Here is a 57671-nt window from a genome sequence, read left to right on the forward strand (position 1 = left end):
GGTACTGCTCGCCGAAGACCTCCGGCATGGCGGTGCGCCAGTAGGCCTGGATCGAGTTGACGTACAGCGTGTTGCGGCAGTCGAGCTGCTTCAGCGCGTCCTCGGCCGAGCACTTCTGCTCCAGCGAGGTGTTGTCGCCCTGCTCGGAGCCGCCGCCGTTGGTGGCGGCGTTCAGGCCGAAGCCGCCGCCCACCAGGGCAACCAGTACGGCGATGATGATGCCCACGATCCCGCCCCGGCCGCCGCCGCCGGGGATCGGGATGCCCATCCCGCCGCCTCCGCCGCCGGACCCTCGCCGGTCGTCCACCTGACTGGTGTCGACCCGCGCGTTCTCATTCAGCTCCATGTTGACCCCGATCACCGATGTGTCCGTGTGTGGTGGTTGCGGTACCGGACCGGGTCCGGACGGCGGATTCGGTACCCGATGATCTTGCCCGGTAATCCGACGGAGTGGGCACCGGCCGCCCGGTACACTTGGCCCCGTGCTGCGCTGCGAAGGCTGAACGGCCCCGCGCCGACGGGAAATCACCACCCGCCGGCGCTTTCGCGTGCCCTGAGTCAGCCCTTCCGGACCCGAGAGCGAGTACTCCGAAATGATCATTGCCACCGGCCTGGAACTGCGCGCCGGTTCCCGGATCCTGCTGTCCGACACCACCCTGCGCGTGCAGCCGGGCGACCGGATCGGCCTGGTCGGCCGCAACGGCGCCGGCAAGACGACCACCCTCAAGGTGCTCGCGGGGGAGGGGCAGCCGTACGCCGGGCAGATCGACCGGCGCAGCGCCATCGGCTACCTGCCGCAGGACCCCCGTACCGGCGACCTCGACGTCACCGGCCGCGACAGGGTGCTCTCCGCGCGCGGGCTGGACGTCCTCATGGCGCAGATGAAGGAGCTGGAGAACAAGCTCGCCGAGGGCGCCGACGACGAGCGGTTGGTCCGCCGCTACGGCGCGCTGGAGGACCAGTTCGCCTCTCTCGGCGGCTACGCGGCCGAGGCCGAGGCGGCCCGGATCTGCGCCAACCTCGGCCTGCCCGACCGTGCCCTGGCGCAGACCATCGGCACGCTCTCCGGCGGTCAGCGCCGCCGCATCGAGCTGGCCCGGATCCTGTTCCGCGACGCCGGCGAGAACGGCGGCGGTATCCTGCTGCTCGACGAGCCCACCAACCACCTCGACGCCGACTCGATCACCTGGCTGCGCGGCTTCCTCGCCAACCACAAGGGCGGCCTGATCGTGATCTCCCACGACGGGTCGCTGCTGGAGTCCGTGGTCAACAAGGTGTGGTTCCTGGACGCCACCCGGTCCGTGGTCGACACCTACAACCTCGGCTGGAAGGCGTACCTGGAGGCGCGCGAGACCGACGAGCGGCGCCGCCGCCGGGAGCGGGCCAACGCGGAGAAGAAGGCCGGCGCGCTGATGGCGCAGGCGGACAAGATGCGGGCCAAGGCCACGAAGACCGTCGCCGCGCAGAACATGGCCCGCCGGGCCGAGAAGCTGATCTCCGGGCTGGAGGAGGTACGCCACGCCGACAAGGTGGCCAAGGTCCGGTTCCCCAACCCGGCGCCGTGCGGCAAGACGCCGCTGACCGCCACCGGCCTGTCCAAGTCGTACGGGTCGTTGGAGATCTTCACCGACGTGAACGTGGCGGTGGACCGGGGTTCCCGGGTGGCCATCCTCGGCCTCAACGGCGCCGGCAAGACCACCCTGCTGCGGATGCTCGGCGGCCTGCTGGAGTCGGACACCGGCGAGGTGCGCCCCGGGCACGGGCTGCGGCTGGGCTACTACGCCCAGGAGCACGAGACGCTGGACGTGGACCGGACGATCCTGGAGCACATGCGCAGCGCGGCCTCGGACCAGACCGACACCGACCTGCGGAAGATCCTCGGTGCGTTCCTGTTCTCCGGCGAGGACGTGGACAAGCCGGCGGGTGTCCTCTCCGGCGGGGAGAAGACCCGGCTGGCGCTGGCCACGCTGGTCTGCTCGGGCGCCAACGTGCTGCTGCTCGACGAGCCGACGAACAACCTCGACCCGGTCAGCCGGGAGCAGGTGCTCGACGCCATCGCCCGCTACCCGGGCGCGATCGTGCTGGTCACCCACGATCCGGGCGCGGTCACCGCGCTCAAGCCGGACCGCGCCATCCTGCTGCCCGACGGCGACGAGGACGCCTGGTCCGACGACCTGCTGGAACTGGTCGAGCTGGCCTGAGCCCCCGCCACGTCCGTTCCGCTCGGGTCGGTACGGATCAGCCGGTCGGAAGGATCACTCTATCGGGAAGCTGACATTGCGTAGCGTGTCGGTTGGCGAATAGTTGATATCTGGCGCATGATCGTCCGAGGCGGTCTAATAGGTGGGACCGTATCCGAACCGCACAGTCTGGGACGTGAGGAATCAGCATGGCAGCCACCGGCACAGCCACCAGCACTGAGAAGGGTCGCCGGATCGTCGGGGCCGAGCGTCAGACGCTCGCCAAAGACCTGGTAAAGCGGTACACCGGCGGAGAGAGCATCCGTGCTCTGGCGGCCTCGACCGGCCGTTCCTACGGGTTCATCCACCGGGTGCTCACCGAGTCCGGGGTGCAGCTGCGGCAGCGCGGCGGCGCCCGGCGCCGCAAGAAGGCGTGACCCGCCCCCCAGCGTCGTCCATCAGCGCCGCGCTCCGGGTGGTCCGGTGACCGCCGAGACGACCGGAGTGCGACTCGACTGCGACGGGCCGGTCGCGACGGTGACGTTGTGCCGGCCCGACGTTCTCAACGCCCAGACCCCGGCGATGTGGCGCGCGATGAGCGACTTCTCCCGGGACCTGCCCGGCGACGTCCGCGTCGTCGTCGTACGCGGGGAGGGCCGGGCGTTCTCCGCGGGCCTGGACCTGGCGGTCGCCGGCGCCACCGGGCCCGGTTCCTTCGCCGAGCTGGCCACGCTGTCCGAGGCGGAGTGCGCCGACCGGATCGCCGACTACCAGGGCGGCTTCACCTGGCTGCACCGGCCGGACGTCATCTCGATCGCCGCCGTGCAGGGCCACGCCATCGGCGCGGGCTTCCAGCTCGCCCTCGCCTGCGACCTGCGCGTGCTCGCCGCCGACGCCAAGCTGTCCATGGCCGAGGTGACCCTCGGTCTGGTCCCCGACCTGGCCGGCACCCGCCGCCTGGTAGAGCTGGTCGGCTATTCCCGCGCGCTGGAGATCTGCGCCACCGGCCGCCGGATGGACGCCGCCGAGGCGGACCGGATCGGCCTGGCCACCCTGGTGGTGCCCAACGACGAGCTGGACGCCGCCGTCCGCGACCTGTCGGCCGGGCTGCTGGCCAACAACCGGGACGCGATCGTGGAGATCAAGGCGTTGCTCGCCGGCGCGGTCGGACGCTCGCACGCCGAGCAGCAGCGGGCCGAGCGGGAGGCGCAGACGCGGCGGATTGGGGACCTGGCCGGGCGGGGCGAATAGTAAGGACCGTTCGGGAAGATCCGGGTTACTCGCGAGGTTGTCACAGGCGTCGGGAGAATTGAACCCGACGGTTCATGCTGCCCGACGACCCGGAGGTGACGGATGTCCAACCACATGGCCGGCGGCGGCATGGGCGGCTGGAGCATGCTCCGGTCGCTGCGCAACCGCGACGAGGTCTCCGCCCACCAGCTCAAGCGCGGCACCGCCCGGCGGATCGTCGCCTTCGCCGGGCCCTACCGGCGCGACATCGTCGTCTTCCTGCTCACCGTGATCGTGGCCGCCGTGATCGGCGTGGCCACCCCGCTGCTCGCCGGTGACGTCATCGACGCGATCGCCGGCGGCGGCCCGGCCGCCCAGTCCACCGTCGTCCGGCTCGCCCTGATCATCGCCGTGCTGGCCGTGGCCGACGCGCTCTTCTCGCTGGCCCAGCGGTGGTATTCCGCCCGCATCGGCGAGGGCATCATCCTCGACCTGCGCACCCGGGTCTACGACCACGTCCAACGAATGCCGTTGCAGTTCTTCACCCGCACCCAGACCGGTGCGCTGGTCAGTCGGCTCAACAACGACGTGCTCGGCGCCCAGCGGGCGTTCACCTCGACGCTGTCCGGGGTGGTCAGCAACGTCATCCAGCTCGTGCTCACGGCCGGGGCGATGCTCGTGCTGTCCTGGCAGATCACCGTGCTGGCGCTGGTGCTGCTGCCGATCTTCATCATTCCGGCCCGCCGGGTCGGCCGGCGGCTGGCCGAGATCACCCGCGAGTCCTACAACCTCGACGCCAAGATGAACGCCACCATGACCGAGCGGTTCGGCGTCGCGGGGGCCCTGCTGGTCAAGCTGTTCGGCGCGCCGGAGGTGGAGGCGGACCGGTTCGCCCGCCGGGCCGAACGGGTCCGTGACATCGGCATCCAGTCCGCGATGTACTCGCGCACGTTCTTCGTGGCGATGCTGCTGGTGGCCTCGCTGGCCCAGGCGCTGACCTACGGTGTGGGCGGCTGGCTCGCGGTCGCCGGCGCGGTCAGCGCGGGCACCGTCGTCAAGCTGGCCCTGCTGCTCACCCGTCTCTACGGTCCGCTCACCGCGCTGTCCAACGTCCGGGTCGACGTGATGAGCGCGTTGGTCTCCTTCGACCGCGTCTTCGAGGTGCTCGACCTGCGCCCGGGCATCGCGGAGAAGCCGGATGCGGTGCCGGTCCCGCCCCGCAACGGTCGGGTCGAGTTCCGCGACGTGCGCTTCCGCTACCCGACCGCCGCCGAGGTGTCACTGGCCTCGCTGGAGGAGGTCACCACGCTCGACCGCACGGTCAACGAGCCGGTGCTCAAGGGCGTCTCGTTCGCCGTCGAGCCGGGGCAGATGGTGGCCCTGGTCGGCCCGTCCGGCGCCGGCAAGTCGACGCTGTCCATGCTGATCTCCCGGATCTACGACGTCACCGACGGCCAGGTGCTGGTCGGCGGCGTCGACGTGCGCGACGCGACGCTCGCCTCGCTGCGCGACGAGATCGGTGTGGTGACGCAGGATTCGCACCTGTTCCACGAGACGATCCGGGAGAACCTGCGCTACGCCAAGCCCGACGCCACCGACGACGAGATCTGGGCGGCCCTTGCCGGCGCGCAGGTCGCCGACCTGGTGCGGGCGCTGCCCGACGGGCTCGACACCACCGTCGGCGAGCGGGGCTACCGCTTCTCCGGCGGCGAGAAGCAGCGCATCGCGATCGCCCGCCTGCTGCTGAAGGCCCCGTCGATCGTGATCCTCGACGAGGCCACCGCGCACCTCGACTCGGAGAGCGAGGCGGCGGTGCAGCGGGCCCTGTCGGTGGCGCTGACCGGGCGCACCGCGCTGGTGATCGCGCACCGGCTCTCCACCGTGCGCGACGCCGACCAGATCCTGGTGCTCGACGAGGGGCGCATCGTCGAGCGTGGCCGGCACGACGAGCTGGTGGCGGTCGGCGGTCTCTACGCCGAGCTCTACCGCACCCAGTTCGCGGTCGCCGACTCGCCGGCGCCCTACGCCGAGCCGGAGCAGCCCGAGCCGGTGGTGACCACGGTGCCGATGGGCACCTACGTCGCCCAGGAGAGCATGCCGCCCGCCACCGCGAACTAGTGCCGCCTCCGGCGACGTTCGCCCTGGCGACATCCTTGCCCAGACATGGGTGAAGCCCTCTGTGGTACGTTCGCCCTCGCTGTGCGCTGCTGCGCGAACTGAGGAGGTGAGACCGATCAACGCTATGACAGGTCGGGCCTCCCTCCCTCGCACGGCCTAGGGAGTGCCCGCAGAAGGCATTCCGGAAGGCTTGAACGCTATGCGCTTCACCTCTGAGACGTCGTCCGACGGTGTCTCCGAACAGCTCTTTGTCCTCGGTGAGATTCCCGGCGTGCTGTGGACGCCGGAAGGTGCCGCCGGTACTCGCCCTCTTGTCCTCATGGGACACGGCGGCGGTCAACACAAGAAGGACCCTGGCATCGTGGCCCGTGCGCGCCGCTTCGTGGCCGAGTGCGACTTCGCGGTGGCGGCCGTCGACGTGCCCGGCCACGGCGACCGGCCGAAGGTCGAGGAGTACAACCGGATCGCCACCGAGAACCAGGCTCGCGTGGATGCCGGGGAAGAGTTGGCTCCGCTGATCGCTGGTTTCCAGGCGCTCGTAGCCCGCCAGACCGTCCCGGAATGGCGGGCGGTCCTCGATGCGGTCCAGCAACTCGAGCACGTCGGTGTTGGCCCGGTGGGCTACTGGGGCGTGTCGTTGGGTTGCGGACTCGGCGTTCCATTCGTTGCCGCCGAACCCCGGGTCCGCGCGGCAGTGCTGGGCCTGGGCGGGGCGCTGGCCTCAGCCGAGGCCGCCGCGCGGATCACGGTCCCGGTGGAGTTCCTGCTGCAGTGGGACGATGAGCGGGTGCCGCAGGCCCAGGGCTTGGCGTTGTTCGACGCCTTGGCCTCAGCCGAGAAGACGCTGCACGCCAACCCGGGCAAGCACGGGGAGATCCCGGCATTCGAGCTGGACAGCACGCTACGGTTCTTCGCCCGGCACCTCCGCTGATACCGCCACCCGCAGCCCGCGACGCGCCGATCGGGATCAGCTCCCGATCGGCGCGTTCAGCGAACACTGGTCGGCGTGGCCGACCACGTCCAGGTTCGGGAGATCGACGACGAGGGGCAGCGCCTGCTGCGGATCGACCGCAGCGGCCCCGGGTCGGTGGTGACGTGACGGCGGGCCCAGATGGTGCTGCTCTGCGCGCAGGGCATGCGGGTAACCCCGGGGCGACCGGGCCGCCGCCAACGACGTCGAGCCGGCGTACACCCCGACCGAACAGCTCTCGGCTCAACCGCATCGAGGCCCGGTTCACCGCACTGGCTGCCGTCGGACCGTCCGCTTCGCGGGCTTGACCCTGACGCAGCGTCAACCGCTCATGCTGAGCGTCATGAGCAACCAGACGGAACGCCCCGCCGTTGAGGTCCAGGGCCTGGAGAAGTCGTTCGCGCAGGTCACGGTGCTGCGCGGCGTGGACTTCGACGTGGCGCCGGGCAGCATCTTCGCGCTGCTCGGCTCGAACGGGGCGGGCAAGACCACGCTGGTGAGGATCCTCGCCACGCTGCTGCGGGCCGACGCGGGGACCGCCCGGGTCAACGGCTTCGACGTCGGGACGCGAGCCGCCGACGTACGGGAGTCCATCAGTCTCACCGGGCAGTTCGCCGCGGTCGACGAGGTCCTCACCGGGCGGGAGAACCTGGTCCTGGTCGCCCGGCTGCGACACCTCAGGGAACCCGGCGCGATCGCGGACGACCTGCTGCGGCGTTTCGCGCTGACCGAGGCGGGCGCGCGGAGGGTGGCGACGTACTCCGGTGGGATGCGCCGCCGTCTGGACATCGCGATGAGTCTCATCGGGGATCCACCGGTCATCTTCCTCGACGAGCCGACGACCGGGTTGGACCCCGAGGCCCGCATCGAGGTGTGGCAGGCGGTCAAGGACCTGGCGGCGCGGGGCACCACGGTGCTGCTCACCACGCAGTACCTCGACGAGGCCGAGCAACTCGCCGACCGGGTCGCGATCCTCCACGAGGGCCGGATCATCGTCGACGGCACCGTGCCCGAACTCAAGCGGCTCCTCCCACCCACCGAGGTCCGGTACGTCGAGAAGCAGCCGACCCTCGAGGACGTCTTCCTCGCCCTGGTCGGTGCCGACGCCCAGGGGGCACAGCGATGAACAGGCACGTGCTCGGTGACACCGCCGTTCTCCTGGGACGGTCGCTGCGCCACATCGCCCGCAGCCCGGACACGATCATCACGACCGCGATCATGCCGATCGCCTTCATGCTGCTGTTCGTCTACGTCTTCGGCGGCGCGATCGACACCGGCACCGACTCGTACGTGAACTACCTGCTGCCCGGCATCCTGCTCATCACGATCGCGTCGGGCATCTCGTACACCGCGTTCCGGATCTTCCTCGACCTGCGGGGCGGTCTCGTGGACCGGTTCCGGTCCATGCCGATCGCACGGTCGGCCATCCTGTGGGCGCACGTCCTGACCTCGCTGGTCGCGAACCTGGTCTCGATCGCGGTGGTCGTCCTCGTCGCCCTGGTGATGGGCTTCCGCACCGGGGCGGATGTGCGGGGGTGGCTCGCGGTCGCCGGCATCCTGGCCCTGTTCACCCTGGCGCTGACCTGGCTCGCCGTGCTGCCCGGCCTGGCCGCGAAATCCGTGGACGGTGCGAGCGCGTTCTCCTACCCGCTGATCCTCCTGCCGTTCGTCAGCTCGGCGTTCGTGCCGACCGACACCATGCCCGGCCCGGTCCGCGCGTTCGCCGAGAACCAGCCGGTGACGTCCATCGTCGACACGATCCGGGCCCTGTTCGACCAACGGCCGGTAGGCTCCGGCATCTGGACCGCCCTCGCCTGGTGCGTCGGCCTCCTGGTCGTGGCCTACGTGTTCGCCACCGTCTCCTACCGTCGGCGGACCTCCTGAGTCGAGGCGACGGGGCCGGGCACGTCGAGGGCAGGATCAGAGCATGTTGACGATCGGGCAACTCGCGGCGTACGCCGGCGTCACGGTGCGGACGGTGCGGCACTACCACCAGGTCGGGCTGCTGCCCGAGCCGGAACGGGACGCTTCCGGCTACCGGCGGTACGGCCCGACGGCGGTGGTGTCGCTCATCAAGATCCGCACGCTCGCCAGTGCCGGGGTGCCGCTGTCGGAGGTCGGCCGGCTGCTCGACGCCGGCGAGCCGACATTCACCGAAGGGATCCACCGGATCGACAGCCACCTCCGCGACCAGATCGAACGGCTCGAAACCAGCCGCCGGCAGATCGCCCGACTCGCCGCCGGGGACGCGCTGGCACTCCCGGCGGAGGTGACCGCCTATCTCGATCGGCTGCGGGAGATCGGAGTGTCGGAGCGGGTGCTGAAGGGCGAGCGGGACGGGTGGATCCTGCTCGCGGCCCGCTGGCCCGATCGCGTCCGCGAGTTCATCCCCGGCAAGATCGCGCAGCTGGACGACCCGCACGTCGTCCGGCTCTACCGGATCCTGTCGGAGGTCTTCGACGGTGACGGGGACGGCGACGATCCGCGGTTGGCGGAGGCCGCCGACGTCATGGCCTGCCTGGCCGAGCAGGCCGACACCGGCGGCGAGGTCCACGCCGACTACGAGGACATGCCGCACGATCTCCTGGACGCGCTCGCCGTCGAATCCGATCCGCGCGTGCGGCGTCTGGTGGAGCTGATGCGCGAGCGCGGCTGGTCCGGCTGGAACCGCATGGAACGGCTGGCATAGTCGCCGTTCCCGGCTATCCGCCGGCGACCGCGGCGCGCAGCTCGCCGAAGGCGGCGCCGAGCGTCTCCGGGGTGAAGTGGGCGTTCAGCCCGCTCGGGTTGGGCAGCACCCAGAGCCGGGCGGGCCCGAGCGGTTCCGGCTGCGGCCCGAACCCGGCCTTCGGCCGGACGAACCCGATCCGGTACGCGGTCACCCCGACCACCGCCACCCAGCGTGGCCGGTAGCGCTCGACCTTCGCGGTCAGCGCGCGGGCGCCGTCGACCAGTTCCTCGGCGGTCAGCTCGTCGGCGCGGGCGCTGGCCCGGGCCACCATGTTGGTGATGCCCAGTCCCAGCGCGGGCAGCGTGTCCTGTTCGCTGGGGTGCAGTTGGCGCGGGGTGAAGCCGCCGCGGTGCAGCGCCGGCCAGAACCGGTTGCCGGGGCGGGCGAAGTGCCAGCCGGTGGCGGCCGACCACAGGCCCGGGTTGATGCCGACGAAGAGCACGTCCAGCCCGGGCGCGATCACGTCGGGCAGCAGCCGGTCGGCCGCGGCGGCGAGCTGTTCCCGGCTGGGTCGGGGGTGGCGCCGGGCCGGTGTGCCCGGACCGGGCGCGGGTTCCGGCCGGCCGCCGGCCGGACGGCGTCGATCGCTCACCGAACCGCCCCCACCGGTCGCGAGGCCACCCCGGACGCCCTCACAGGCCGCGCAGGGCGCCGCCGTCGACCGGGACGCTCACCCCGGTGACGTAGCCGGCGGCGGGGGAGAGCAGGAACGCGGCCACCCGGCCGAACTCGGCCGGGTCGCCGATGCGGCGCAGCGGGATCGCCGCCTCGGCCTCGGCGCGGGCCCGGTCGGCGTTGCCGGCGGCGGCCAGCAGCTCCCGGTTGCGGTCCGTCATGATCCGCCCCGGCAGCAGGCTGAACACCCGTACGCCGCGCGGGCCGTACTCGTCGGCCATGTCCTTGGCCACGCCGGCCAGGCCGGGCCGCAGGCCGTTGGAGATGCCGAGGCCGGGCAGCGGCCCCCGGACCGAGGTGGAGAGCACCAGCCCGATCGCGCCGCCGTCGCCGAGCGCGCCGGCCACCGTGCGCGCGACCCGGACGCTGCCCAGGAAGACCGTTTCGAAGGACTCCCGCCACTGCGCGTCGGTGACCTCGGCGGCGGTGCCCCGGGGCGGGCCGCCGACCGAGACCAGCGCGCCGTCGAGCCGGCCGAAGTGCTCCCGGGCCGCCGCGACGAGCCGCTCCGGGGTGCCCGGGTCGGTGAGGTCGGCGGTCAGCCCGATCGCCCGCTCCGGGTCACCGAGCGCGTCGATCGCGGCGGCCACCCGTTCCGGGGCCCGAGCGGAGATCACCACGCGGGCGCCGTCGGCGACGAGCTGTTCGGCGGTGGCGAAGCCGAGGCCGCCGGAGGCGCCGGTGAGCACGTACACCCGGTCGGCGAGTCCGAGATCCATGCCTGCGATCCTGCCGTACCGCAGGGCGCGTGTCAGCGCGGGGCGGGTCGCAGCAGGCGTACCCGGCCGGCGAGCTGGGCGGCGACGGCGCCGCCGGCCCGGGCGACGGCCGGGAGGCGGCGGGGCCGGGGCGCGGTGCGGCCGTCGTAGCGGCTCGCGGCCTCGCGGGCGGCCACCTCCTCCGCGCCGAGCGGCGGCAGGGCGCCCCGGTCGCGCAGCTCGCGGGCCAGGTCCCAGCCGTCGCGCAGCGAGCCGTTGGTGGGCCGGCCGTCCGCCCAGCCGGTGAACGTGGCCGGCCAGTCGGCGCCGAGGCCGGCGGCGAGCAACGGCCAGTGCCGGGCCACGTCGCCGGCCCGCTTGCGCAGCAGCGCCCGGCGCGCGGCGTCGACCGGCGTCGGGGCGAAGCCGGGCGGCAGCGGCCCGCCCGCGACCAGCGCCGCCACCAGCTCGGCCTGTCGGGCCGCCAGGTCGCCGCTCACGTGACCACCGGATACCCGGAGGCGGTGGCGAGCGCGTCCAGCTCTCCACGCAGCTCGGCGGCGGGCGGGTAGTGGCCGTCGCGTTCCAGCAGCAGCGCCGGCGGGCGGCGTCGGGCGCACAGCTCACGGACCAGGTCGAGCACCTCGGCGGGGACCGGGTCGGTGTGCGTGTCGTGGTAGAAGCCGCCGGCCTCGGCGCCGCCGGCCACGTGCACGTAGGCGATCCGGTCCAGCGGCAGCCGGTCGAGCAGGGCGGTCGGGTCGCCGGCCCGGTTGCGGGCGTTGGCGTGCACGTTGGCGACGTCGAGCAGCAGCAGCGCGTCGGTGGCGGCGAGGATCTCGGTGAGGAAGTCGGCCTCGTCCAGCTCGTCGTCGGGCCAGTCGAAGAGCGCCGCGATCGGCTCCAGCGCCAGCGGCACCGGCAGCTCCGCCCGCGCCCGCCGCACGTTGGCCACCACCGCGGCCACCGCCTCCCGGCTGCGCGGCAGCGGCAGCAGGTGTCCGGCCTCCAACCCGCCGGCGCGCACGAACGCGATGTGCTCGCTGACCAGCGGCGCCTCCAGCGCCGCCGCCACCTGGGCCAGGTGCGCCACCCGGGCCGGGTCGACGGGTTCCGCGCCGCCGAGGGACAGCCGCACCCCGTGCGGTACGACGGTGACGCCGCGTTCGCGCAGCTCGGCCAGGCCGGCCGGGAGCGGACCGGTCGGGGCGACCGCCTCCGCGACCACCTCGACGAAGCGCAGCCCCGGCAGCCCGGCGACGAAGCCGGCGATCTCGGGACGCCAGCCGATGCCGACGCCGGACGGGGCGCTCATCCGCCGCACCCGCCACCGCCGCCGCAACCCCCGCCGCCACCGCAGGAGCTGCCGCCGGAGCAGGAGGAGCTGCCCCCGGAGCAGGAGCTGCCGCCGCCGCAGGAGGTGCCCGTGCTGCCCGCCGAGCCCATCGCCTGTCGCTGGATCTCGGCCTGCTCGGCGAAGCCCGGGTCCATCGTCCAGAGCGTGGCGGTGCCGAACAGGGCCACGCCCAGGGCCGCGTCCGACGGGCCGTACGTCGCGTACGCCGGTGCGGCGGCGGGCCGCAGCCAGGCGTGCCGGCGACGCAGGTCGCGCAGCGCGGCGGTGGCCGCCCGGGTGCGCCAGGGCACGCGGTTGAACAGAAGGAACGCGATGAACAGCGGGACCAGGGCGAGCATCAGGAAGCCGGCGGGCCGGCTGTGGGAGAGCCCGACGAAGGCGCGCAGGAAGCCGATCGCGAGCAGGACGCCGATCAGCACGGCGCCGCGCCGCAGTGCCCGGCGTCGGTCCGGGTCCAGGGCCAGGCCCCGGCGGACCAGGCCGTCGCGCAGCTCGTCGAGCGCGCGCCGGACCCACTCGTCGCGAGCCAGCTCGCGGGTGCGCAGGCCACGGGTGGCGGCGTGGTGGACGGCCTGGTCGAGCGGGGTGACGCCGGCCGGCAGCGGCCCACCGGGGGCGAGCCGCCGGTCCGGGTGCGCGCCGACCGCGCCGGCCCGGCGCAGCCCGCCGAGCGAGGTCCAGATCGCGAGCTGGTCGCCGCCGTTGAGGTACGCGACCTGCTGCGGTCCGAGCGCGCCGTGGTCGGTGACCGGGGTGCCGGCGAGCGCCCGGAACCGGTACACCGCCGTGCCCACGACCAGGACGACGGCGGCCACGAGGTACCAGCGCAGGAAGACGGGACCGGGAATGCCCCAGGTGTCGGCCGCGAGGACGGTCATGGGCTGCTCCTGTCGCGAGGGGGTCGCGGCTCATTGTGGAGCAGGAGCGCCAGTGTCGATCTCCGCGGAGGGCCGAGTTACCGGACCGAGACTCAGTGCCGGCGGACGGCCTCCTCGACCAGGTCGAGCACCCGGCTCAGGTCGCCGGCCGGGCGGCCCATCGCCAGGTGCAGCACCAGCCCGTCGTAGGCCAGCTCCAGGAACTGGGCCAGCACGTCGATCGGCACGTCGTCGCGGAGCACGCCGGCCTCGCGCTGGCGGAGCAGGCGTTCCCGGGTCGCCTCGGCGATGGCGGCCGAGCGTTCCGCCCAGCGCCGGGCGAAGGCCGGGTCGGTGCGCAGGCGGCGGGAGACCTCCAACTGGCTGCCGAGCCAGCCGGTGGTGTCCGGGGAGACGGCCCGGGCGAGCAGGTCGCGCATCACCTGGACCAGGCCGTTGCGCGCGACGGTCTCGACCATGGCGGCGGCGTCGTCCTCGGCCACGGCGAGGAAGAGCGAGTCCTTGTCCCGGAAGTGGTGGAAGATCGCGCCCCGGGACAGGCCGGTGGCCTCCTCCAGCCGTCGCACGGTCGCGCCCTCGTAGCCGTGCCGGGCGAAACACGCCCGCGCGGCGCCCAGGATCTCCTGTCGGCGCGCGTCGAGCTGGTCCTGACTTACTCTGGGCACGGGAACGATCGTCGCAGGTGGAGACGGTCGACGCAAACCGTACGTACGGCTTGGGAGAGGGTTCGCTAACATCCCGGTCGTGTCGCTCCCCTCCCGTCCGCTGACCGTCGCCGCCGTGCAGGCCGAACCCGTGCCCGGCGACGTCGCCGGCAACGCCCGCACCGCCGCGCGCCTGGTCGGGCGCGCCGGCGCCCGCGTCGTGGTGCTGCCGGAGCTGTTCCTGCCGGCGTACCACCCGCCGACGCTGGGCGCCGACCCGGCCGGGACGGACGTGGCCGCCGACCCCGACGGCCGGGTCGACGACCCGAGGCTGGACCCGCTGCGTGACGCCGCCCGGGAGACGGGAGCCGCGGTGGTGATCGGGGCGGCGGTCCGGCAGCCCGACCGGCGGCGCACCATCTCGTCGCTGGTGGTGGACCCGACCGGCGCGGTCACCGTCGGGTACGACAAGCAGCAGCTCTGGAGCGGCGAGCGCGAGCTGTTCGACGCCGGCCGGCGGGGCGCCACGCTGGTGGTCGAGCAGTGGCGGTTCGGCCTGGGCATCTGCTACGACGGCTGCTTCCCGGAGCACGGCCGGGCCGCGGCGGGCGACGGCGCGCACGGCTACCTCTGCCCGAGCGGCTACCTGGCCGGCTCCGCGCACCGCCGCGACCTCTACTACGCCGCCCGCGCGCTGGACAACACGATGTACGTGGTCTTCGCCAACGCGGTCGGCGGCGCCGATCCCTGGCGGTTCAACGGTGGCGCGGCGGTCTACGACCCGGAGGGCCGACCGCTGGCCCGGGGCGCGGACACCGGCGAGGACGTGCTGGTGGCCACGCTGGACCCGGAGGCTCTGGCGGCCACCCGCGCGGCCCACACCATGCTGCTCGACCGGCCCGCCGACGGCGGCGACCCGCGGGCGTCACTCGTCGCCTGAGCGCGCGGGGGGACCCTCGGCCCTGTCGGTGCTCCGACCCTTCCCGTAGGGTGCCCAAGTGCCGTTGCTCCTGCTCGATCTGGACAACACCCTGCTGGACCGCGACGGGCCGTTCCGCTCCTGGGGAGAACGCTTCCTGGAGGGCATCGGCGCGCCGCCCACCGACCTCGACTGGCTGGTCTCCGTCGACGCGGACGGGCTGACCAACCGCTGGGACGTGGCCGACGCCATCCGTGACCGCTACCGCCTGCGCATCCCCTCGATCGACCTGGTCGACGAGCTGCACGACGGGGTGGGGGCGCTCATGCGGCTGGACCCGTTGGTGGCGTGCGCGTTGCGGATCGCCGCCGACGCCGGCTGGGTGCCGGTCGTGGTCACCAACGGCACCGCCCGGCAGGACGACACCAAGATTCGCAAGACCGGTCTGGACCGCTACGTCGCCGACTGGGTGATCTCCGAGGAGGCCGGCGTCAGCAAGCCGAACCCGCGCATCTTCGCGCTCGCCGCGCAGCGGGCCCGGATGCCGCTGCGCGGCGCGTGGGTGATCGGCGACAGTCCGGAGGCGGACATCGGCGGCGCGACCGCGGTGGGCCTGCCCAGCGTCTGGCTGCACCGGGGGCGTCGCTGGTCGGACACCCGGTTCGCGCCGACCCGGGTCGAGGACGGGCTGATCCCGGCCGTGGCCGCCGTGCTGGCGGGCTGAGCGCGGCGGGGTCGAAAACCGGTTGCGCCGTCCGGCGCGGCGCACGAGCATGGTGCCGCGCGAGGGCGCAGCCGGGTGTCGCCCGGTCGAGGAGAGGAGGTCGGTCATGGCCGTCTTTGCAGGGTCGTTCCACCTGCCTCCACCAGCCTCGATCGAAGGACAGATCCACCCGTGCGCGATCACGACATCCCGGCGCCGCAGCGCCGTGGCCGCGGCAAGAGCCGCTTCGACGACGACGAGCCCGATTTCCTGAAGCGGGGGCGGCACGCCCCGCCGACCCTCACCGACCCCGACGCCGAGCCCGACGCGGAGGACAGCTGGTCCTCCTGGGACCAGGCGGTCCACGGCCCCGAGCCGCATCCCGACTGGCTGGTCACCGAGCTGGCCGCCCGGGACACCGAACTCGGGGTGCTGAAGACCGGCAAGGAGGCGGACGTCCACCTGGTCCGCCGTGCCGTGCCGGACACCGACCGTGCCTGTCTGCTGGCGGTCAAGCGCTACCGCGACGCCCAGCACCGGCTCTTCCACCGCGACGCCGGCTACCTGGAGGGCCGCCGGGTCCGCCGGTCGCGGGAGATGCGGGCGATGGCCGGCCGCACCGCGTTCGGCCGGCAGATGATCGCCGGGCAGTGGGCGGCGGCCGAGTTCGCCGCGCTGTCCCGGCTGTGGGAGATCGGCGCCGCCTCCGGGCGGATCGCCGTGCCCTATCCCGTCCAGCTGCTCGGCACCGAGCTGATGCTGGAGTTCGTCGGCGACGCCGAGGCGGGGGAGGCCGCGCCCCGGCTGGCCCAGGTCCGACCCACCGACGACGGGCTGCGCGACCTGTGGGAGCAGCTGGTCGAGGCCCTGCTGGTGCTGGCCCGGGCCGGGTACGCCCACGGCGACCTGTCGCCGTACAACCTCCTGGTGCACGCGGGCCGGCTGGTCATGATCGATCTGCCGCAGGTGGTCGACGTGGTGGCCAATCCGCAGGGGGCCGAGTTCCTGGCCCGCGACGTGCGGGTGGTGGCCGCCTGGTTCACCGCCCGCGGACTGCCCGCCGCCGACACCGACCCGGTGGCGCTGACCGAGGTGCTGCTCCGGGAGGCGGGGATCCGCTGACCACCGGGTGTCCCGGGCGGGAGTCGTCCCGCCCGGGACCTCGGCTCACTGCAGGTAGCGCTCGACCTCCGGCACCGGGCGCTCGCCCTGGGCGTCCGGGTCGCCGTGCGCCTGCCGGGCGGCCCGGCGGCGACGGAGCAGGTCCCAGCACTGGTCCAGGGACTCCTCCAGGGCGCGCAGCCGCTCCCGGGCCTCGTCGTCGGTGCCGGCCTCGTGCTGCTGCGCGTCGGAGCGCAGCCGGTGCTCCTCGTCGACGAGTTCCGAGATCCGGCTCAGGATGGTCTTGTCGTCCATGCCCGAAGCTTGGCACAGCGGACGCGCCCGCGCCCGCGTTCCCGGGGGACGACGCCCGGGCACCAGAAAGACTTCCCGCGTGACGCACGTCCCACTGGCTCCATTCTCGACAAAGAGAATGTTGTTACGTGAAATATCCTCCGCCCCGTCTTTTGATTCGTCGCTCAGGATGGCATGCTCACGAGCAACGTTCACGGGTCGCGATGGGGTGGCGACCCTCAGCAACCCGAGGGAGCGTTCAGGTGGCCGATTCGTCCGGCCCGTACCGGCCTGCCGGTCGCCCGCACACCGTGCCGTTGCGTCAGATCCTGCCCGCCGTCCTGCGCGACCCGGCCCGGGCGCTGATCGACGTCGGTAACCGCACCGGCGGCGACCTGGTCCGGCTCAACCTCGGCTCGTTCCGCCCCTACCTGGTCACCCACCCCCGGCACGTGCAGCACGTGCTGCGGGACCGGGCGGACAACTACGAGCGGGCCGGCGACGGACTGTTCTGGCGCCCGGTCAAGCGACTGTTCGGCGAGGGCATCCTCGGCGAGGGCCAGATCTGGTCGGCCAGCCGCCGGATGCTCCAGCCGATGTTCACCGCGAAGCGGGTCGAGGCGCTCGTCGACGGCATGGCGGACGCCGTCCGGGACGCGGTCGACGAGCTGGACGAGCCCTGTCGCGCGGGCCGGCCGGTGGACATCGGCGTCGAGCAGGCCCGCATCGTCAGCCGGGCGATCATGAAGGTGCTCTTCGCCGACCGCATCTCGGTGCCGGACGCGATGCGGGTGATCGACGCCCAGGACCGGATCGCCACCGCCGTCATCCCGCGGATCGTGGTGCCGTTCGCGCCGCTGTCGCTGCCGATGCCGGGAGACCGCGCGTTCCGCCGCGCGGTACGCGTCGTCGACGACGTGCTGGTGCCGATCGTCCGGCAGACCCGTGACGCCGCCGACCAGGGCGACGACATCATCTCCACGCTCTGGCGGGCCCGCACCGACGACGGCCGGCAGCTCGACGAGCGGCAGGTCCGCAACGACACCGTGGCCATGTTCGCCGCCACCACCGAGACCACCATCAACGTGCTCACCTGGGCCTGGCCGCACCTGCACCAGCATCCCGAGGTCGCCGAGCGGCTCTACGCCGAGATCGACGAGGTGGTCGGCGCCGGGCCGGTACGCCGGGAGCACCTGAACCGGCTCACCTACACCCGGATGGTGCTGGACGAGTTGCTGCGGCTCTACCCGATCGGCTGGATCATCCCGCGTCGCGCGGTCGCCGCGGACGTCATCGACGGCGTGCCGATCGAGGCCGGCGCCACCATGGCGGTCAGCCCGCTGATCACCCAACGGATGCGGCAGTTCTGGGACCGCCCGGACGAGTTCGACCCGGAGCGGTTCCGCCCGGAGCGGGTCCGCGCCCGCCACCGCTACGCCCACTTCCCGTTCGGCGGCGGTCCGCACCAGTGCCTCGGCATGTACCTGTTCTATCTGGAGGCCCAGCTCATCCTCGCCACGATGCTGAGTCGCTACCGCTTCCGGCTGGACCGCACCGACGTGCCCGGGTTGCGGCTGGCGGCGGCGCTGCGGCCACGCCGGCGGGTCGAGCTGACCCTGCTCGCCGCCGGCCGGGCGGAGCCGGCGTGACCGGCGGACCGCTGCCGGATCCCATCGCCGCCGCCGCCGAGCAGGGACGGATCTGCGCGCTCGCCGCGCACGGTCAGCGCGGCCTGCGCCGGGCCGCGGCCGCGCACCCCGACCTGTTCCCCGGCGAGCCGTTCGACGCCACCCTGTTCAGCAGCATCGCCTCGGCGATGGCGTTCAGCGCCCCCTGGCACACCGCCGCGGAGCTGGCGGTCACCAACCGCGCGGTGCTCTGGGGGTTCGCCGTCGACTGGCTGGTCGACCACGAGGCGACCAGTCGGTCCGAGGTCGACCGGATCTCCGACACCTGCCTGGCCGTGCTCGACGGCGCGGACGCCGACGACCCGCTCGGCCGGTTCCTCGCCGAGCTGCGCGACGACGTCGCCGCCGCGCCCGCCTACCCGGCGCTGCGCGGACGCTGGCGGGCCACGATGGAGCGCACGGTGCGGGCGATGGCCCGGGAGTGGACCTGGCGGCGCACCACCCGGCCCACGCTCGCCGACTACCTCGACAACGCGGACAACCTCGCCGCCACCGTGGTCGACGTGGCCCACTGGATCCACACCGGATCGGTCGTCGACCCCGCCGCGCTGGACCGGCTGATCGAGGTCGCCGACGAGGTGCAGCGGGCCCTACGGCTGGTCAACGACCTCGGCACGCACCGGCGGGACGCGGAGTCGGGCGACCTCAACGCGTTGCTGCTGGTCGACGACCCGGCCGAGGTCGAACGGCGGTTCGCCGAGCAGGTCGACCACTGCCGCGTACGGCTGGCGAAGCTGGCGGACGAGTCGCCCCGGGAGGCCGAGTTCCTGTCCCGGCAGCTCGGCTTCACCACCGGGTTCTACCGGCACACCGACTTCTGGGGCGTGCGGTGAGCCTCACCGCCGAGCCGGAGACCCGGGTCGGGCCCGCGCCCGAGCCGGTCGGCGCGCTCGTGGACGACTCGGCGGGAGGGACCTCGCCGTCGGTGTACGAGACCGGTCGGCTGGTCGCGCTGGCGCCCTGGCTGCCCGGCCACGGCGAGCGGCTGGCCTGGCTGCTCGACGGGCAGCGCCCGGACGGCGGGTGGGGCGCTCCCGGCGGCTACGCGATCGTGCCGACGCTGAGCGCGGTCGAGGCGCTCCTGACCGACCTGCGCCGCGGCGGACCGGCCCCGCAGTCGGTGGCCGCCGCCGCGCACCGGGGCCTGGCGTTCCTGGCCGCCGCGCTGCGCGCCGAGACCCCGCCCGACCTGCCGGCCACCGACCTGATCGTGCCGGCGCTGCTGGCCGCCGTCGACCGGCTCGTCGACGCGCCGGCGGGTCCGCCGCCCGGGCTGGCCGACTGGGCCGGCCGGCCCCGCCTGCCGCTGCCGGCCGGTCTGGACCCGAACCGGCTGACCCGGGTACGCGGACTGCTGGCCGCCGGGCGGCCCGTGCCGGAGAAACTGGCGCACGCCCTGGAGGTGGCCGGCGAGTTGGCGTACCGGGCGCCGGGCGTGCGTCCCTCGGCCAGCGGGGCGGTGGGCGCCTCACCGGCCGCCACCGCCGCCTGGCTCGGCCGGCCCGAGCCGGGCCCCGCCCTGGACTACCTGTACGCGGTCGCCCGGTCGGGTCCGGTGCCCTGTGCCAGCCCGATCACCGTCTTCGAGCGGGCGTGGGTGCTCGCCGTCCTGGTCCGGGCCGGCGTCCCGGTGCGCGTGCCCGAGCGGGTGCTGACCGGGCTGCGCGCCGCCGTCGGCGCGTCCGGCGCGGCCACCGCGCCCGGGCTGCCGGCCGACGCCGACACCACCTCCGTGGCGCTCTACGCGCTCGCCCGGTTGGGCCGGTCGCCCGGCGTGGGCGCGCTCGCCGGATACGACACCGGGCGGCACTTCTGCACCTGGCCGGGGGAGGACGGGGCGTCGCTGACCACCAACGCGCACGTGCTCGACGCGCTCGGTGAGCACCCGAGCCGGCCGGGCGTGACGGCGGCCCGGCGCCGGGTCACCGACTGGCTGGTCGGGCGGCAGGAGCCGGACGGGCGGTGGGAGGACCGGTGGCACGCCTCGGCCTACTACGCCACGTATGCGGTGCTGCTCGCGCTGGCCGACCACGCGCCCGACGGCGCGGCGCGGACCGCGGTCGAGCGGGGCGTCGGCTGGCTGCTGGCGACCCAGCGGCCGGACGGCTCCTGGGGACGCTGGCGCGGCACCGCCGAGGAGACCGCGTACGCGGTGCTCGCCCTGGCCGGCGCGGGCCGCGCGGGCGATGCCCGGATCGGCGCGGCGCTGGCCCGGGGGCGGGCTCTCCTGTCCGACCTGGACGGACGCGACGGCGGTCCGGCACTGTGGCACGACAAGGACCTCTACCGCCCGACGCTGATCGTGCGCGCGGCGGTGCTGGCCGCCTCGGGGCACGCCGGTCGGGCGTCGGCGCACCCGGAGGCCACCATGATCAGGATCGCTTGAATGGAGTTCACGACGGCTGCTAGCGTGCGCCGGAGTCGATCGGATTTCGGACCGACCGAAGACCGGGCCAGGACGGTGTGATGCGTTCCCGCAGTACGAATCTCCGTACGAAGATCATCGCCCTGCTGGCGTCGCTGACCGCGCTCTGGGCGTTCGCGGCCTGGGTGACCGTGCGCGACGGGTTCAACCTGCTCGGCGTGCAGGCGCTCAACGCCCGGGTGTTCGAGCCGAGCGATCCGCTGTTGCTCGAGTTGCAGAACGAGCGCCGGCTGTCGCTGCGCTACCTGGGTGAGTCCGACCCCGGGCAGTTGCAGGAGTTGCAGGCCCAGCGGGCGCGCACCGACGAGACCGCCACCGCGCTGTGGGATTCGGTGCAGGACTGGCGTACCGAGGTGCCGGCCAGCGACGAGCTGGAGCAGCGGCTCGCCGAGCTGAAGACCGAGCTGGGTCAGCTCGTCCAGGTCCGCGAGGAGGTCGGCCGCAAGACCATCGACCGGACCGCGACGTTGGCGGCCTACGACGAGGCGGTCGACGGCATCTTCGCCGTCTTCGACGCGCTCGGCGGCCTCGACGACGACCAGATCGCCCGGGACACCGCCGCGCTCATCGACCTGAACCGCTCCCGGGAGCTGCTGTCCCAACAGGACGCCCTGCTCACCGGCGCGGTCTCGGCCAACCGGCTGACCGTCGCCGAGCAGACCGCGATCGCCCGGCTGGTCGGCGCCCAGTGGTTCCTCGCCGACCGCACCGCCCGGGAACTCGCCCCGACCGACCGGACCCGCTACCAGCAGATGGTCGACGGCGAGGCGTTCGTCGCGCTCCGGACCCTCCAGGACCGGGTGCTGGCGGCCAAGGGTGAGGACGTGCGCCCGCCGATCACCGCCGCCGCCTGGCGGGCCGCCGCCGAGCCGGCGATGGCCGACCTGCGCGAGGTGATCCTCGCGGGTGGTGAGGACATCGTCGCGCGGGCCACCCCGGTCGCCGTCGGCGTCATCGTCCGGCTGGTCCTCGCCGCCGGTCTCGGCCTGATCGCCGTCGTCGCGTCCGTGATCGTCTCGATCACCACGGCCCGGTCGCTGGTCCGGCAGCTCGAACGGTTGCGCGGGGCCGCCATCCGGCTGGCCGACGAGCGGCTGCCCAGCGTGGTGGAGCGACTGGGGCACGGCGAGGAGGTGGACGTCGCCCGGGAAGCGCCGCCGTTGCAGTTCGGCGACGACGAGATCGGCCAGGTCGGCAGGGCCTTCAACCGGGTGCAGGAGACCGCCGTCCGCACCGCCGTCGAGCAGGCCGAGCTGCGCCGCAGCGTCCGCGACGTGTTCCTCAGCCTGGCCCGGCGCACCCAGGCGCTGGTGCACCGCCAGCTCACCCTGCTCGACGCCATGGAACGCCGGGAGCACGACGCCGAGGAGCTGGAGGACCTGTTCCGGGTCGACCACCTGGCCACCCGGATGCGGCGCAACGCGGAGAACCTGATCGTGCTCTCCGGCTCGACGCCGGGCCGTGCCTGGCGGCGCAACGTGCCGATGGTCGACGTGGTGCGCGGCGCGGTCGCCGAGGTCGAGGACTACACCCGGGTGACCGTGCGACCGCTGGGCCCGGTGTCGCTGACCGGCCGGGCCGTCGGTGACGTGATCCACCTGCTGGCCGAGCTGATCGAGAACGGCCTCTCCTTCTCCCCGCCGCAGACCACCGTGGAGGTGCGCGGCCAGCTCGTCGGCAACGGCTTCGCCATCGAGATCGAGGACCGTGGCCTCGGCATGAGCGGCGACGAGCTGGCCGCCGCCAACGCGCGCATCGTCGACCGGTCCGAGCTGAACCTGGCGGACGCGGCCCGGCTCGGCCTGTTCGTGGTCAGCCGGCTCACCGAGCGGCACGGCGTGAAGGTCCAGCTCCGGGAGTCCGCGTACGGCGGCACGACAGCGGTGGTGCTGATCCCGCGCGAACTGATCACCGTGGACGGCGACCCGGGCGGGTCCGTCGACATGACGGCGGGCCCGGTCGCCCCGGCGCTGCCGGCGGCCGCCGAGCCGGCCGCCCCGCCCGCCGCGGACCCGGTCGCGGCCCCGACCGCCGCGGCCGGCGACGCCGCGACCGAGCCGACCGAGCCGACCGACGACGGTACGACCGCGGCCGAACCGGAACCGCAGGCGCCTCGGCTGACTCCCTCCGGGCTGCCGGCCCGTACCCGCAAACGGCAGCCCGCGGTCGCCGCGCCGACCGCGGAGCTGGCCGTGGTCGAACCCCCCGCGGCGCCGTCCGCGACCGAGGAGGTCCCGGCGGTGACCGACGCCGGGTTGCCGGTCCGGGTACGCCAGGCCAGCCTCAATCCGGAGCTGCGCAACGACCAGAGCGAGGCGGAGGACGACGGGGCGGACGACACGGCGCGCCCGCCGGAGCAGGTGCGCCGGATGATGAGCTCCTACCAGAGCGGCACCCGACGTGGCCGCACCGACGCGGCACGCCTGCTCGGCGGGGCGCGTGGGGCCGGCGGCGCGCCCGCCGACGAGAACGAGCAGGCCACCTGACCGGGGCCGTCGACGCGACGGGACCGGGACGAGAACGGCACCAGCCGGGGAGAAGAGGACGACGAGTGGCGCAGAAGACGGCTTCGAGCGCGGATCTGGCGTGGCTGCTGGATGACCTGGTCGGCCGGGTCAAGCAGGCGGAACACGCCGTGGCGCTCTCCACGGACGGACTGCTGATGGCCTCGTCCCGCGGCCTCAGCCGGGACGACGGCGAGCACCTGGCGGCCATGGCGGCGGGCATCCAGAGCCTGGCGCGCGGGGCGGGCAAGCGGTTCGGCGGCGGTCAGGTACAGCAGACCATCATCGAGATGCAGTCCTCCTTCCTCTTCGTCACCGCGGCCGGCCGCAACGCCTGCCTGGCGGTGCTGGCGGCGGAGGACGCGGACGTCGGCCTGATCGCGTACGAGATGGCCATGCTGGTCACCCGGGTCGGCCGGTTCGTGGCATCACCGACCCGGGAACAGCCCCTCGGCGAGAACACGGCGCGATGACCGGCCCGGGGGAGTCCGCGGAGCAGGAGTGGGTGGACGACCACGCCGGCCCGGTGGTGCGCCCGTACGCCGTGACCGGAGGCCGGGCCCGCCCGGTCACCGGGACGTTCGACCTGATCTCCCTGGTCAGCGCGACCCGCACGGATGTGGGGTCGGAGTCCGGGCTCGGCCCGGAGCACGTGGCGATCGTCGGCCTCTGCCAGCGGATCCAGTCCGTGGCCGAGATCGCCGCCCATCTCAACCTGCCGGTGGGCACGGTCCGGGTCCTCCTCGGAGACCTCGCCGCCCGCAGCCTGGTGCAGGTACGCGAGCCGCGCGCCACCCCCGCCGGCCTTCCCGACGAGCACGTTTTCGAGGCGGTAATCAATGGACTACGGGCGCTCTGAGCGGCCGGCGGGAGCGGCGCCGCTGCCCACCGCGATCAAGATCCTGATCGCCGGCGGGTTCGGCGTGGGCAAGACCACCCTGGTCGGCGCGGTCAGCGAGACCCGGCCGCTGCGCACCGAAGAGGTGCTGACCGAGACCGGCATCGGCATCGACGACCTGTCCGGTGTGGAGGAGAAGTCGACCACCACCGTGGCGATGGACTTCGGCCGCATCACCATCAGCGACGACCTGGTGCTCTACCTGTTCGGCACGCCCGGGCAGGACCGGTTCTGGTTCGTCTGGGACGAGCTGGCGCTCGGCGCGCTCGGCGCGGTGGTGCTCGCCGACACCCGCCGGCTGGCCGACTGCTTCCCGTCGATCGACTACTTCGAGGGCCGGGGCACGCCGTTCGTGGTGGCGGTGAACTGCTTCGAGGGCGCCCGGACGTTCCGGCTCGACGAGGTGCAGGCGGCGCTGGACCTGGACCCGGGCGTGCCGGTGGTGCTGTGCGACGCGCGGGAGCGGGACTCGGCCAAGGAGGTGCTGATCACGCTGCTGGAGCACGCCATGAAGCTGCGGGAGGCACGCCGACGAGCCGCCGGCGACTGACAGTCACCACGCACGGAAGAAGGCATCACTCTTCCGGGATATACCTGAGCGTCATAAATATGACACTGAGGTATATCGCTCGTCACGGCCTGCGCCGATCGGAGTCGACACGCCGCGGCGCCAGCCTCTGGCCCGCGGGCACCGGGGCCGGCCGACCAGCGGCATCCGTGAGAGTCTGACGCACATGACCGAGGTGTCCGTCCGGGCGATGTCCCCGCAGGAGTTCGACAACTGGCAGCACGAACTCGCCGCCGGCTACGCCCAGGAACAGGTCGCCGCCGGCAACTGGCCGGCCGAGGAGGCGCTCGACCGGGCCCGGGAGGCCAACGCCGCACTGCTGCCCGAGGGCATGGAGACGCCCGGCATGCTCTTCCTGATCGGCGAGACGGCCGACGGATCCCCGGTCGGCCACCTGTGGATCGGCCTGACCCATCCGCGTGGCGTCCCGGACTGTGCCTTCCTCTACGACATCGAGGTGGCGCCCGAGCGGCGCGGCGCGGGCCTGGGCCGGGCGCTGCTCGCCGCCGGCGAGGCGGTGGCCCGGGAGCGGGGCGCCCGGGCGCTCGAACTCAACGTCTTCGGGGCCAACGAGCGGGCCGCGTCGCTCTACCGGACGTCGGGCTATCGCGTGGTCACCCAGCACATGCGCAAGGACCTTCTCGCCTAGAGGCGGGTGGCGGTCCGGACCAGCGCGGCCAGGGGACGCGACCGGCTGTGCGGCGGCCACGCGATCACGGTGGTCACCGCGGGCGCGTCCGGCACCGGCACGGCGGCCAGATCGGGGCGCAGCAGGGGCCGGCACGACTCCGGCAGCACCGCCGCGGCCCGGCCGAGCGCGATGAGCTGGAACAGCTGGGCGTGCTCCCGGACCTGGGGGCCGGGACCCTCGGGATAGGTGCCGTCGCGCTGCGGCCAGCGCGGCAACGGCAGGTCGGGCAGCGCCTCGACGTCGGCCAGCCGCAGCTGCGTCCGGCCGGCCACCGGATGCCCCGCCGGCACCACCGCCACCTGCTGCTCCGTCACCAGCGCCTCGGTGTCCAGCCCGGCGGTCGAGTCGAACGGGAGGTGCAGCAGCGCCACGTCGGCCCGCCCGTCGCGCAGCAGCCGCTCCTGCTCGCCGATGCCGCACAGCAGCACCTCCACGGCCACCGCGTCGGGCTCCGCGGCGTACGCGTCGAGCAGTTTCGGCAGCAGCTCGTGGGACGCGCCCGCCTTGGTGGCCAGGACCAGGCCGGGACCGCCGTCCGCGGCGGCGCGACGGGTCCGGCGGTCGGCGGCCGCCACCGCGTCCAGGGCGGCCCGTCCCTCGCGCAGCAGCACCGCGCCGGCCGGGGTCAGCGCCACGGCGCGGTGGTCACGGTCCAGCAGCGTCACCCCGAGCCGCCGTTCGAGCTGGCGGATGGCCCGCGACAACGGAGGCTGGGCGATCCCGAGGCGACGGGCGGCACGGCCGAAGTGCAGCTCCTCGGCGACCGCGACGAAGTAGCGCAGCTCCCGGGTCTCCACCCGGCCACCGTACCCCCGGATCGATACCCGGCGGGTATCGCACACTACCGAGACGGTGTTGGCCGCCCGATCGCGGCGCGACCAGGATCGACCGCATGAGCGAACGCACCGTCGCGCTGGTCACCGGCGCGAACAAGGGAATCGGGTACGAGATCGCGGCGGGCCTGGGGGCCCTCGGCTGGCGGGTGGGGGTCGGCGCCCGGGACGAGGGGCGCCGGGAGACCGCCGTGGCGACGCTGCGCGCGGCCGGCGTGGACGCGTTCGGCGTACCGCTGGACGTGACCGACGACGCGAGCGTGACCGCCGCCGCGCGCCTGCTGGAGGAGCGGGCCGGCGGCCTCGACGTGCTGGTCAACAACGCAGGCGTGACCGGCGGAATGCCGCAGCAGCCCGGCGGCGTCGACGTGGCCACCGTGCGGGCGGCGGTCGAGGTCAACGTGGTCGGCGTGGTCCGGGTGACCGAGGCGACGCTGCCGCTGCTGCGCCGCTCGGCGTCCCCCCGGATCGTCAACATGTCCAGCGGGGTCGGCTCGCTCGCCCGGCAGAGCGCCTCCGCCGGCGAGCAGCAGACCGGCCCACTGTCCGTCGCCTATGCGCCGTCGAAGTCGATGCTCAACGCGGTCACCATCCAGTACGCCCGGGCGCTGGCCGACACGAACATCCTGGTCAACGCCGCCTGCCCCGGCTTCACCGCGACCGACCTGAACGGTTTCCGCGGGGTGCGCACGCCGCAGCAGGGCGCGGCGGTCGCGATCCGGTTGGCGACGCTGCCCGACGACGGGCCGACCGGCGGCTTCTTCGAGGACGCGGGCGTGGTGCCGTGGTGACCGGCCCGGTCAGCACCACATGACCGGGTTGCCGGTGGCGACCGACGCGGCGCAGAGTCGGCGCAGCGGCTCGACGATGTAGGCGTAGTCGTCGGCGCACCGGGGTCCGGTCCGTACCGCGAGCCGCTCCGGCGCCGGCGAGCCGTGCTCGCCGACCGGCCTCATCGCCACGGTGGCCCGTGTCCCGTCGTCGCCGACGAGGTCCACCCGGCCGTCGGGCAGCACGCGTTGGGTGAACCGTGTGGCGCGGAACAGCGTGGACGGTGGCTGCGCGACGGTGTCGACGACGAAGAACCCGGCCGGATCCACGCCGGCGTGCCAGCCCGACCCGTGCATGAAGATCCCGTGGTAATCCTCGATGTACTGCATCACCACCTCCCCGGTCGCCTCGTCGACGAGCGCGGTCTCGTCGGCGATCCGGCTCTCCCGGAACGCGTCCAGCTCGGCGAGCGCCGTCGCCGCCTGCTCGACCGTCAGCCCGCCGTCGTTGCCGTCGGGCAGGCCGGCGACAAGCGTCGGGAAGCGGTGCGCCCCGGCCGCGCGCAGCGCCTGCTGGAACATGCGCACCCCGGTCCAGTTGGCCAGGCCCTCGCTGACCAGCTCCATGTGGCGGTGCGGGCAGGCGTCCTCGGCCTTCCAGGCGTAGAAGGCGTTCTCGGCCGCGGCGTCGTACCCGTCGCCGGGCAGCAGGATCAGACAGCCCTCGTCGTCGTAGCCGACCGGTCCCACCGGGCACGGCGCGGCCAGGCCGTCCTGCCAGCACCGGCAGTGCACGAACGCGTCGAGTCCCACGCCCGCACCCTATGCGGCGACCGGCTCGGTCGTGGCCCCGGCCGGACGGGCGTGCCATCATCGGCGGCGTGGGTACGCCGTCCCGGCACCTCAGTGTGCACATCGACCGTCCGGTCGCAGAGGTCTACGCGTTCGCGTCCGACCCGGCGAACCTGCCGCGCTGGGCGCCCGGCCTGGGTGGCTCGGTGACGCGCGAGGACGGCCGCTGGTACGTCGAGACGCCCGAGGGGCGGGCGGGGCTGACGTTCGCGCCGGCCAACGACTTCGGCGTGCTCGACCACGAGGTGCGGACGCCTTCCGGCGAGACGGTGTACGTGCCGCTGCGCGCGATCGCGAACGGCGACGGCACCGAGGTGGTGTTCAGCCTCCGGCGGGGCCCCGGCATGAGCGACGCCGACTTCGCCCGGGACACCGCGCTGGTCGAGGCCGACCTGGCCCGGCTCAAGGCCGTGCTGGAGTCGGCGGAGTAGGTCGATGGACGGCCGGTCACGCAGCGCGATCTTTCCATTACTTGTGCCCGGATTCGCGGCTTTGCTCCTTTCCGGATGTAGTTTTCATTGACTCCCGTTTGTGTGGTGGATAGCGTCGTCGTCACGTTGATTGACCGATGACAACCACGGGGATGACATGAGTGAGGTCCTGCGGCGCTGGCCGCGTGTGTGGCGGCGCCATTGAGCCGTCTCGGCATACTCATTCCTCGGGGCGTTCCGGCCCTGGAGTGAGTCTTCTCCGGCGTGCGCCGAGGCGGCGCCCCGGTTTGGTGGGGACCTGACCGTGCTGGTGGATGCTGGTGCGGCGCGTGAGCCGCACCCCTGGCGGCTGCGTCACCCGTACTGACCGATCCGCTTTTTCTTTTCTCTTTCCGCGATGACGCCTGCGCTTTTGCAGATGCGTCGAATCCTGTGCTGCCACGAATTCCGTCGTGGTCGGCACGGTGCGGTGCGTCCATTTTCCGGCGGAAACAGGTCCGCCGGGAAACTGTCTGGTGAGGAGTGTCGATGGGTCAACGTCAAGTGGTCGTGGGGGTGGCGTCCGCGCTACTGGCCACGTCGGTGCTGGCGGTTCCGCCGGCCGCGTCCGCCGCGCCCGCCGCGCCGAAGGCGACGGAGTCGGCGCCCGAGGTGTCGCCCCGGTCGTCGTCGAAGGTGTGGTTGTACGACTCGCCGCAGCGTGCGGTGGCACGGGCCGCCGCGGGGGCGGCGCCGTCGGTGCCGAAGGGCACCGGGCCGGTACGCAGCGGCACGCAGGTGTCGTTCTCGCTGGCCGACCGGATGGAGGTGAAGGTCAACGTCGGGTCCGGCAACCTGATGGTGAACACGACGGACCTCACGCTGCCGGGGATCGCCGGGAACGTGACGCTGGGCGCGTCGTTCAACAGCCTGATGCTGGGCAGCGACCTGTCTGCCGGCGCGCACGGGCCGGGCTGGCGGACCCGGGCCGGGCAGGACGTCAAGCTGTACCCGGCCGACGACGGGTCGGTCACCTACGCCGCCGCCGACGGGGTGGTCGGCAAGTTCACCTGGTCCGGGTCGGCCTACACCACGCCGGGTGAGTTCAAGGCCAAGCTGGTCAAGAACGGCACCGGCTGGAAGCTGACCGAGAACGAGAGCGGCAAGAAGCTGTTCTTCACCTCCGACGGCCTGCTCGACAAGACCGAGGACCGCAACGACAACGTCACCGACTACTCCTACAGCGGCGGCCAGCTCACCCAGGTCGTCTCCGACCGGGGCGGCCAGTACGCGCGCAAGGCCACGGCCACGTTCGCCAACGGTCGGCTGACGAAGTACGAGCAGACCGACGGCTACACCGTCATCCGCGAGGTGTCCTACAAGTACGACACCAACAACCGCCTCCAGGCGATCGACCTGCTGGGAGCGACCCGGCAGTGGGCGTTCGAGTACAACACCGCCGGCGACCTGGTGAAGATCTGGAACAAGGACGACACCTTCAGCACCGTCACCTACGACGGTCAGCACCGGGTCACCTCGTTCACCCAGGTCACCGACAACGCCACCGGCCAGGGCGCGACCACCCGCTTCGCGTACCCGACGTCGTCCCAGACGATGGTGGCCGACCCCCGACAGGACCTGTCCCAGCCGGTCGCCTCGGTGCCGCACACCACGTATGACCTGAACAGCGACAAGCGGGTCACCAAGGCCACCGACCCGGCCGGTAACGAGCGGTCCAAGACCTACACGCCGTGGCAGGACGTCAAGACCGACGTCAGCCCGAAGGGCAGCACGGTCACCAACACCTTCGGCGCCAACGCCGAGCAGTCGCTGACGAAGTCGGCGTCGCCGTCCGGGGCCAGCGCGTCGGCCGCGTACGCGAACGCGGCGACCTCGACGAACCCGACGGCGAACTTCCAGCCGTCCTCGGCGACCGACGCCCAGAACAACTCCTCCACCTACACCTACAACGGCGCCGGCAACCGCACCTCCACCGCCGACGCGCTCGCCGCCAAGGCCGAGGTCGACTACAACACCGACGGCACGGTCAAGACCTCCACCGACCCGGCGAACACCGGCAACCCCACCACCTACGCCTACGACGGCGACAAGCAGATCAAGACGGTCACCCCGCCTACCGGCAACGGGCTGGCGGTCAAGTCGTTCACCTACGACATCCTCGGCCGCATCGCCACGGTGACCCAGGGCGCGTGCACCACCACCTTCGAGTGGACGAAGGACGACCGGGTCCGCAAGACCAGCTACTCCGGCTGCGGCACGATGTCCGACGTCACCTACGAGTATGGGCGCGCCGGCAACCTGGTCACCCGCACCGACGCCACCGGCACCACCACCTACGACTGGGACGCACTCAACCGGCTGCACCGGCGCACGAACCCCGGCACCGCGACCTTCATCTACGACCACGATCTGGCGGGCAACCTGACCGGGATCACCGACGGTCGCGGCACCACGAAGCACTACTACAACAGCCGCAACTGGCTGGTCCGCACCGACACCGCCAGCGGCACCCGCTACAACTACTCCTACGACGACGACGGCAACCGCGAGAACATGTGGTTCGCCAGCAACGAGGGCAACAGCGTCTACGCCCTGCGTGTCAAGACCACCTACGACAAGTCGGACCGGCCCACCCGGATCACGGCCACCCGCAACTCCGCCGCCCCCGCGACGGTGTTCGACGTGACCTACTGCTACGCCAAGTACACCTCCGGCCAACCGTGCTCCACCGCCAGCGGTGACGACACCGGGCTGCGGCAGTGGCAGAAGGACGAGACGTCCGGCGCGATCAGCCAGTTCACCTACGACAAGTCCAACCGGCTGACCAAGGCCACCAACTACAACGGCAAGACCTACGACTACACGTACGACAGCAACGGAAACCGCAAGACCGTCAAGGTCGACGGCACCACCACCCAGACCCTGACGTTCAACACCGCCAACCAGGTCACCACCACGAACAACACCTACGACAACCGCGGCAACCAGACCCGCGCCAGCAACCCGTCGGTCAACCCGATGACCTACAACGGCGCGAGCCAGATGGCCACCGCGAACTCCGGCACGTTCGCCTACGCCGGCGCCGACCAGGTCGAGCTGACCCGCGTCGGAACCACCACGATGCAGTACGGCTACGAGGACCAGCACGGCATGCCCTGGCTCCAGTCCTGGACCGCCAGTGGCACGACCGTCTACGTGGAGCGCGACGGCCTCGGCACGCCGCTCGGCCTCAGGATCAACGGCATCGACACCGCCTTCGTCCTCGACGGGCTCGGCACGCCGGTGGCGGTCGTCAAGGCCAATGGCACCCTTGCTGCCACGTACAGGTACGACCCCTACGGCAACGCCACCACCACGGACGAGTACAACCTCGGCGCCAGCAACCTCATTCGCTACACCGGCGGCACCTACGACTCCACGACCGGCTTCACCAAGTTGGGGCAGCGTTGGTACAACCCCCAGCAGGGTCGCTTCACGCAACAGGACAGCCTGAGCTTCATCGGCAACCCGCGGAACGGAAACCGATACGCCTACGCGGGTGCCAACCCCGTCAACTACACCGACCCGACTGGGGAGAGCATTGCCGATATTCTCGGCGACATCGGTTGGTATGGAGACCTCGGCGAAGCCGCCGTCAACTTCGCCAGCGGGGATACGGACGCCCTTGAGGACCAGGCTGCGTCCCTTGCGGTCAGTCTTGCGGTGGAAGTCGGCTGTAACTTCGTCCTGGGTCTCGCTGCTCCCGCGACAGCCGGTGCCTCGATGGTGATCGGTCAGCTGGGGTGCATGGCTCTGGCGTCGAAGGCGGGCGATGCGGTGTCGTAACTCGACGACGCTGGCCGGTGAGGCGAGTTTGCCACAACGGTCAATCGGGTAGCTAGCCGAGTGGTGGCGCCGAAAATGCCAGAAATGGTTTGGAGGCGCCACCACTCTCGCCCAATCCGTGCGACGACCCAGATATGGGAGGATTGAATGGCCAACCACCCGACCTCGGATTCTGGTGGCCCTTACAGTAAGAGCCTGATGCGTGCTCTGGCAGCAGCCACGGGAGTGTTGTCGTTGATTGTGCTCGTGTGGGGGGTCGTCAGAGTCGTCAATGGTGACTCCCGAGGGATCACGATGGCGGTTATCGGTGGCGTGTTGATTCTCATCGTGCTTGTCGGCGTTCCCTACGGTGCTCGGCGCGGGCGGTTGTGACAAAGTTTTCTGCCAGCCAGTGGTCCCTACTCTCTCGAGGATTGATTGAGGATGAGTGAACAGCACACGGTTGATGTCGCGGCGGCCGTCGAGCGGATGGGTTCCCGAATCGGGGCAGGGCGCGAGCTCAAGGAGCTGGAATCCCATCTCCAGCCGGAGGAGCGGGTCAAGGCCCTGGTTGCCGGCAGGCATGGACCCGGTAACGGCCTCTTGGTCCTGACCGGCCAGCGCGTCTTCTTTTTCTTCGACGGCCTCGTCCGTGACGACTTCGTCTCCGCCTCGCTGGATCGCATCGAGAATGTCGAGTGGAAGACGGGCGTCAACCTGGGAACGATCACCGTGTCCGGCGATGAGGTGATCGAGGTGTCGGGGGTCGACAAGGACGGGGGCGATTTCTTCGTCGCGGCGCTGGGCAAGGAACGTGGCCGGCCGGCTGGCACCTGAGGTTCACGTCAGGAAACGGCGGCGTTGGGGGCGGCGCCTATGGCGTTCGTCCCCAGCGGCCCAGAGGCCACGCGTCCGGTCGCCGCTCGGCAGGTCGGGTGCGTCGTTGTTCCTGACCGAAGCCGCGAAGACTGACATCCGGCTGGTGACGTCCGACGGCCGGCGCGGGGCATGAACGTTGACGAGATCGACAACCGGCCGTGCTTCCCTGGCGACCGGTAGGGAAATGTGCCCCGGATCAGGGCTGGTGAGGCTCGCCTGATGCAGCCCTGGCCACCTCAGCGTCGGGTCGACGTCATGAACCGGGTCCACGCAGCCGGGGTGAAGGTGAGCACCGGTCCGGCCAGGTCCTTCGAGTCGCGGACGCCGACCACACCGGGCAGGTTGCCGGCGACCTCCACGCAGTTGCCGCCGTTGCCGCCGCTGCGGGTGCTCTTGCGCCACCGGGCGCCGCTCAGGTCCATGCCGCCGCCACTTCCCTCAGCAGTTCCAGGGTCCGCGCGCGGGGCAGCGCCTCGCCCCGGATGCGTTCCCGTTCCCACCGACGCTCCAGGGTAGCAATCTCCGAAGGCTGCTCGATGATCTGCGCGCGGGCCTGGCTGTCCACATGCGCCACCCGAGTGCCGTCGCGCAGCTCCGCGATGACGAACGGGCCGTCCAGCCCGGGATAGGTCGGCGTGTCCACCGGCACCACGTGGAGCTGCACGTTCGGCAGCTCGGCGCAGGCGAGCAGATAGGTCACCTGCGCGGCCATCAGTGCCCGGTCGCCGGCGGCGGCGCGGCGCAGCACCTGCTCGTCGAGCACCACGACGTACAGCGGCCCGCGCGCCCGGGTGAGGATGCCCTGCCGGTCCAGCCGGGCGGTGACCAGGTCGGTGACCTCGTCGGCGGTCAGCGGCTGGCCGATGAACGTGGCCCGGGCGTACGCCTCGGTCTGCAACAGGCCCGGCACCCACGCCAGTTGGAAGGCGCGCAGCGCGACCGCCTCGCGTTCGATGTCCACCCACGGGCGGAACCACGCCGGCTCGTGACGGCGGATCACGTCCGGCCAGAGCGCCTCGATCGGCTGGCCCAGCAGGTTCGCCACAGTCGCGCGGTGCCGGCTCTGCGGGATGTGCCCGGGGTTCGCCCACCGGGCCACCGTCTTCGGGTGCAGGCCGAGCCGCTCCGCCAGGCTCTCGGCGGTGTGGCCGGCGCCGGCCAGCGCGGTGACGAAGGCGTGGTTCATGCCCGTTCCTCCCCGGAGCAGAGAACCGTCCGAAGAAGATTGCACAACGCTGTGTGATTGTTCGGGCACCCTCGGCATGGTGGAGGCATGACCGAACCGACACCGACATCGGCGTACCCCCGGGTGGTGCTGCCGCTGACCGATCGCGATCGTGCGGCGCTTCCTGTGGTTCCCGCCGCTCACCTGACTCCGAGGCACGCGCCGTCGCCCTCCGGCTGCGCTGAGGGTGTAAGGAAGGGCCCCCTATTAACGCCTGGGGTAGAGGAAGGGCCCCTTTTTAACAGCTCGCTGTTAAAAAGGGGCCCTTCCTTACATCCGAACTCAGCTGGCGATCATGCGGCGCAGCACGTACTGCAGGATGCCGCCGTGCCGGTAGTAGTCCGCCTCACCCGGCGTGTCGATGCGGACCACGGCGTCGAACTCCACGCCGGTGTCGGTGGTGACCTTCACCGTGCGCGGGGTGTCGCCGTCGTTCAGCGCGGTGACGCCGCTGATCGAGAACGTCTCCGTGCCGGTCAGGCCCAGCGACTCGGCGGTGGTGTCCACCGGGAACTGCAGCGGCAGCACGCCCATGCCGATCAGGTTCGAGCGGTGGATCCGCTCGTACGACTCGGCGATGACCGCCTTCACGCCCAGCAGCATGGTGCCCTTGGCCGCCCAGTCCCGCGACGAACCCGAGCCGTACTCCTTGCCGGCCAGGATGACCAGCGGGACGCCCGCCTCCTGGTAGGCCATCGAGGCGTCGTAGATCGAGGACTGCTCGCCGGTGAGGTGGTTGACCGTGAAGCCACCCTCCACCCCCGGGACGAGCTGGTTGCGCAGCCGGATGTTGGCGAACGTGCCCCGGATCATCACCTCGTGGTTGCCTCGGCGGGAGCCGTACGAGTTGAACTCGTGCCGGGCCACGCCGTGCTCGGCCAGGTACGTGCCGGCGGGGGAGTCCGCCTTGATCGAGCCGGCCGGGGAGATGTGGTCGGTGGTCACCGAGTCGCCCAGCTTCGCCAGCACCCGCGCGTCGGCGATGTCCTGCACCGGGGTCGGCTGCTGCTGCATGCCCTCGAAGTACGGGGGCTTACGCACGTAGGTCGACTCGCCGTCCCAGGAGAACGTGTCACCGGTCGGGGTCGGCAGCGACTGCCAGCGCTCGTCGCCGGCGAACACGTCGGCGTACGCGGAGCTGAAGCCGGTCGCGCCGATCGCCGAGGCGATGACGTCCTGGATCTCGGCGGTGTTCGGCCAGATCTCCCGCAGGTACACCGGGTTGCCCTGCGAGTCCTCACCGATCGGCTCGTTGGCCAGGTCGATGTCCATGGTGCCGGCGAGCGCGTACGCGACCACCAGCGGCGGGGACGCCAGGTAGTTCATCTTGACGTCCGGGTTGATCCGGCCCTCGAAGTTGCGGTTGCCGGACAGCACCGACACGACGGCCAGGTCGCCCTCGTTGACGGCGGCGGAGACCTCCTCCGGCAGCGGGCCGGAGTTGCCGATGCAGGTGGTGCAGCCGTAGCCGACCAGGTTGAAGCCGAGCTTCTCCAGGTACGGCGTGAGGCCGGAGCGGTCGTAGTAGTCCATGACGACCTTCGAGCCCGGGGCCAGGGTGGTCTTCACCCACGGCTTGCGGGCCAGGCCCTTCTCCACCGCGTTGCGGGCCAGCAGCGCGGCGCCGATCATCACCTGCGGGTTCGAGGTGTTGGTGCAGGAGGTGATCGCCGCGATCACCACGGCGCCGTGGTCCAGCTCGTACTCGACGCCGTCGGCGCCGGTCACGCGTACCGGGTTGGTGGCCCGGCCGCCCGCGCCCACGGCGGCGGTCTCCAGGTCGCGCGGCGCGTCCGCCGGGTCGTTGACGCCGTTGGCCGGGGCATCGCTGGCCGGGAAGGACTCGGCGCTGGCCTCGTCGGCCGGGCCGTCGGTGCCGAACGGCTTCTCCTGCTGCGGCACGCCGGGCTTGCGACCCGGGTCGCCGCCGGTCTCGTCGGCGGCCACGTAGTCGGTCAGCGCCGAGCGGAACAGCGTCTTGGCGCTGCCCAGCGGCACCCGGTCCTGCGGGCGCTTCGGGCCGGCCAGGGACGGCTCGATGGTGCCGAGGTCCAGCTCCAGGCGCTCCGAGTACTCCGGCTCGCGCGCCGGGTCGTGCCAGAGGCCCTGCTCCTTGGCGTACGCCTCGACCAGCGCGACCTGAGACGCGTCGCGGCCGGTCAGCTCCAGGTAGCGGACGGTCTCGGCGTCGATCGGGAAGATCGCCACGGTCGAGCCGTACTCCGGCGACATGTTGCCGATGGTGGCGCGGTTGGCCAGCGGCACCGCGCTCACGCCCGGGCCGTAGAACTCGACGAACTTGCCGACCACGCCGTGCTTCCGCAGCATCTCGGTGATGGTGAGCACCAGGTCGGTGGCGGTGGTGCCGGCCGGCATCTCGCCGGAGAGCTTGAAGCCGACGACGCGCGGGATCAGCATGCTGACCGGCTGGCCGAGCATCGCGGCCTCGGCCTCGATGCCACCGACGCCCCAACCCAGCACGCCCAGGCCGTTGACCATGGTGGTGTGCGAGTCGGTGCCGACGACCGTGTCCGGGTACGCCTGGCCGTTGCGCTCCATGATCGTACGGGCCAGGTACTCGATGTTGACCTGGTGCACGATGCCGGTGCCCGGCGGGACGACCTTGAACTCGTTGAACGCGGTCTGGCCCCAGCGCAGGAACTGGTAGCGCTCCTTGTTGCGCTCGTACTCCAGCTCGACGTTGCGCTCGAAGGCGTCCTCGCGGCCGAACAGGTCGGCGATGACGGAGTGGTCGATGACCAGCTCGGCCGGGGCGAGCGGGTTCACCTTGGTGGCGTCGCCGCCGAGGTCGCGGACCGCCTCGCGCATGGTGGCCAGGTCGACGACGCAGGGCACACCGGTGAAGTCCTGCATCAGCACCCGGGCCGGGGTGAACTGGATCTCCACGCTCGGGTCGGCGGTGGGGTCCCACGCGCCGAGCTGCTGGATGTGGTCGGCGGTGATGTTCGCGCCGTCCTCGGTCCGCAGCAGGTTCTCCAGCAGGATCTTCAAGCTGTAGGGCAGCCGATCGTGGCCCTCCACCTTGTCGATCCTGAAAATCTCGTAGCTCGCGTCTCCGACGCGTAGCTGGGTCTTCGCACCGAAGGTGTCGAGGCTCGCCACGTCGTACTCCTTCACACCAGCGACCGTGAGTAGTCCTGAGCAGTTTGTCGCACCGACCGGGGCGCCGCCGTGCTTAGGCGACACTTACCTACGTCGGTCTCTACAAAACCGTACGTCCGTCTTGCTATTCGCGCAACCTCGTGCCAGCGTGCGGGACGCGGAGGGCTCCCGGCCGGCGACGGGTCCACACGTGTCCTTCGGGCCCTCGGGAGGCGACGTCGCGCGGGTAGGGTCGGCGTGTGGTCGACGTGCAGCACTGGCTCTCCGCGCTACCCCCGGGCGTGATCTACCTGATCGTGGGCGGGGTGATCGGCGTCGAGAGCATGGGCATCCCACTGCCCGGCGAGATCGTGCTGGTCAGCTCCGCCCTGCTCGCCGCCGCCGGGGTGGTCCAGCCCGAGTGGGTGGCCATCGCCGCCGCGACCGGCGCGATCGTCGGCGACTCCATCGGGTACGCGGTGGGCCGCCGCGGCGGCCGGCCGCTGCTCGAACGGCTGGGTCGGCGCTTCCCCAAGCACCTCGGCCCGGCGCACCTGGCCCGCGCCGAGCAGAGCTTCGCCCGTCACGGTGTCTGGGCGGTCTTCTTCGGGCGGTTCGTCGCGCTGCTGCGCATCCTCGCCGGCCCGCTGGCCGGGGCGCTGCACGTGCCGTACCGGCGGTTCCTGGTGGCGAACGCGGCCGGCGGTCTGGTCTGGGCGTTCGGCACCACCTACCTGTTGTTCTCCGTCGGGCGGGCCGCCGAGCACTGGCTCAAGGACATCTCCTGGGCCGGGCTGGTGCTCGCCGTGCTGGCCGGCCTGGTCAGCACCGCGTGGCTGCGCCGCCGCGCGAAGCGGCTGGGCCCGGTCGAGACGCCCGACCAGGCCGAGCCGGTCGGGGCGACGGAACGCTGAGAAAGGGCCCGGCCCCGTGGTGGGGTCGGGCCCTTTGCCGTGTTGGTGGGTCAGCTGGTGCTGTAGCCGCGGGTGGCGATCCAGTCGGCGAGGTTGTCGATGCTCATCCGGTAGGTGGCGGTGTTGGGGTTGGCGCTGTCGGCGATGGTGACGGTGGTGCCGTTGTCGCGGTAGCCGATGACGCTGATGTAGTGGCCGCCTTCGAAGGAGTGGGTGGTGCCGTCGGTGTCGGTGGCGGTGCCGGCGATGTTGGCGACGATGGCGCGGCCGTCGTCGATGGTGCGCATGATGTCGGTGCGCAGGGTGTCGGTCTGCTTGTCGTCGGCCTTAGCGCTCTTGATTTCGACGGAGCGGTAGGGCTTGCCGGTTTCCTTGTTCAGGACGGGGGTGATGTCGTTGATGCTGTTGGTGCCGGCTTCGGTGGTGCCCATTTCGCGGGCCATGGCGTCGACGTCGATGTTCTTGCCCAGGACGCTGATGGCGTTGCGGGCGGCGGCGGGGCCGCAGTAGTAGAAGTTGGGCTGGGCTTCGTAGCGCACGTCGAGTTCCCGCTCACCGTGTCCGCTCTTGGCGGCCATGGTGGTGGTCTTCTCGGCCGGGCTGGCGTGGGCGGCGATCGCGGGGCCGGCGATGCCACCGGCGGTCGCGGCGATACCGGCAGCGGTCAGGACGGTCTTACGCAGCAGGGTGGTAGCCATGATGGTGCCTCCCAAGGGGGGGGGTGGGGGGACACGGCACGGGGGTGCCGTGCGAAGAGGGGGAAGTCTGAAAGCCCGGCGGCCCGGGGGCGCCTGTCCGGCGGCCAGCGGGTGGCCTGCACGGGCGGCTCAAGGGGGATGTAACCACCGGCGGGGGCCGGTCATTCCGACCGGGGCCTGGCCTGCCGACGCGATGGTCGGGGGGCGCGCGGTCTAGCCGGTACAACGCCTGACCCCCGGCACCGATTCCACGCTCACGGTGGCGCCGACCACGGCCGAACCGGACAAACGGCTCATGGCACGCAGCCCCGCACGCGGCGGCTCGCCCGAACCGGACATCACGGGTCACATCGCCGTCGACGCTGTCCGCGCCGACGCCGGCTTCTGGTCGGCGGTCGCGAAATCTCGGTAGGAAACGGCCCCGATCGGGGCCGTTTCCTACCGATCTCGGGTGTCTCGCAGGGGAGCGATGCTGAGGCGAGGCGGCGGCTCACCCCAGCCGGCGCAGTTGGCATCGGGCCGGCGGGCGCCACGGACGGGGGCGTCTGGTGGACCCGGCACGGGCCGGGCGACGCCCTCGACGTGCCGTTCTTCGACACGGTCACCGCGGTCACGGTGCCTTTCGAGCTGATGCCGTCAGCGACTCACGCGTTCCCGGAGCGGGCGGGCACCGGCGCCCCGAGTCGTTTCTGATATCAGCTCGAAAGGCGTTGCGGAGGCGAGTGCTGCGGGCGCGGGCTGTGGCCGACCCGTCCTGGGCGCGGGCGGCGACCGAGCCACCGGCCCGGCATCGTTCGCGTTCAGCGGCCGGGTGGCGGACACGCGAATGTCACGGTCCGACGCACCGACAGCCGGCCCAGGTCACCCCGGGCGTCCCACCCGAGGGTCGGCACCCGACACCAGCCGCGTCGCCGCGACGAGACCCCGCCGTGTCGCCGCCACCTCGGCGTCATGGATCGGGACGTCAGGTGAGCAGGTCGAGCAGGGCATCTCGGGCGGAGCGGACGGCAGTCCGGGATTCCTCGGTGTGGTCCAGAGCGTCGAATCCGTGCCGTCCGTTCGGTACGTCCACCACGCGCATCGGCCAACCCTGTCGCTCGGCGGCGGCGGTGAACGCCGCGACGGTGGAGGCGACCTCGGGTCGGTCCCGCCCGACCCGGGTCAGCACGAGCGTCGGCGAAGCGCCGGCGGCGGAAACCACACCGGCCGAGCCCGTGCCCGCCGCGCCGACCGCGCCCGCCGGTCCGATGGCGTCGGCTGCGGGGGGAGTGGGAGTGGGCGGGGTGAGGGCGTCGAGCGGGTGGAAACGCCGGTCGATCGGGGGCCATTCGGGCAGGGGTGCCAGCAGCGGGTACGTAGCGGCGAGGCCGCGCAGCCAACGGGGCGGGTCGCGCAGCCAGTCGCCGAGCAGCAGGCCCGCGCCGGAGAAGAACCACACTGCCAACCGGTCGCTGTCGACGCGGGGATCGGCCCGAAGCAGGGCGGCGGCGTCGACGACGCGGGTGGCGACGGTGGTCAGGTCGTCGGGGCTCGCCACGGCGAGCCGGGGGATCGCGACGACCGCGCCTCGGTCGGCGAGCAGGGCGCCGTAGCCGCGGTAGAGCGGCCAGTCCCGGGCGTCCGGCGCCTCCGGAGGCCCGGGAACGCCGTGCACCACCACGACCCCCGGGTGAGGGCCGTCGCCGGCGGGCAGGTGCAGGTCGACGTCGCCGTGCCGCTCGACCGGGGCGGCCGGCGGATCGAGAATAAACTGTGTCTCCCAGAAACTGTTTCCCATCGCACCGATGATAGGGCAGGTCACCGCCGCCCGTAACCCTCCAGTCAGGAGGAGGAAGAAGCCTTCGCGTGCCGCTCGCGCAGCCGGTCCCGGATCTCCTCCGGCGTGTACGCCCGCCGCCGTCGTTCCGCCCGGGCCACCACCACGCCCGTCGCCGCGACGCCGGCGAGACCGGCCAGGCCGAGCAGCTTCCACCACCGCACTCGTTGCCGCATCGGCTTAGGGTAGTCCTCCATGAGCATCAGCCTGGACGAGGCCGTGGAGCTGACCCGCACCGGCGACCTGTGGGTGTTCCGCGGACGCAGCGTGCCCGATCGGGCCATCCAGTTCACCACCAACAGCCCGGTCAACCACGTGGGCATGGCGGTGGTGCTGGACGACATGCCGCCGTTGATGTGGCACGCGGAGCTGGGCCGCTCGCTGCCGGACATGTGGACCGGCACGCACCAGCGCGGCGTGCAACTACATGACCTGCGCGACGCGGTCTGCGTCTGGGCCAACCGCTACGGCCAGCGGGGCTGGCTGCGTCAGCTCGAACCGCCGGTCGACGCCGCGATGGAGGAGGCGGTACTGCGTACCGTGGCCCGCCTCGACGGAACGCCCTTCCCGTCGACGGCGCAGCTCGCCTGGCGCTGGGCCCGGGGTCGGGTGCCGCACCCCCGCCGCCGTCCGTCCACCCCGGACGGGGGCCTGCCGACGGACGGGAGCGGGTCGACCGAGGGTGGCCGGACCTCCGGCCGCGACCGGGCGCTGGAGACGGCGTACTGCGCGGAGGTGGTCGCGGTGACCTACGAGGCGATGGGGCTGCTGCCCGCCGGCCGGCGCCCCAACTGGTACGACCCGGGGCGGTTCTGGAGCGGCGACGACCTGGCCCTGACCGGCGGCGCGCAGCTCGGCGCCGAGATCGAGGTGCGCATCCCACCCCGCTGACCAGGTTTGCCCGGTCGGCCGGCCGGTAATGAGGAGCCTCGTGACGGCTTCCACCGACCTCGACACGCTGACCGACTTCTTCGACCGGTACGGCGTGGCACTGACCACCGCCGACGTGCCGGCCATCGCCGGCTGCTACGCCCTGCCCGGGCTGGTGGTCGCCGACACCTACAGCTTCTCGTTCACCTCACCGGCCGCCGTGGCGCTGAGCTTCGTCGGCGCCGCACCCGACTACCAGGAGCGGGAACTGGTCGCCGCGAACGCCCAGATCGAGGACGTGCAGCAGGTGTCGGCGCTGCTCACCGAGGTGGCGGTGCGGTGGGAGTTCCTGGACAGCCAGGGTGGCGCGGTGCCGGGCGAGCGCTACCGCTACGTGCTGCGGACCACCGACGAGGGCCCGGTGATCTGCACCGTCATCCGCACCGCCTGAACCGCCCCCGGGTGTTAAGCGGGGGCCCCTCCTCTACCGCATGCGTTAAGAAGGGGCCCCTCCTTACTTGTCAGCGGCGGCTGCCGACCCAGTGGTCGGCCTCGGGCGCCGAGTGCAGGCCCGGCTCGTGCAGGCCCTCCTCGGTCACCTGGCCGATCCGGCGGTAGGTGTCCGGCCGGCTGGTCCGCAGCACCGCGCCCCAGATCAGGCCGAGCGCACCGGCGATCACCGGGATCGCCGGCAGCAGCCACTTGAGGTAGCTCGCGGTGTCCGGCGCGAGCAGCGCGTCGAAGTTGAACAGCAGCACCAGCAGCACGGCGGTGAGCAGGACCGTGCCGAGCGCCGGGGCGATCGCCCGCTGCCACAGCGTCTCCGGGCCGGAGCGGCCCCGGAAGAAGCCGACGACGGCGGCGGAGGTGAGCGTCATCAGCAGCACGACACCGACCGCGGCCGAGCCGGACAGCCAGGTGAACAGGTCGATGACCGGGTCCCGGCCGGTGACCGCGAACGTCAGGAAGACGACCACGGCCAGCACGCTCTGCACCAGCGAGCCCGCGACCGGAGCGCCGCTGCGGCTGGAGGTGGCGCCGAGGAAGCGGGGCAGGACGTTCTCCCGGCCCAGCGCGAACAGGTAGCGGGCGACGCCGTTGTGGAACGACAGCAGGGCGGCGAGCACGCTGGTGATGAACAGGACGTTGGCGATGTCCGCGACGACCGCGCCGGTGTACTGGTCGAGGGCGCCGAAGACGACGCCCGGCCCGGCCTCGCCGCTGGCCTGCGGCGCGTTCTCCGGCCCGGTGAGCACGGTCAGCGCCCAGGCGGAGAAGGCGTAGAACAGACCGGTGAAGGCGACCGCGATGTAGGTGGCGCGGGCCACCGTGCGCCGCGGGTCCTTCACCTCCTCGCTGTAGATGGCGCCGCTCTCGAAGCCGGTGAAGGAGGCGATGGTGAAGGCGAGCACGGCGCCGAACCCGGCCCCGAACAACTGCCCGGGGCTGATGCCGGCGGTGGTGACGCTGCCGCCGGCCGGGTGGGCGAACGCGACCAGGTCGAAGATCAGCACCACGATGCACTCGAGGACGAGCAGCACCGCCAGCACGCTCGCGTTGAGGTCGATGCGCAGCACGCCGAGCAGGCCGATGAAGACCCAGGCCAGCAGCGCCCAGACCCACCAGGCCAGGTCCAGCCCGGCCTTGGCCGACATGAAGTCGGAGACGATGGCGCCGAGCAGCCCGTAGAGGCCGATCTGGATGGCGTTGTACGCGGCCAACGCGACCGCCGAGCCGGCCACCCCGCCGGCCCGGCCGAGGCCGTTGGCGATGTACGCGTAGAACGCGCCGGCGTTGGCGACGTACCGGCTCATCGCGGCGTAGCCGGTGGCGAAGACCGCGAGGACGGCGGCGAGCAGCAGGAAGCCGAGCGCGGCGCCGATGTTGCCGCTGACGGCGTACATGGTGGTGACGCCGCCGCCGAGAACGGTCAGCGGGGCCGACGCGGCGACGGTGAAGAAGACGAGATGGGCGGTGCCGAGACGGCCACGGCGCAGCCCACCGTCGGAGAAGAACGGATCGGAGGACAAGGCTTCTCCAGGGGAGGGGGTGAGGGGGTAGGGGTGTCTACTTCGGAACAGCCTCAGGCAGGGTATTGGTGATCACGGATCGTCACAACCCCACTTCGATATCGATTGGGGCGCGCGCGTGCGACCGGAATTGAGCTGTGCGTGGTCATGCCGTACCGTCCCGTGTCGACGATCACGGCCACCGTTCGAGGATGGACCATGACCTACCCCGGGGCACAAGCCACGTACCGGCTCGCCGATGCGCTGTTCCTCATCGGACACGACGAGTTCACCGGTAAGCCGCACGTCGCCGTCGACCGGCTGGAGTGCGGGCTGGCCGGTGCCGCGCTCGCCGAGCTGATGTTCGAGGGGCGGATCGCGCTCGACGGTGGCGGCATCGCCGCGGTCGACCCACGGTTGTGGCAGGAGCCGCTGACCGATCTGCTGATCACCGAGATCCTGCGTCGTGAGGGCGCGCATCCGGCCCGGCTGTGGATCCGCTACCTGCGCACCCAGCTCAACATCAACGAGCGGGTCGGCACCCGGCTGGTCACCGCCGGCGTCCTGCGACGCGAGCAGGGCAAGCTCATCGGCCGGTCGGTCCGCTGGCCGGCCATCGACCCGAACCAGGCGGCCTCGCCCCGGGTGCGGCTGACCGCCATGCTGATGCACTCGTCCCCGGCCGAGCTGGACCCGGGCACGCTGCTGCTGGCCAGCCTCGCCGAGGCGGTCGGGCTCGCCGCGCACATCTTCGACCCGCAAGTGGGCGGCCGGATGCGGGACTGCCGGCGGTTCCTGCCGGCGCAGCTCGACGGGCTGCTCGCCGCCGTGGTCGGCGCGCTCGACGCCAGCACCACGACGGTACGCCGCTGAGGTCCCGCCCCGACGGGCCGGGGCGGGACCGCCCCGCTCAGGCGGGGTCGCGCCACATCGGGTAGAGGCTGGGTCCCTCGGGCAGGTCCAGCGTCACCGGACGGCGCCGGAAACCGAGCCGCTCGTAGAGCGCGGCGTTGCGCGGAGTGCTGGCCTCCAGGTACGCGGCGGTGCCGGACCGGTCCAGCTCGGCCAGCCGGTCGCGCAGCAACGCCGATCCGACACCCCTGCCGTGGTGGTCGGGGTGCACGCCGATGAACGGCAGGTACCAGTGCGGCTCGCCGGGGTGGTTGGCGGCCATCAGCTCGTCGAGCACGCCGAAGCGCTTCATCGCCTCCGGCCCGATCGCGCTCTCCAGGTCGGCGAGCTCCTCACCCTCGTCCTCAGCGTGGTCGCCTCCGACCGGCAGCCAGAGCGTGGCGCCCAGACCGTCGCCGGCGACGTGGACCTCACCGGTCCGCAGCGCGAGGGCGACGAACGGCCCGAAGAACGCGGGGTGCACCCGCGCGCGGTGGTCGTCGGCCGGGAAGATCCAGCCGCTCACCGGGTCGCGCATGAACGCCTCGGCGAGGATTGCGGTCACGACGGCGGCGTCCTGCGTGGACGCTCGCCGGATGTTGCCCTGCCACTGAGTCACTGCCACCCGTCCTGCCGGCTGCACGAGCCATTGTGGTCATTGATCGGCGTGCAACGTATCAGGTGCCTGCCGTCGCGCGGCAGACCCCGCGGACCGCTCGCCGTACCCCGGTCTCCGTGGCTACGCTGGCCCGGCCCGCCGAACGGAGGACCATGTCCCGTACGCGTCGCCCCGGCTCCTCGCCCGGGGCCGCCATCACCTCGTCGCCCTGGGTCCTGGTCGCGATCGGGGTCATCGTGATGGTGGTGCTGCTGGTGGTGGCGCTCGGCTCGGTGCGGGGCCGGCGGACGTTCCCGGCGGCCGCGCCGTCGGACCCGGTGATGTCGCTGCCGGGGCTGCCGTCGTCCCCGCCCACCCCGTCCGGCGGCCCGGCCGCCCCGTCGAGCACCGCCGCGCGGCCCGTGGTCCCGGGGCTGTCCCCGCGGTCGACCGTGCTGCCCGCCGCGCCGACGCCGGTCGCGCCGACGAGCAGCCCGCGCGCCGGCGGCCGACCCGCCCCGCCGCCTCCGCCGCCGGCCCCGCCGTCCGCCGTGACCGGCCGGTACGCGGTGGTGAGCAGCTTCGACGGCGGTTTCATCGGCGAGGTGCGGCTGGTCAACACCGGAGCCGCGGCGCGGGGTTGGACGGTGCGGCTGACGTTCCCCGGGGGCCGGCTGGTCACGGCCTGGGTGCAGGGCGCCGAGCAGGGCACGTTCGGCTTTGCCGACGACGTGTTCACCTACCGCAGCGGTGTCGACCTGGCCGCGGGCGCGTCGGTGCCGGTGCAGTTCCACATCGAACGGGCGGGCCTCCGTCCGGCGAGCTGCACGGTCGACGGCGTGACCTGCGCCGGGCTCTGATCGGGCGGCGACGCCGGCACCTCGCTTGCAAGATGACTGCTTTGTTGCAGCATCGTTTGCAAGGTATTGCAGAATGTTTCGGCAAGGGCTAGCGTGCGGGCGAATCAGCGACCAGAGAAAGGCCGTCGATGAAACCGCCGCCGATATCCCCCAAGGCGCTGCTCGCCCTGGTCTCCTCCCTCGTACTCACTCTCGTCGGCGTTCCGGTGGCCCTCCACCAGCTGAACGCCGACGGCACCGACCGCGCCACCACCCCCGACGTGCTCGCGGCCGGGAACGCCCCGCAGTGGGACCGCGAACCGTCCGCCGACACGCTGCTCAAGGCCGGCCGGACCACCGCCAAGGCGGAGCAGTTCTACTTCGTGCTGCCGGACCGCTTCGCCAACGGCGACAAGCGCAACGACACCGGCGGCCTCCGCGGCGACCGGCTCGCCACCGGCCTGGACCCGAAGGACAAGGGCTTCTACCACGGCGGTGACCTCAAGGGCGTCATCGACAAGATGGACTACATCCAGGGGATGGGCACCACCGCCATCTGGCTGGCGCCGATCTTCAAGAACCGGCCGGTGCAGGGCACCGGCGCCGACGTCTCGGCCGGCTACCACGGCTACTGGATCACCGACTTCACCCAGGTCGACCCGCACTTCGGCACCAACGCGGAGCTGAAGAAGCTGGTGGACCTGGCGCACCGGCGCGGGATCAAGGTCTACCTCGACATCATCGTCAACCACACCGCCGACATCATCCGGTACGCCGAGGACAAGTACGGCTACGTGGACAAGAAGACCGCGCCGTACACGGACACGCGGGGGCGCGCCTTCGAGGACCGCAACTACGCCGACGGCACGCGGAAGTTCCCCGCGGTGAACTCGACGTCGTTCCCGTACACCCCGACGTTCGCCAGCCCGGCCGACGCGAAGGTCAAGGTCCCGGCGTGGCTCAACGACCCGACCATGTACCACAACCGCGGCGACTCCACCTTCGCCGGTGAGAACAGCGAGTACGGCGACTTCTTCGGCCTCGACGACCTGTGGACCGAGCGTCCCGAGGTGGTGCGCGGCATGACCGACATCTACGGCCAGTGGATCGGGAAGGCCGGCGTCGACGGCTTCCGCCTGGACACGGTCAAGCACGCCAACCTCGACTTCTGGCCGCAGTTCACCCGGGGCATCGACGCCTACGCGGCGAAGGCCGGCAAGAAGGACTTCTTCATGTTCGGCGAGGTCTACAGCGCCGACCAGGAGATCGAGTCGACCTACGTGCGGCAGGGCGGCCTGCCCGCCACGCTCGACTTCTCGTTCCAGGAGGCCGCGCGCGGCTACACCGCCGCGGACGGCTCGGCCAAGGCGCTCGCCGACGTGTACGCCAAGGACGACCTCTACTCCGCCCGCGACACGAACGCGAACCGGCTGACCACGTTCCTCGGCAACCACGACATGGGCCGGATCGGCTCGTTCATCGCCGCGGCCGGCGGTGACGACGCCGCCCAACTGCGCCGCGACCAGCTCGCCCACCAGCTGATGTTCCTCACCCGAGGCCAGCCGGTGGTCTACTCCGGCGACGAGCAGGGCTTCACCGGCCCCGGCGGCGACAAGGACGCCCGCCAGGACATGTTCGCCTCGCGCACCGCGGACTACCTCGACGACGACCTGATCGGCACCACCCGCACCCACGCCGCCGACCAGTACGACACCCGGCACCCGCTCTACCGGACCATCGCCGAGCTGGGCAAGCTGCGGGCGGCGCACCCGGCGCTGCGCGACGGCGTCCAGGTCACCCGCCACGCCGCCGACGGCCCGGGCGTCTTCGCGTTCTCCCGCGTCCTTCCGTCCGATCGGGTGGAGTACGTCGCGGCGGTGAACAACGCCTCGACCCCGCAGACTGTCACCGTGGACACGTGGTCGGCCGGCAGCCGCTTCACCGGCGTGTACGGCGGCGCCGCCACCACCACGGCCGGCGGCGACGGCAAGCTGAGCCTCACCGTGCCGGCGATGTCGGCAGTGGTGCTCAAGGCCGACCGGGCCATCCCGGCGGCCGGCGCGGCCCCGCGGATCACGCTCACCGAGCCGGGTGACGCGCCGGTCCCCACCCGGACCGCGATCACCGCCCAGGTCGAGGGTGACCCGCTGGCCACCGTCACGTTCGCCGCCCGGGTCCCCGGCGGCAAGTGGACGCTGCTGGGCACCGCCGACCGGGCCCCGTACACGGTCCACCACGACCTGACCGGCCTGGCCGGCGGCACGAAGGTCGAGTACAAGGCGGTGGTCCGCGACGGCAAGGGCCGGACCGCCACCGCCCGCACCACCGGCACCGTCGGCACGCCGGCCCAGGGCGCGTCCCGGGACTGGGCGATCGTGCACTACCAGCGCCCGGCCGGCGGGTACGACGACTGGGGGCTCTACACCTGGGGCGACATCGACCCGGCGTACGCCACCGAGTGGCCCAAGGGGCAGCCGTTCGCCGGTGAGGACTCGTACGGCCGGTTCGCCTGGGTGAAGCTCAAGCCGGGTGCGAAGTCGGTCGGCTTCCTCGTGGTCGACAAAGACGGCAACAAGGACGTGGCGAACGACCGCACCATCGACGTGACCCAGACCGGCGAGGTCTGGGTGAAGCAGGGCGACCCGACGCTCTACCCGACCCGGCAGGCCGCCACCGGCGAGCCCGACCCGCCGGTCGACCAGGGCACCGCGGTCATCCACTGGCGCAAGGCCGATGGCAACTACGACGGCTGGGGCCTGCACCTGTGGGACGGCGCGGCCAACCCGACCGACTGGGCCGCCCCGCTCAAGCCGGAGAAGATCGACGCGTACGGCGCGGTGTTCCGGGTGCCCCTCGCCGCCGGCGCGACCGGGCTGAGCTACATCATTCACCGTGGCGACGAGAAGGACCAGCCGGACGACCAGCGGCTCGACCTGACCGCCGTCGGGCACGAGGTCTGGTTGCTGGCGGGGGTCAAGGGTCGGCTGCTGCCGGCCGCCACCACCGGCGCCGCCAAGGACCTCGACCTGACCAAGCAGAAGGCGCAGTGGATCGACCGGTCCACCGTCGCCTGGGCCACCGGACCGACCGACGGCAAGCGGTACGCGCTGGTCGCCGCCCCGGCCGGCGGCCTCGGCATCGCCGACGGCGAGCTGACCGGCACGTACACCACGCTGCCGCTGCGGGCGCAGCGCAACGGGCTGACCGAGGCGCAACGGCAGGCGTACCCCCAGCTCTGGACCTATCGCGCGTTCACGCTGGACCGCGCCGACCTGGCCAAGGTGCCGGCGGCGCTGCGCGGGCAGCTCGTGGTCACCGAGCGGGACGCCGAGGGCGCCCTGCTCGGCGCCACCGGGGTGCAGATCCCGGGCGTGCTCGACGACGTCTACGCGGCGGCCACCGGGGCGAAGCTCGGCCCGACGTTCGCCGGCCGGGTGCCCACCCTGGCCGTGTGGGCGCCGACCGCGCGGAAGGTGTCGCTGCAGCTGTTCGACTCGCCGACGGCGCAGCCGAGCACGGTGGCGATGAGCCGCAACGACCGCACCGGCGTCTGGTCGGTGCGCGGCACCAGGGCGTGGACCGGCCGCTACTACCGCTACCAGGTCGAGGCCTGGCAGCCGGCGGCGCAGAAGGTGGTCACCGCGTCGGTGACCGACCCGTACTCGGTGGCGCTCGCGCCGAACTCGACGCACAGCCAGATCGTCGACCTGAGCGACCCGGCCCTGGCGCCGGCCGGCTGGTCGAAGCTGCGCAAGCCCGCGGCGGCGCCCGCCTCCAAGGCGCAGATCTCCGAGCTGTCGGTGCGCGACTTCTCCATCGCCGACAGCACGGTCCCGGCGGAGAAGCGGGGCACCTACCTCGCCTTCACCGACCCGAGGACCGCCGGGATGACGCACCTGCGGGCGCTCGGCGACGCCGGGGTGAACTACCTGCACCTGCTGCCCGCGTTCGACTTCGCCACCATCCCGGAGAAGCGGGCCGACCAGGCCCGGCCCGCCTGCGATCTGGCGAAGCTGCCGCCGGACTCGGAGGAGCAGCAGAAGTGCGTCGCGGCGGTGGCCGAGACCGACGGCTACAACTGGGGGTACGACCCGCTGCACTACACCGTCCCGGAGGGCGGCTACGCGGTCGACCCGAGCGGCGCGAAGCGCACCACCGAGTTCCGGCAGATGGTCGCCGGGGTGAACCAGGCCGGCCTGCGGGTGGTCATGGACGTGGTCTACAACCACACCTCGGCCGCGGGGACCGACCCGAAGTCGGTGCTCGACCAGGTGGTGCCCGGCTACTACCACCGGCTGCTGGACGACGGCGCGGTCGCCAACTCGACCTGCTGCGCCAACACCGCCCCGGAGCACGCCATGATGGGCAAGCTCGTGGTGGACTCGCTGGTCACCTGGGCCAAGGCGTACAAGGTGGACGGCTTCCGGTTCGACCTGATGGGTCACCACCCGAAGGCGAACATCCTGGCCGTGCGGGCCGCGCTGGACAAGCTCACGCTCGCCCGCGACGGGGTGGACGGCCGGAAGATCCTGCTCTACGGCGAGGGTTGGAACTTCGGCGAGGTCGCCAACGACGCCCGGTTCGTCCAGGCCACCCAGGCCAACATGGCCGGCACCGGGGTCGGCACGTTCAACGACCGGCTCCGCGACGCGGTGCGCGGCGGCGGTCCGTTCGACGCCAACCCGCGCGTGCAGGGCTTCGCCTCCGGCCTGTTCACCGACCCGAACGGGGACGCCGTGAACGGCTCGGCGGCCGAGCAGAAGGCCCGGCTGCTGCACGGCCACGACCTGATCAAGGTGGGCCTGACCGGCAACCTGCGTGACTACCGGTTCACCGACTCCGCCGGGAAGACGGTCACCGGCGCCCAGGTCGACTACAACGGCTCCCCGGCCGGCTACACGGCAGCACCGGGCGAGGCGGTCACGTACGTTGACGCGCACGACAACGAGATCCTCTACGACGCGCTGGCGTACAAGCTGCCGCAGGGGACCTCGGCGCAGGACCGGGCGCGGATGCAGGTGCTGGCGCTGGCCACCACCGCGCTCGGGCAGGGCACCGGGTTCGTGACGGCCGGCTCGGAGCGGCTGCGCTCGAAGTCGCTGGACCGCAACTCGTACAACTCCGGTGACTGGTTCAACCAGATCCGCTGGGACTGCGCCCAGGGCAACGGGTTCGGCGCCGGCCTGCCGCCGGAGCAGGACAACAAGGACAAGTGGCCGTACGCGAAGCCGCTGCTGGCCGATCCGAAGCTGGTGCCGGACTGCGCGGCGGTCGAGCTGGCCGACGCCCGGTACGCGGAGCTGCTGCGGGTCCGGCGCTCCTCGCCGGTGTTCGGCCTGTCCACCGCCGCGCAGGTGCAGAAGCGGGTCGCGTTCCCGCTGTCCGGGGAGAAGGAGACCCCGGGCGTGCTGACCATGACCCTGGACGCCCGCGGGCTGGACGGGAAGTGGAAGTCGGTGACCGTCGTCTTCAACGCCACCCCGGAGACGGCGAAGCAGACCGTGAGCGGTCTGCGGGGGGCGACCGTGGCGCTGCACCCGGTGCTGCGCGACTCGGCCGATCCGGCGCTGCGGACGGCCTCGTTCGACCGGGCCGGCGGCACCTTCACGGTGCCGGCGCGCAGCGTGGCGGTCTTCGTCCAGAGCTGATCCACCGGCGGACCGGCCCCCCTGCCACTCGTGGCAGGGGGGCCGGTCCGTACCCCGGGACCGTCAGGTCAGTTGAAGCAGTCCTCGACGGTGTTGGCGCAGTTGGTGGGGTCGTTGTTGCTGATGAGGGACTCGTCGTCGAGCTTGACGTGTCCTTCGTTGTTGAGGACGCCGCCGGCGACGCGGTGCAGCTTGCTGGAGTCGGTGGCGGTGTTCTTGGTGACGTGGGTCTTGGTGAGGGTGATCTTCGCCTTGTTGTTGAAGATGCCGCCGCCGTTGAGGGCGGTGTTGCCCTTGACCAGGGTGTCGCGGATGGTGAGGGTGGCGTTGTCGTCCTCGTCGTGTTCGCGGGTGAGGAAGCCGTCCTCGATCTTGACGAGCCACTCGCCGTTGAAGATGCCGCCGCCGAAGCGGTTGGCGGTGTTGTCGACGATGACGCTGTCCGAGATGGTGGCGCTGGCCTCGTCCTTGTTGTTGGGGTAGCCCCAGTGCTTCCCGCCGGTCACCACCACACCGCCGCCGTTGCCGTCGGCGTGGTTCTTGGCGACGTGGACCTTGTCGAGGTCGAGGTCGGTGTTCTCGGCGTAGACGCCACCGCCGTTCTCGCAGGCGGTGTTGTCGGTGATCGCGGTGAAGGAGACGGTGACGGTGCCGCCGCTGCTGAACAGGCCGCCGCCGTTCTTGCCGGCGCGGTTGTGCGACAGGGTGGACTTGACGCCGTCCTTGCCGTGGTCGGAGCCGATGATCTCGACCGTGCCGGCCTCGTCGTGCTTGCCCTTCGGGTCGTAGCCCTTGAGCGAAGAGGCTTCGGCGTCGTGCTTGCCGGACAGGCCGTTGCCGTTGGCGATGCCGCCGCCGTTGCCGCCGGCGGTGTTGTCGTCGACGTGGGACTCTTCGACCTTGAGGACGCCCTGGTTGAAGATGCCGCCGCCGTCGCCCTGGGCGTGGTTGTCGTAGACCTTGCTGTCCTCGACCCAGACGCGGCCGTAGTTGGCGATCGCGCCGCCGTTGCCCTCGGCGTTGTTGTGGGTGAGCTTGACCTGGGACAGGTGGGCCTTGCCGCCGCGCTCGACCAGCAGCGCGCCGCCGTCACCCTCGCCCCGCTTCTCCTCCTTGCCCGGCGCGTCCGCGACCGGTGCGGCCACGGCCACCGGAGCTGCTGCGGCCACCGGAGCGGCTGCGACCACCGGAGCGGCCGCCGCCATCGGAGCGGCCTGCGCCGGCGCCGTGGCGGCCTGCGCCGCGGTGGCGGCCTGAGCCCCCGCGACCGCGGGAGCGGCCGGGGCGGCCGGCTGGGCCGGCGTGAGCGCCGCCCCGTCGGTCGGGGCGCCGTTGGCCGGAGCCGGTCCCTGTCCGCCGCCGTACTTGAACTCGTTGGCGTTGCCGCCCTTGACGGTGAGGTCCTTGAGGGTCAGGGCGCCGCCGTCGACGACGCGGAAGATCCGGAAGGTGTCCTCGGCGTCGCGCTTGATGGTGGAGCCGTTGCCCTTGATGGTGACGTCCTGCTTGATCTCGGGCAGGGCGGCGCCGAACTTGCGGTCCTTGACGCCGACCTCGTAGGTGCAGTTCTCGGCCAGCTTCAGGGTGCCGCCGTGGTCCCGGTTGGTCAGGTCGAGGGCGTCGACCAGGGCGTCGTCGTCGCAGGGCACGTCACGGACCTTGCCGTGGTCGCCCTTGTCACCCCACTCGCCCCACTCGCCCTTGGCGCGGCCTTCCTGGCCACGGTCCTTGCCGTCCTTGCCGTGCTCGTCCCGGCCGTACTCGTCCTCGCCGTACCCGCCCTCGTCGTCGCCGTGGGCGTCGTCGCTGAGCTGCTGCGCGGTCGACCACTTCACGTCGGCGAGCCGGTGCGGACCGGTGACCCCGGTCGTCGCGTAGGCCACGCCGGCGAGGCTGACCGCTCCGGTCAGGCCCACGACGCCGGTGGCGAGCCAGAGCCGGCGGCGCCGGAGCGGGGAAACGGTCTCGCGGGTGGCGTCATCGTTATTGCGAAGGTAGTTGGACATCGGAGCTCTCTGCCCTCTCCTTGTACCTGACAAGGTCGCTTCGCCACAGCGAGGCGGCCTTCGCTACAAATCGGTTGTAGCTGCTGAACACGACCGTATGAGAGCCTTCTTCGCCTCGTGGCCATATACGAAAAAAACCCGCATAAGGGTGCGGGTGGGTCGCGCCGACGCAGCAGGTACGGGAGGCCCCGGCCGGGGACACCGCGCCGGGACGGGCGGGGCGGGAGGTGGTGACGGTCGGGTCGGGAGGCGAGCGGCGGGCGGCGGACATGAGGGCCGGAGAGCGATATACCGCTCAGTCATACCTATGACCAGGAGTCATATCGTTCGTGATGCGTCCGGCAAGCCGCCGCGACACGCCCAGCGGCGTCGAGGTCACCGGGCTGACCCCACAGGGCACGAACCGCGACAGCGATGCCGGGTCCGGAGCCCTCCTCCCGCCGCGGTGGCGGGAGGAGAGCTCCGGCGGTTATGTGGTGGTTCAGTTGAAGCAGTCCTCGACGGTGTTGGCGCAGTTGGTGGGGTCGTTGTTGCTGATGAGGGACTCGTCGTCGAGCTTGACGTGTCCTTCGTTGTTGAGGACGCCGCCGGCGACGCGGTGCAGCTTGCTGGAGTCGGTGGCGGTGTTCTTGGTGACGTGGGTCTTGGTGAGGGTGATCTTCGCCTTGTTGTTGAAGATGCCGCCGCCGTTGAGGGCGGTGTTGCCCTTGACCAGGGTGTCGCGGATGGTGAGGGTGGCGTTGTCGTCCTCGTCGTGTTCGCGGGTGAGGAAGCCGTCCTCGATCTTGACGAGCCACTCGCCGTTGAAGATGCCGCCGCCGAAGCGGTTGGCGGTGTTGTCGACGATGACGCTGTCCGAGATCGTGGCGCCCGCGTCGCCGTTGTCCTTCCCGGCCCAGTGCTTGCCCCCGGTGACGACCACGCCGCCGCCGTTGCCGTCGGCGTGGTTCCCGGCGACGTGCACCTTGTCGAGGTCGAGGTCGGTGTTCTCGGCGTAGACACCACCGCCGTTCCCGCAGGCGGTGTTGCCGCCGATCGCGGTGAAGGAGACCGTGACGAAGCCGCCGCTGCTGAACAGGCCGCCGCCGTTCCTGCCGGCGCGGTTGTGGCTCAGCGTGCTCAGGGAGGCGTCCTTGCCCTCGTGCGCCCCGATGATCTCGACCGTGCCGGCGTGGTGCTTGTCGTGGCCGCCCTTGGCGTCCTTCTCCGCTTCGGCGCCGGCGACGTCGGCCGGACCGTGCCCGCCGTGCTGCTCGCCGTTGCCGTTGGCGATGCCGCCGCCGTTGCCGCCGGCGGTGTTGTCGTCGACGTGGGACTCTTCGACCTTGAGGACGCCCTGGTTGAAGATGCCGCCGCCGTCGCCCTGGGCGTGGTTGTCGTAGACCTTGCTGTCCTCGACCCAGACGCGGCCGTAGTTGGCGATCGCGCCGCCGTTGCCCTCGGCGTTGTTGTGGGTGAGCTTGACCTGGGACAGGTGGGCCTTGCCGCCGCGCTCGACCAGCAGCGCGCCGCCGTCACCCTCGCCCCGCTTCTCGTCCCCACCCATCGGGCCCGACGCCATCGGCGTGAGCGCCGCCCCGTCGGTCGGGGCGCCGTTGGCCGGAGCCGGTCCCTGTCCGCCGCCGTACTTGAACTCGTTGGCGTTGCCGCCCTTGACGGTGAGGTCCTTGAGGGTCAGGGCGCCGCCGTCGACGACGCGGAAGATCCGGAAGGTGTCCTCGGCGTCGCGCTTGATGGTGGAGCCGTTGCCCTTGATGGTGACGTCCTGCTTGATCTCGGGCAGGGCGGCGCCGAACTTGCGGTCCTTGACGCCGACCTCGTAGGTGCAGTTCTCGGCCAGCTTCAGGGTGCCGCCGTGGTCCCGGTTGGTCAGGTCGAGGGCGTCGACCAGGGCGTCGTCGTCGCAGGGCACCTCGCGGACCTTGCCGTGGTCACCCTTGTCACCCCACTCGCGGCCTTCTTGGCCATGGTCCTTGCCGTGCTCGTCGCCCTTGCCTTCCTCGCGGGAGTCCTTGTCGGAGTGCTGCGGCGCCGCGGCGTGGTTGTCCGCCACCGGCTCCGTGCCGCCGGACTTGTCGTCCCGAGCGGCGAGGCCACCCAGCGCCGCCAGACCGACGACGCCGGTCAGCCCGGCCACGCCGGTGGCGACCCAGAGCGCCCGCCGCCTGCTCGTCGGCGGGGTGCCCGTCGGGGCCCCGCCGTCGGGTGTCGTTACGTCGTTGGACATGAGAGCCTTCCGCCCTTTCGGTTCTTCCCAAACGGGTCGCACCGCCCCAGGCCGGGCGACCAGCTACAAACCGGTTGTAGCCTCTGTTCGACACCGTATGAGAAGGTTCCTCGCGAGGCAGACGTATCCGAAAAAAGCCCGCATTCGGACCTTGAAGGCGCAAAAGGCGGGCCCCACCACCGTCCTGCGGTGGTGGGGCCCGCCGTGGAACGCGGCCCGGAGGCTCAGCCGGGCAGGCGGGGCCCCGCCTCACGCTGCTCGGCCAGCCAGGTCTCCACCTCGTCCGAGCGGCGCGGCAGCCCGGCCGAGAGGTTCACCGGACCGTCGGCGGTGACCAGGATGTCGTCCTCGATCCGCACGCCGATGCCCCGCAGCTCCTCGGGGACCAGCTCGTCCTCCGGCTGGAAGTAGAGCCCCGGCTCGACGGTGAGCACGTAGCCCTCGCCGAGCGGGCCGTCGCGGTAGGTCTCCTTGCGCGCGTTGGCACAGTCGTGCACGTCGATGCCGAGCATGTGGCTGGTGCCGTGCAGCGTCCACCGGCGGTAGACCGTGGAGGCCGGGTCCATCGCCTCGTCCACGCTCACCGGCAGCAGGCCGAGGTCCTTCAGCGCCTCGGCCAGCACCCGCATCGAGGCCAGGTGCACGTCGCGGAAGCCCACCCCCGGCTTGCACATGTCGATGCCGGCCTGCTGGGCGGCGTACACGGCGTCGTAGACCTGGCGCTGCAACGGGGTGAACCGGCCGTCGACCGGCAGCACCCGGGTCACGTCGGCGGTGTAGAGGTTGCGGTTCTCCACGCCCATGTCCATCAGCAGCAGATCACCCGGACGGGTGGCGCCGTGGTTGTGCACCCAGTGCAGGATCGTGGCGTGCTCGCCGGCCCCGACGATCGAGCCGTAGCCCACGTCGTTGCCGTCGTGCCGGGCGCGCAGGGCGAAGACGCCCTCCAGCAGCCGCTCGGAGACCGCCCGGTCGGCCGGCAGCGCGCGGGCCACGTCCTCGAAGCCCCGCACGGTGGCGTCGCACGCCTCCTGGAGCTGCGCGATCTCCCACTCGTCCTTGACCAGCTTCAGCTCCGAGATGGCGATGGCCAGCTCCCGGTCGCGGCCCGGTTGGCCCTCGGCGCGTGGCCCGTCGTACCGGCGCACCGCGGCGTCCACCCGGGCGTCGAAGCCGCGCAACACCCGGGTACGCCCCGGGGCCAGGTCGGCCAGCGCCGCGTCCAGCTCGCTCAGGTCGGCCGTCGGCAGGCCCAGCTCGGTCGACTTCTCCCGCAGCGTCGGCCGCCGGCCCACCCACAGCTCGCCGTGGCGGCTGCGGAAGAACTCGTCGGTCGCCCGGGACGAGCGGGGCCGCATGAACAGTGTCGCCTCGCCGCCCGGCCGCAGCACGAGGACGCTGTCGGGCTCCAGGTCGCCGGTCAGGTAGGCGAAGTCGCTGCCCGGCCGGAACCGGTGGTCGGTGTCGTTGGCGCGTACCTTCTCGGTGCCGGTGGGGATGACCAGCGTCTCGCCCGGGAAGGCCTCGGCCAGCGCGGCCCGTCGCTTGGCGTGGTTGGGCACCTCGGGCCTCGGGGTGACCGACAGCTCGGTGTCCCGCCAGCCCTGCCGCATGAACGACAGGAACGCCTCCGGGAAGTCCGGGTCGTGCGACTCCGTGCCGTCCGCCGGCTTGCCCTGCTGCGTCCGCTCCTCGGCCATGATCCGCCCTCCCTGCGCCTCGTCGCTGGTCCAGACGGTACCGCGCGCACGGGAGCGGGAGGTGCCTGCGGTGCCGCGACGGTGGCTTCCGGCGCGTGGAAAGATGGCCCCCATGTGCGGACTCCTGGCCTTCTTCAGCGCGCGCGGCGACGCCGCCGCCCACCGCGACCACATCGCCGGCGCACTGGAGTGCCTGCACCACCGTGGCCCGGACGAGACCGGGGTCGAGGTGGTCGGCGACGCCTCCGGCCGGTACGCGGACGGCGTGTTCGCGCACAAGCGCCTGG

At 72.2% G+C, this 57671-nt stretch carries 51 protein-coding genes (2 of these 51 cut by a window edge); 30 read left to right on the forward strand and 21 right to left on the reverse strand.

What is annotated here, in order from left to right; translation table 11 throughout:
- Positions 1 to 346: the start of a neutral zinc metallopeptidase gene (locus CO540_RS29205; protein ID WP_091577241.1), read on the reverse strand. The gene continues 572 nt to the left of window position 1, outside the view; only the first 346 of its 918 coding nucleotides appear in the window; the start codon lies at positions 344 to 346; its stop codon lies beyond the left edge, outside the window.
- A gap of 247 nt (positions 347 to 593) precedes the next feature.
- Here CO540_RS29205 and CO540_RS29210 point away from each other — a divergent pair, with 247 nt between their 5' ends.
- The 8 genes from CO540_RS29210 to CO540_RS29245 all read left to right on the forward strand — a co-directional run bounded on the left by CO540_RS29210 (position 594) and on the right by CO540_RS29245 (position 9187).
- Positions 594 to 2201 (forward strand): ABC-F family ATP-binding cassette domain-containing protein, encoded by a 1608-nt coding sequence (locus CO540_RS29210; RefSeq protein WP_099164398.1) that lies wholly within the window; start codon positions 594 to 596, stop codon positions 2199 to 2201.
- A gap of 188 nt (positions 2202 to 2389) precedes the next feature.
- Positions 2390 to 2617, forward strand: coding sequence for a helix-turn-helix domain-containing protein (locus CO540_RS29215; RefSeq protein WP_007072022.1), 228 nt, complete (start codon positions 2390 to 2392; stop codon positions 2615 to 2617).
- Positions 2618 to 2663: 46 nt separating this feature from the next.
- On the forward strand, positions 2664 to 3431 hold the full coding sequence (locus CO540_RS29220) for an enoyl-CoA hydratase/isomerase family protein (protein ID WP_099164399.1): 768 nt from the start codon (positions 2664 to 2666) through the stop codon (positions 3429 to 3431).
- 114 nt (positions 3432 to 3545) lie between these two features.
- Entirely contained in the window at positions 3546 to 5528 is a 1983-nt protein-coding gene (locus tag CO540_RS29225) for an ABC transporter ATP-binding protein (RefSeq protein ID WP_172968090.1), read from the forward strand.
- Positions 5529 to 5727: 199 nt separating this feature from the next.
- Positions 5728 to 6459: a dienelactone hydrolase family protein gene (locus CO540_RS29230; RefSeq protein ID WP_099164400.1), complete on the forward strand. Its 732-nt coding sequence runs from the start codon at positions 5728 to 5730 to the stop codon at positions 6457 to 6459.
- 382 nt (positions 6460 to 6841) lie between these two features.
- Positions 6842 to 7624 (forward strand): ABC transporter ATP-binding protein, encoded by a 783-nt coding sequence (locus tag CO540_RS29235; RefSeq protein WP_253866270.1) that lies wholly within the window; start codon positions 6842 to 6844, stop codon positions 7622 to 7624.
- Complete coding sequence (locus tag CO540_RS29240) at positions 7621 to 8382, forward strand: ABC transporter permease (RefSeq protein ID WP_099164402.1); 762 nt, start codon at positions 7621 to 7623, stop codon at positions 8380 to 8382. The genes CO540_RS29235 and CO540_RS29240 overlap by 4 nt, the downstream gene beginning before the upstream one ends.
- Before the next feature lie 43 nt (positions 8383 to 8425).
- Positions 8426 to 9187 (forward strand): MerR family transcriptional regulator, encoded by a 762-nt coding sequence (locus tag CO540_RS29245; RefSeq protein WP_099164403.1) that lies wholly within the window; start codon positions 8426 to 8428, stop codon positions 9185 to 9187.
- 13 nt (positions 9188 to 9200) lie between these two features.
- Here CO540_RS29245 and mug read toward each other — a convergent pair whose 3' ends face one another.
- From mug to CO540_RS29275, 6 genes are all read right to left on the reverse strand, one after another.
- On the reverse strand, positions 9201 to 9821 hold the full coding sequence (gene mug / locus CO540_RS29250) for a G/U mismatch-specific DNA glycosylase (protein ID WP_091573427.1): 621 nt from the start codon (positions 9819 to 9821) through the stop codon (positions 9201 to 9203).
- Between the two features lie 40 nt (positions 9822 to 9861).
- Complete coding sequence (locus CO540_RS29255; protein WP_091573428.1) at positions 9862 to 10623, reverse strand: SDR family oxidoreductase; 762 nt, start codon at positions 10621 to 10623, stop codon at positions 9862 to 9864.
- Between the two features lie 32 nt (positions 10624 to 10655).
- Positions 10656 to 11102, reverse strand: coding sequence for a hypothetical protein (locus CO540_RS29260; protein WP_099164404.1), 447 nt, complete (start codon positions 11100 to 11102; stop codon positions 10656 to 10658).
- On the reverse strand, positions 11099 to 11917 hold the full coding sequence (locus CO540_RS29265) for a DUF692 family multinuclear iron-containing protein (protein ID WP_099165015.1): 819 nt from the start codon (positions 11915 to 11917) through the stop codon (positions 11099 to 11101). The genes CO540_RS29260 and CO540_RS29265 overlap by 4 nt, the downstream gene beginning before the upstream one ends.
- The gene (locus CO540_RS29270) at positions 11914 to 12837 is read right to left on the reverse strand and encodes a TIGR04222 domain-containing membrane protein (protein WP_099164405.1); all 924 of its coding nucleotides are present in this window, start codon (positions 12835 to 12837) and stop codon (positions 11914 to 11916) included. Before CO540_RS29270 ends, CO540_RS29265 begins: the two co-directional genes overlap by 4 nt.
- 92 nt (positions 12838 to 12929) lie before the next feature.
- A complete protein-coding gene (locus CO540_RS29275) occupies positions 12930 to 13502 on the reverse strand; it encodes a TetR/AcrR family transcriptional regulator (protein ID WP_091573431.1) in 573 nt (190 codons plus the stop codon).
- Positions 13503 to 13581: 79 nt separating this feature from the next.
- Between CO540_RS29275 and CO540_RS29280 the strand changes: the two genes are divergently transcribed.
- From CO540_RS29280 to CO540_RS29290, 3 genes are all read left to right on the forward strand, one after another.
- Positions 13582 to 14421: a carbon-nitrogen hydrolase family protein gene (locus CO540_RS29280; protein WP_253866272.1), complete on the forward strand. Its 840-nt coding sequence runs from the start codon at positions 13582 to 13584 to the stop codon at positions 14419 to 14421.
- A gap of 58 nt (positions 14422 to 14479) precedes the next feature.
- Positions 14480 to 15124, forward strand: coding sequence for an HAD family hydrolase (locus tag CO540_RS29285; protein WP_099164407.1), 645 nt, complete (start codon positions 14480 to 14482; stop codon positions 15122 to 15124).
- Positions 15125 to 15295: 171 nt separating this feature from the next.
- The gene (locus CO540_RS29290; RefSeq protein WP_099164408.1) at positions 15296 to 16225 is read left to right on the forward strand and encodes a serine protein kinase RIO; all 930 of its coding nucleotides are present in this window, start codon (positions 15296 to 15298) and stop codon (positions 16223 to 16225) included.
- A gap of 45 nt (positions 16226 to 16270) precedes the next feature.
- On the opposite strand, the gene CO540_RS29295 is transcribed toward CO540_RS29290, so the two are convergent.
- The gene (locus CO540_RS29295) at positions 16271 to 16519 is read right to left on the reverse strand and encodes a DUF2630 family protein (protein WP_091573435.1); all 249 of its coding nucleotides are present in this window, start codon (positions 16517 to 16519) and stop codon (positions 16271 to 16273) included.
- A 290-nt stretch (positions 16520 to 16809) separates the two neighbouring features.
- Here CO540_RS29295 and CO540_RS29300 point away from each other — a divergent pair, with 290 nt between their 5' ends.
- The 8 genes from CO540_RS29300 (at position 16810) to CO540_RS29335 (ending at position 25230) form a co-directional block, all read left to right on the forward strand.
- A complete protein-coding gene (locus CO540_RS29300) occupies positions 16810 to 18147 on the forward strand; it encodes a cytochrome P450 (RefSeq protein ID WP_172968091.1) in 1338 nt (445 codons plus the stop codon).
- Positions 18144 to 19019, forward strand: a complete 876-nt coding sequence (locus CO540_RS29305; protein WP_099164410.1) for a terpene synthase family protein — start codon at positions 18144 to 18146, stop codon at positions 19017 to 19019. Before CO540_RS29300 ends, CO540_RS29305 begins: the two co-directional genes overlap by 4 nt.
- Positions 19016 to 20572 (forward strand): prenyltransferase/squalene oxidase repeat-containing protein, encoded by a 1557-nt coding sequence (locus CO540_RS29310; RefSeq protein WP_099164411.1) that lies wholly within the window; start codon positions 19016 to 19018, stop codon positions 20570 to 20572. Before CO540_RS29305 ends, CO540_RS29310 begins: the two co-directional genes overlap by 4 nt.
- Positions 20573 to 20652: 80 nt before the next feature.
- The gene (locus CO540_RS29315) at positions 20653 to 23097 is read left to right on the forward strand and encodes a nitrate- and nitrite sensing domain-containing protein (protein ID WP_099164412.1); all 2445 of its coding nucleotides are present in this window, start codon (positions 20653 to 20655) and stop codon (positions 23095 to 23097) included.
- Positions 23098 to 23162: 65 nt separating this feature from the next.
- A complete protein-coding gene (locus tag CO540_RS29320) occupies positions 23163 to 23588 on the forward strand; it encodes a roadblock/LC7 domain-containing protein (protein ID WP_091573440.1) in 426 nt (141 codons plus the stop codon).
- Entirely contained in the window at positions 23585 to 23974 is a 390-nt protein-coding gene (locus CO540_RS29325) for a DUF742 domain-containing protein (protein WP_091573441.1), read from the forward strand. The genes CO540_RS29320 and CO540_RS29325 overlap by 4 nt, the downstream gene beginning before the upstream one ends.
- On the forward strand, positions 23955 to 24563 hold the full coding sequence (locus CO540_RS29330; protein ID WP_091573442.1) for an ATP/GTP-binding protein: 609 nt from the start codon (positions 23955 to 23957) through the stop codon (positions 24561 to 24563). The genes CO540_RS29325 and CO540_RS29330 overlap by 20 nt, the downstream gene beginning before the upstream one ends.
- A gap of 184 nt (positions 24564 to 24747) precedes the next feature.
- On the forward strand, positions 24748 to 25230 hold the full coding sequence (locus CO540_RS29335) for a GNAT family N-acetyltransferase (RefSeq protein ID WP_099164413.1): 483 nt from the start codon (positions 24748 to 24750) through the stop codon (positions 25228 to 25230).
- Here the strand turns inward: CO540_RS29335 and CO540_RS29340 are convergent.
- Positions 25227 to 26069 carry a LysR family transcriptional regulator gene (locus tag CO540_RS29340; protein WP_099164414.1) on the reverse strand — a complete coding sequence of 281 codons (843 nt, stop codon included), beginning with the start codon at positions 26067 to 26069 and terminating at the stop codon, positions 25227 to 25229. The genes CO540_RS29335 and CO540_RS29340 overlap by 4 nt on opposite strands.
- Positions 26070 to 26164: 95 nt before the next feature.
- Between CO540_RS29340 and CO540_RS29345 the strand changes: the two genes are divergently transcribed.
- The gene (locus CO540_RS29345) at positions 26165 to 26896 is read left to right on the forward strand and encodes an SDR family NAD(P)-dependent oxidoreductase (RefSeq protein ID WP_099164415.1); all 732 of its coding nucleotides are present in this window, start codon (positions 26165 to 26167) and stop codon (positions 26894 to 26896) included.
- 9 nt (positions 26897 to 26905) lie between these two features.
- On the opposite strand, the gene CO540_RS29350 is transcribed toward CO540_RS29345, so the two are convergent.
- Positions 26906 to 27688 carry a hypothetical protein gene (locus CO540_RS29350; protein ID WP_099164416.1) on the reverse strand — a complete coding sequence of 261 codons (783 nt, stop codon included), beginning with the start codon at positions 27686 to 27688 and terminating at the stop codon, positions 26906 to 26908.
- Positions 27689 to 27756: 68 nt separating this feature from the next.
- Between CO540_RS29350 and CO540_RS29355 the strand changes: the two genes are divergently transcribed.
- The 3 genes from CO540_RS29355 (at position 27757) to CO540_RS29365 (ending at position 32799) form a co-directional block, all read left to right on the forward strand.
- Positions 27757 to 28158, forward strand: coding sequence for an SRPBCC family protein (locus CO540_RS29355; RefSeq protein WP_099165016.1), 402 nt, complete (start codon positions 27757 to 27759; stop codon positions 28156 to 28158).
- Positions 28159 to 28686: 528 nt separating this feature from the next.
- Positions 28687 to 31983: an RHS repeat-associated core domain-containing protein gene (locus tag CO540_RS29360; protein ID WP_253866274.1), complete on the forward strand. Its 3297-nt coding sequence runs from the start codon at positions 28687 to 28689 to the stop codon at positions 31981 to 31983.
- Between the two features lie 423 nt (positions 31984 to 32406).
- Positions 32407 to 32799: a PH domain-containing protein gene (locus CO540_RS29365; RefSeq protein ID WP_099164417.1), complete on the forward strand. Its 393-nt coding sequence runs from the start codon at positions 32407 to 32409 to the stop codon at positions 32797 to 32799.
- A gap of 278 nt (positions 32800 to 33077) precedes the next feature.
- Here the strand turns inward: CO540_RS29365 and CO540_RS29370 are convergent, their stop codons facing one another.
- The 3 genes from CO540_RS29370 to CO540_RS29380 all read right to left on the reverse strand — a co-directional run bounded on the left by CO540_RS29370 (position 33078) and on the right by CO540_RS29380 (position 37204).
- Positions 33078 to 33263 carry a DUF397 domain-containing protein gene (locus CO540_RS29370; protein ID WP_099164418.1) on the reverse strand — a complete coding sequence of 62 codons (186 nt, stop codon included), beginning with the start codon at positions 33261 to 33263 and terminating at the stop codon, positions 33078 to 33080.
- A complete protein-coding gene (locus CO540_RS29375; RefSeq protein WP_099164419.1) occupies positions 33254 to 34027 on the reverse strand; it encodes a DUF5753 domain-containing protein in 774 nt (257 codons plus the stop codon). Before CO540_RS29375 ends, CO540_RS29370 begins: the two co-directional genes overlap by 10 nt.
- A gap of 321 nt (positions 34028 to 34348) precedes the next feature.
- On the reverse strand, positions 34349 to 37204 hold the full coding sequence (locus tag CO540_RS29380) for an aconitate hydratase (RefSeq protein ID WP_091573447.1): 2856 nt from the start codon (positions 37202 to 37204) through the stop codon (positions 34349 to 34351).
- A gap of 224 nt (positions 37205 to 37428) precedes the next feature.
- Between CO540_RS29380 and CO540_RS29385 the strand changes: the two genes are divergently transcribed.
- The gene (locus CO540_RS29385) at positions 37429 to 38082 is read left to right on the forward strand and encodes a DedA family protein (protein WP_099164420.1); all 654 of its coding nucleotides are present in this window, start codon (positions 37429 to 37431) and stop codon (positions 38080 to 38082) included.
- Positions 38083 to 38132: 50 nt separating this feature from the next.
- Here CO540_RS29385 and CO540_RS29390 read toward each other — a convergent pair whose 3' ends face one another.
- From CO540_RS29390 to CO540_RS30510, 3 genes are all read right to left on the reverse strand, one after another.
- Positions 38133 to 38780, reverse strand: coding sequence for a C39 family peptidase (locus CO540_RS29390; RefSeq protein WP_099164421.1), 648 nt, complete (start codon positions 38778 to 38780; stop codon positions 38133 to 38135).
- A gap of 964 nt (positions 38781 to 39744) precedes the next feature.
- Positions 39745 to 40557, reverse strand: coding sequence for a hypothetical protein (locus tag CO540_RS29395; RefSeq protein ID WP_099164422.1), 813 nt, complete (start codon positions 40555 to 40557; stop codon positions 39745 to 39747).
- Between the two features lie 44 nt (positions 40558 to 40601).
- Entirely contained in the window at positions 40602 to 40772 is a 171-nt protein-coding gene (locus tag CO540_RS30510) for a hypothetical protein (protein WP_172967964.1), read from the reverse strand.
- Between the two features lie 19 nt (positions 40773 to 40791).
- Here CO540_RS30510 and CO540_RS29400 point away from each other — a divergent pair, with 19 nt between their 5' ends.
- Together CO540_RS29400 and CO540_RS29405 are read left to right on the forward strand one after the other, a co-directional pair.
- Positions 40792 to 41487: a hypothetical protein gene (locus CO540_RS29400; protein WP_099164423.1), complete on the forward strand. Its 696-nt coding sequence runs from the start codon at positions 40792 to 40794 to the stop codon at positions 41485 to 41487.
- A 40-nt stretch (positions 41488 to 41527) separates the two neighbouring features.
- The gene (locus CO540_RS29405; RefSeq protein ID WP_091573452.1) at positions 41528 to 41917 is read left to right on the forward strand and encodes a hypothetical protein; all 390 of its coding nucleotides are present in this window, start codon (positions 41528 to 41530) and stop codon (positions 41915 to 41917) included.
- Positions 41918 to 41987: 70 nt separating this feature from the next.
- Here the strand turns inward: CO540_RS29405 and CO540_RS29410 are convergent, their stop codons facing one another.
- Positions 41988 to 43496, reverse strand: a complete 1509-nt coding sequence (locus tag CO540_RS29410) for an APC family permease (RefSeq protein WP_099164424.1) — start codon at positions 43494 to 43496, stop codon at positions 41988 to 41990.
- 198 nt (positions 43497 to 43694) lie between these two features.
- Between CO540_RS29410 and CO540_RS29415 the strand changes: the two genes are divergently transcribed.
- Positions 43695 to 44348, forward strand: a complete 654-nt coding sequence (locus tag CO540_RS29415) for a GPP34 family phosphoprotein (RefSeq protein ID WP_099164425.1) — start codon at positions 43695 to 43697, stop codon at positions 44346 to 44348.
- 37 nt (positions 44349 to 44385) lie between these two features.
- Here CO540_RS29415 and CO540_RS29420 read toward each other — a convergent pair whose 3' ends face one another.
- A complete protein-coding gene (locus CO540_RS29420) occupies positions 44386 to 44991 on the reverse strand; it encodes a GNAT family N-acetyltransferase (protein ID WP_253866275.1) in 606 nt (201 codons plus the stop codon).
- Between the two features lie 146 nt (positions 44992 to 45137).
- On the opposite strand from CO540_RS29420, the gene CO540_RS29425 reads away from it, so the two are divergent.
- Positions 45138 to 45824 carry a cellulose binding domain-containing protein gene (locus CO540_RS29425; protein ID WP_099164427.1) on the forward strand — a complete coding sequence of 229 codons (687 nt, stop codon included), beginning with the start codon at positions 45138 to 45140 and terminating at the stop codon, positions 45822 to 45824.
- Between the two features lie 128 nt (positions 45825 to 45952).
- Positions 45953 to 51451 (forward strand): pullulanase-type alpha-1,6-glucosidase, encoded by a 5499-nt coding sequence (pulA, locus tag CO540_RS29430; RefSeq protein WP_099164428.1) that lies wholly within the window; start codon positions 45953 to 45955, stop codon positions 51449 to 51451.
- 68 nt (positions 51452 to 51519) lie between these two features.
- On the opposite strand, the gene CO540_RS29435 is transcribed toward pulA, so the two are convergent.
- The 3 genes from CO540_RS29435 to CO540_RS29445 form a co-directional block, all read right to left on the reverse strand.
- Positions 51520 to 53457: a hypothetical protein gene (locus CO540_RS29435; RefSeq protein ID WP_099164429.1), complete on the reverse strand. Its 1938-nt coding sequence runs from the start codon at positions 53455 to 53457 to the stop codon at positions 51520 to 51522.
- Positions 53458 to 53938: 481 nt separating this feature from the next.
- Positions 53939 to 55684 carry a hypothetical protein gene (locus tag CO540_RS29440; protein ID WP_099164430.1) on the reverse strand — a complete coding sequence of 582 codons (1746 nt, stop codon included), beginning with the start codon at positions 55682 to 55684 and terminating at the stop codon, positions 53939 to 53941.
- 224 nt (positions 55685 to 55908) lie between these two features.
- The gene (locus CO540_RS29445; RefSeq protein WP_099164431.1) at positions 55909 to 57384 is read right to left on the reverse strand and encodes an aminopeptidase P family protein; all 1476 of its coding nucleotides are present in this window, start codon (positions 57382 to 57384) and stop codon (positions 55909 to 55911) included.
- 112 nt (positions 57385 to 57496) lie between these two features.
- Between CO540_RS29445 and asnB the strand changes: the two genes are divergently transcribed.
- Positions 57497 to 57671: the 5' portion of an asparagine synthase (glutamine-hydrolyzing) gene (gene asnB, locus CO540_RS29450; RefSeq protein WP_099164432.1), read on the forward strand. 1787 nt of this gene lie beyond the right edge of the window; the window shows 175 of its 1962 coding nt (coding positions 1-175); the start codon lies at positions 57497 to 57499; its stop codon lies beyond the right edge, outside the window.

The organism is Micromonospora sp. WMMA2032 (genome assembly GCF_002688545.1).
In the GTDB taxonomy this organism is placed as follows: Bacteria; Actinomycetota; Actinomycetes; order Mycobacteriales; family Micromonosporaceae; genus Micromonospora; species Micromonospora sediminicola.

Excerpts from the sequence above, each read along its gene's own strand:
- CO540_RS29435 (WP_099164429.1), bottom strand. The coding sequence starts at position 53,457 with ATGTCCAACTACCTTCGCAATAACGATGACGCCACCCGCGAGACCGTT.
- CO540_RS29390 (WP_099164421.1), bottom strand. The coding sequence starts at position 38,780 with ATGGCTACCACCCTGCTGCGTAAGACCGTCCTGACCGCTGCCGGTATC.
- CO540_RS29255 (WP_091573428.1), bottom strand. The coding sequence starts at position 10,623 with ATGGATCTCGGACTCGCCGACCGGGTGTACGTGCTCACCGGCGCCTCC.
- CO540_RS29365 (WP_099164417.1), top strand. The coding sequence starts at position 32,407 with ATGAGTGAACAGCACACGGTTGATGTCGCGGCGGCCGTCGAGCGGATG.
- CO540_RS29330 (WP_091573442.1), top strand. The coding sequence starts at position 23,955 with ATGGACTACGGGCGCTCTGAGCGGCCGGCGGGAGCGGCGCCGCTGCCC.
- CO540_RS29315 (WP_099164412.1), top strand. The coding sequence starts at position 20,653 with ATGCGTTCCCGCAGTACGAATCTCCGTACGAAGATCATCGCCCTGCTG.
- CO540_RS29210 (WP_099164398.1), top strand. The coding sequence starts at position 594 with ATGATCATTGCCACCGGCCTGGAACTGCGCGCCGGTTCCCGGATCCTG.
- pulA (WP_099164428.1), top strand. The coding sequence starts at position 45,953 with ATGAAACCGCCGCCGATATCCCCCAAGGCGCTGCTCGCCCTGGTCTCC.
- CO540_RS29415 (WP_099164425.1), top strand. The coding sequence starts at position 43,695 with ATGACCTACCCCGGGGCACAAGCCACGTACCGGCTCGCCGATGCGCTG.
- CO540_RS29295 (WP_091573435.1), bottom strand. The coding sequence starts at position 16,519 with ATGGACGACAAGACCATCCTGAGCCGGATCTCGGAACTCGTCGACGAG.
- CO540_RS29225 (WP_172968090.1), top strand. The coding sequence starts at position 3,546 with ATGGCCGGCGGCGGCATGGGCGGCTGGAGCATGCTCCGGTCGCTGCGC.
- CO540_RS29245 (WP_099164403.1), top strand. The coding sequence starts at position 8,426 with ATGTTGACGATCGGGCAACTCGCGGCGTACGCCGGCGTCACGGTGCGG.
- CO540_RS29270 (WP_099164405.1), bottom strand. The coding sequence starts at position 12,837 with ATGACCGTCCTCGCGGCCGACACCTGGGGCATTCCCGGTCCCGTCTTC.
- CO540_RS29335 (WP_099164413.1), top strand. The coding sequence starts at position 24,748 with ATGACCGAGGTGTCCGTCCGGGCGATGTCCCCGCAGGAGTTCGACAAC.
- CO540_RS29370 (WP_099164418.1), bottom strand. The coding sequence starts at position 33,263 with ATGGACCTGAGCGGCGCCCGGTGGCGCAAGAGCACCCGCAGCGGCGGC.
- CO540_RS29440 (WP_099164430.1), bottom strand. The coding sequence starts at position 55,684 with ATGTCCAACGACGTAACGACACCCGACGGCGGGGCCCCGACGGGCACC.
- CO540_RS30510 (WP_172967964.1), bottom strand. The coding sequence starts at position 40,772 with ATGCGGCAACGAGTGCGGTGGTGGAAGCTGCTCGGCCTGGCCGGTCTC.
- CO540_RS29240 (WP_099164402.1), top strand. The coding sequence starts at position 7,621 with ATGAACAGGCACGTGCTCGGTGACACCGCCGTTCTCCTGGGACGGTCG.
- CO540_RS29215 (WP_007072022.1), top strand. The coding sequence starts at position 2,390 with ATGGCAGCCACCGGCACAGCCACCAGCACTGAGAAGGGTCGCCGGATC.
- CO540_RS29235 (WP_253866270.1), top strand. The coding sequence starts at position 6,842 with ATGAGCAACCAGACGGAACGCCCCGCCGTTGAGGTCCAGGGCCTGGAG.
- CO540_RS29360 (WP_253866274.1), top strand. The coding sequence starts at position 28,687 with ATGGGTCAACGTCAAGTGGTCGTGGGGGTGGCGTCCGCGCTACTGGCC.
- CO540_RS29230 (WP_099164400.1), top strand. The coding sequence starts at position 5,728 with ATGCGCTTCACCTCTGAGACGTCGTCCGACGGTGTCTCCGAACAGCTC.
- CO540_RS29445 (WP_099164431.1), bottom strand. The coding sequence starts at position 57,384 with ATGGCCGAGGAGCGGACGCAGCAGGGCAAGCCGGCGGACGGCACGGAG.
- CO540_RS29265 (WP_099165015.1), bottom strand. The coding sequence starts at position 11,917 with ATGAGCGCCCCGTCCGGCGTCGGCATCGGCTGGCGTCCCGAGATCGCC.
- CO540_RS29400 (WP_099164423.1), top strand. The coding sequence starts at position 40,792 with ATGAGCATCAGCCTGGACGAGGCCGTGGAGCTGACCCGCACCGGCGAC.
- CO540_RS29375 (WP_099164419.1), bottom strand. The coding sequence starts at position 34,027 with ATGAACCACGCCTTCGTCACCGCGCTGGCCGGCGCCGGCCACACCGCC.
- CO540_RS29395 (WP_099164422.1), bottom strand. The coding sequence starts at position 40,557 with ATGGGAAACAGTTTCTGGGAGACACAGTTTATTCTCGATCCGCCGGCC.
- CO540_RS29345 (WP_099164415.1), top strand. The coding sequence starts at position 26,165 with ATGAGCGAACGCACCGTCGCGCTGGTCACCGGCGCGAACAAGGGAATC.
- CO540_RS29325 (WP_091573441.1), top strand. The coding sequence starts at position 23,585 with ATGACCGGCCCGGGGGAGTCCGCGGAGCAGGAGTGGGTGGACGACCAC.
- CO540_RS29425 (WP_099164427.1), top strand. The coding sequence starts at position 45,138 with ATGTCCCGTACGCGTCGCCCCGGCTCCTCGCCCGGGGCCGCCATCACC.